This is a genomic window from Microcoleus sp. K5-D4 (assembly GCF_036704575.1).
In the GTDB taxonomy this organism is placed as follows: domain Bacteria; phylum Cyanobacteriota; class Cyanobacteriia; order Cyanobacteriales; family Microcoleaceae; genus Microcoleus.
The window spans coordinates 1-57671 of the sequence record NZ_JAUBSD010000016.1 but is presented as its reverse complement, the minus strand read 5'-3'; the positions used below and the strand labels follow the sequence as shown (position 1 = coordinate 57671).

Annotated in this window: 51 protein-coding genes and 1 pseudogene (1 of these 52 running past the window's edge); 23 read left to right on the top strand and 29 right to left on the bottom strand. The window is 46.0% G+C overall.

Annotated features, from left to right (window positions below; all coding sequences use genetic code 11):
- Positions 1–856: the start of a phosphoribosylformylglycinamidine synthase subunit PurL gene (gene purL / locus QUA77_RS07605; protein ID WP_333449741.1), read on the bottom strand. 1706 nt of this gene lie to the left of the window's left edge; only the first 856 of its 2562 coding nucleotides appear in the window; the start codon lies at positions 854–856; its stop codon lies beyond the left edge, outside the window.
- A gap of 142 nt (positions 857–998) precedes the next feature.
- Between purL and QUA77_RS07600 the strand changes: the two genes are divergently transcribed.
- A complete protein-coding gene (locus QUA77_RS07600) occupies positions 999–1604 on the top strand; it encodes a pentapeptide repeat-containing protein (RefSeq protein ID WP_333449740.1) in 606 nt (201 codons plus the stop codon).
- 9 nt (positions 1605–1613) lie between these two features.
- Here the strand turns inward: QUA77_RS07600 and QUA77_RS07595 are convergent, their stop codons facing one another.
- A complete protein-coding gene (locus QUA77_RS07595) occupies positions 1614–2240 on the bottom strand; it encodes a Uma2 family endonuclease (protein WP_333449739.1) in 627 nt (208 codons plus the stop codon).
- Positions 2241–2355: 115 nt separating this feature from the next.
- On the opposite strand from QUA77_RS07595, the gene QUA77_RS07590 reads away from it, so the two are divergent.
- Complete coding sequence (locus QUA77_RS07590; RefSeq protein ID WP_333449738.1) at positions 2356–4110, top strand: DUF3352 domain-containing protein; 1755 nt, start codon at positions 2356–2358, stop codon at positions 4108–4110.
- Positions 4111–4245: 135 nt separating this feature from the next.
- Here the strand turns inward: QUA77_RS07590 and mrdA are convergent, their stop codons facing one another.
- Positions 4246–6072: a penicillin-binding protein 2 gene (gene mrdA / locus QUA77_RS07585; protein ID WP_333449737.1), complete on the bottom strand. Its 1827-nt coding sequence runs from the start codon at positions 6070–6072 to the stop codon at positions 4246–4248.
- Between the two features lie 558 nt (positions 6073–6630).
- On the opposite strand from mrdA, the gene QUA77_RS07580 reads away from it, so the two are divergent.
- Together QUA77_RS07580 and cysE are read left to right on the top strand one after the other, a co-directional pair.
- Complete coding sequence (locus tag QUA77_RS07580; protein ID WP_333035992.1) at positions 6631–7113, top strand: hypothetical protein; 483 nt, start codon at positions 6631–6633, stop codon at positions 7111–7113.
- Positions 7114–7260: 147 nt separating this feature from the next.
- Positions 7261–8067, top strand: a complete 807-nt coding sequence (cysE, locus tag QUA77_RS07575; RefSeq protein WP_333035994.1) for a serine O-acetyltransferase — start codon at positions 7261–7263, stop codon at positions 8065–8067.
- A gap of 84 nt (positions 8068–8151) precedes the next feature.
- Here cysE and QUA77_RS07570 read toward each other — a convergent pair whose 3' ends face one another.
- Complete coding sequence (locus tag QUA77_RS07570) at positions 8152–8733, bottom strand: Npun_F5749 family FMN-dependent PPOX-type flavoprotein (RefSeq protein ID WP_333035995.1); 582 nt, start codon at positions 8731–8733, stop codon at positions 8152–8154.
- Positions 8734–8863: 130 nt separating this feature from the next.
- Between QUA77_RS07570 and QUA77_RS07565 the strand changes: the two genes are divergently transcribed.
- Together QUA77_RS07565 and QUA77_RS07560 are read left to right on the top strand one after the other, a co-directional pair.
- Positions 8864–9982: a tocopherol cyclase family protein gene (locus tag QUA77_RS07565; RefSeq protein ID WP_333035997.1), complete on the top strand. Its 1119-nt coding sequence runs from the start codon at positions 8864–8866 to the stop codon at positions 9980–9982.
- A gap of 47 nt (positions 9983–10029) precedes the next feature.
- Complete coding sequence (locus QUA77_RS07560) at positions 10030–10530, top strand: plastocyanin/azurin family copper-binding protein (protein ID WP_333035998.1); 501 nt, start codon at positions 10030–10032, stop codon at positions 10528–10530.
- A 7-nt stretch (positions 10531–10537) separates the two neighbouring features.
- Here QUA77_RS07560 and QUA77_RS07555 read toward each other — a convergent pair whose 3' ends face one another.
- From QUA77_RS07555 to pflB, 6 genes are all read right to left on the bottom strand, one after another.
- A complete protein-coding gene (locus tag QUA77_RS07555; protein ID WP_333449736.1) occupies positions 10538–11443 on the bottom strand; it encodes a hypothetical protein in 906 nt (301 codons plus the stop codon).
- Between the two features lie 213 nt (positions 11444–11656).
- Complete coding sequence (locus tag QUA77_RS07550) at positions 11657–11974, bottom strand: hypothetical protein (RefSeq protein ID WP_333036002.1); 318 nt, start codon at positions 11972–11974, stop codon at positions 11657–11659.
- 123 nt (positions 11975–12097) lie between these two features.
- Positions 12098–12391 (bottom strand): ATP-dependent Clp protease adapter ClpS, encoded by a 294-nt coding sequence (gene clpS, locus QUA77_RS07545; RefSeq protein ID WP_015178834.1) that lies wholly within the window; start codon positions 12389–12391, stop codon positions 12098–12100.
- 228 nt (positions 12392–12619) lie between these two features.
- The gene (gene adhE, locus QUA77_RS07540; RefSeq protein WP_333449735.1) at positions 12620–15250 is read right to left on the bottom strand and encodes a bifunctional acetaldehyde-CoA/alcohol dehydrogenase; all 2631 of its coding nucleotides are present in this window, start codon (positions 15248–15250) and stop codon (positions 12620–12622) included.
- A 124-nt stretch (positions 15251–15374) separates the two neighbouring features.
- On the bottom strand, positions 15375–16115 hold the full coding sequence (gene pflA / locus QUA77_RS07535) for a pyruvate formate-lyase-activating protein (protein WP_333036008.1): 741 nt from the start codon (positions 16113–16115) through the stop codon (positions 15375–15377).
- 180 nt (positions 16116–16295) lie between these two features.
- Positions 16296–18524 carry a formate C-acetyltransferase gene (pflB, locus tag QUA77_RS07530; protein ID WP_333449734.1) on the bottom strand — a complete coding sequence of 743 codons (2229 nt, stop codon included), beginning with the start codon at positions 18522–18524 and terminating at the stop codon, positions 16296–16298.
- 412 nt (positions 18525–18936) lie between these two features.
- Here pflB and QUA77_RS07525 point away from each other — a divergent pair, with 412 nt between their 5' ends.
- Positions 18937–21672 (top strand): bifunctional acetate--CoA ligase family protein/GNAT family N-acetyltransferase, encoded by a 2736-nt coding sequence (locus tag QUA77_RS07525; RefSeq protein WP_333449733.1) that lies wholly within the window; start codon positions 18937–18939, stop codon positions 21670–21672.
- Positions 21673–21766: 94 nt separating this feature from the next.
- On the opposite strand, the gene QUA77_RS07520 is transcribed toward QUA77_RS07525, so the two are convergent.
- Positions 21767–22369, bottom strand: a complete 603-nt coding sequence (locus QUA77_RS07520; RefSeq protein ID WP_333449732.1) for a superoxide dismutase — start codon at positions 22367–22369, stop codon at positions 21767–21769.
- Between the two features lie 381 nt (positions 22370–22750).
- On the opposite strand from QUA77_RS07520, the gene QUA77_RS07515 reads away from it, so the two are divergent.
- The gene (locus tag QUA77_RS07515; protein ID WP_333449731.1) at positions 22751–23242 is read left to right on the top strand and encodes a phosphate-starvation-inducible PsiE family protein; all 492 of its coding nucleotides are present in this window, start codon (positions 22751–22753) and stop codon (positions 23240–23242) included.
- A 221-nt stretch (positions 23243–23463) separates the two neighbouring features.
- On the opposite strand, the gene QUA77_RS07510 is transcribed toward QUA77_RS07515, so the two are convergent.
- A complete protein-coding gene (locus tag QUA77_RS07510) occupies positions 23464–24015 on the bottom strand; it encodes a peroxiredoxin (protein WP_333063620.1) in 552 nt (183 codons plus the stop codon).
- Between the two features lie 119 nt (positions 24016–24134).
- Between QUA77_RS07510 and QUA77_RS07505 the strand changes: the two genes are divergently transcribed.
- Entirely contained in the window at positions 24135–25475 is a 1341-nt protein-coding gene (locus QUA77_RS07505) for a peptidylprolyl isomerase (protein WP_333449730.1), read from the top strand.
- Between the two features lie 109 nt (positions 25476–25584).
- Here the strand turns inward: QUA77_RS07505 and QUA77_RS07500 are convergent, their stop codons facing one another.
- Complete coding sequence (locus QUA77_RS07500) at positions 25585–26295, bottom strand: tetratricopeptide repeat protein (RefSeq protein ID WP_333036021.1); 711 nt, start codon at positions 26293–26295, stop codon at positions 25585–25587.
- A gap of 605 nt (positions 26296–26900) precedes the next feature.
- Between QUA77_RS07500 and QUA77_RS07495 the strand changes: the two genes are divergently transcribed.
- The 3 genes from QUA77_RS07495 to QUA77_RS07485 all read left to right on the top strand — a co-directional run bounded on the left by QUA77_RS07495 (position 26901) and on the right by QUA77_RS07485 (position 30612).
- Positions 26901–27605 (top strand): pentapeptide repeat-containing protein, encoded by a 705-nt coding sequence (locus tag QUA77_RS07495; protein ID WP_333063618.1) that lies wholly within the window; start codon positions 26901–26903, stop codon positions 27603–27605.
- 559 nt (positions 27606–28164) lie between these two features.
- Positions 28165–28896 (top strand): cytochrome c biogenesis protein CcdA, encoded by a 732-nt coding sequence (locus QUA77_RS07490; RefSeq protein WP_333233091.1) that lies wholly within the window; start codon positions 28165–28167, stop codon positions 28894–28896.
- Between the two features lie 303 nt (positions 28897–29199).
- Positions 29200–30612: a cytochrome c biogenesis protein gene (locus tag QUA77_RS07485; protein ID WP_333449729.1), complete on the top strand. Its 1413-nt coding sequence runs from the start codon at positions 29200–29202 to the stop codon at positions 30610–30612.
- Positions 30613–30725: 113 nt separating this feature from the next.
- On the opposite strand, the gene QUA77_RS07480 is transcribed toward QUA77_RS07485, so the two are convergent.
- Both QUA77_RS07480 and queF read right to left on the bottom strand, forming a co-directional pair.
- Positions 30726–31964, bottom strand: coding sequence for a DUF4365 domain-containing protein (locus QUA77_RS07480; RefSeq protein WP_333449728.1), 1239 nt, complete (start codon positions 31962–31964; stop codon positions 30726–30728).
- A 189-nt stretch (positions 31965–32153) separates the two neighbouring features.
- Positions 32154–32573 (bottom strand): preQ(1) synthase, encoded by a 420-nt coding sequence (gene queF / locus QUA77_RS07475; RefSeq protein WP_333389911.1) that lies wholly within the window; start codon positions 32571–32573, stop codon positions 32154–32156.
- Positions 32574–32718: 145 nt separating this feature from the next.
- Between queF and QUA77_RS07470 the strand changes: the two genes are divergently transcribed.
- On the top strand, positions 32719–33315 hold the full coding sequence (locus QUA77_RS07470; RefSeq protein WP_333449727.1) for a hypothetical protein: 597 nt from the start codon (positions 32719–32721) through the stop codon (positions 33313–33315).
- An 84-nt stretch (positions 33316–33399) separates the two neighbouring features.
- On the opposite strand, the gene speD is transcribed toward QUA77_RS07470, so the two are convergent.
- Positions 33400–33822, bottom strand: a complete 423-nt coding sequence (speD, locus tag QUA77_RS07465) for an adenosylmethionine decarboxylase (protein ID WP_006633984.1) — start codon at positions 33820–33822, stop codon at positions 33400–33402.
- Between the two features lie 408 nt (positions 33823–34230).
- Between speD and QUA77_RS07460 the strand changes: the two genes are divergently transcribed.
- Positions 34231–34518, top strand: coding sequence for a hypothetical protein (locus QUA77_RS07460; RefSeq protein ID WP_333449726.1), 288 nt, complete (start codon positions 34231–34233; stop codon positions 34516–34518).
- A 173-nt stretch (positions 34519–34691) separates the two neighbouring features.
- On the opposite strand, the gene QUA77_RS07455 is transcribed toward QUA77_RS07460, so the two are convergent.
- From QUA77_RS07455 to QUA77_RS07440, 4 genes are all read right to left on the bottom strand, one after another.
- The gene (locus tag QUA77_RS07455; protein WP_333449725.1) at positions 34692–35753 is read right to left on the bottom strand and encodes a pentapeptide repeat-containing protein; all 1062 of its coding nucleotides are present in this window, start codon (positions 35751–35753) and stop codon (positions 34692–34694) included.
- A gap of 1489 nt (positions 35754–37242) precedes the next feature.
- A complete protein-coding gene (locus QUA77_RS07450) occupies positions 37243–38451 on the bottom strand; it encodes a histidine kinase (protein WP_333449724.1) in 1209 nt (402 codons plus the stop codon).
- Between the two features lie 402 nt (positions 38452–38853).
- Complete coding sequence (locus QUA77_RS07445; protein WP_333449723.1) at positions 38854–39336, bottom strand: BON domain-containing protein; 483 nt, start codon at positions 39334–39336, stop codon at positions 38854–38856.
- Positions 39337–39815: 479 nt separating this feature from the next.
- On the bottom strand, positions 39816–40370 hold the full coding sequence (locus QUA77_RS07440) for a hypothetical protein (RefSeq protein WP_333449722.1): 555 nt from the start codon (positions 40368–40370) through the stop codon (positions 39816–39818).
- A 69-nt stretch (positions 40371–40439) separates the two neighbouring features.
- Between QUA77_RS07440 and QUA77_RS07435 the strand changes: the two genes are divergently transcribed.
- Together QUA77_RS07435 and QUA77_RS07430 are read left to right on the top strand one after the other, a co-directional pair.
- Complete coding sequence (locus QUA77_RS07435; RefSeq protein ID WP_333449721.1) at positions 40440–41840, top strand: S-layer homology domain-containing protein; 1401 nt, start codon at positions 40440–40442, stop codon at positions 41838–41840.
- A 541-nt stretch (positions 41841–42381) separates the two neighbouring features.
- Positions 42382–43416: a histidine kinase gene (locus tag QUA77_RS07430; protein ID WP_333449720.1), complete on the top strand. Its 1035-nt coding sequence runs from the start codon at positions 42382–42384 to the stop codon at positions 43414–43416.
- Positions 43417–43967: 551 nt separating this feature from the next.
- Here the strand turns inward: QUA77_RS07430 and QUA77_RS07425 are convergent.
- Together QUA77_RS07425 and QUA77_RS07420 are read right to left on the bottom strand one after the other, a co-directional pair.
- Positions 43968–44747, bottom strand: a pseudogene (locus QUA77_RS07425) (class I SAM-dependent methyltransferase); the annotation flags it as partial.
- Positions 44748–44830: 83 nt separating this feature from the next.
- On the bottom strand, positions 44831–45319 hold the full coding sequence (locus tag QUA77_RS07420) for a GNAT family N-acetyltransferase (RefSeq protein WP_333449719.1): 489 nt from the start codon (positions 45317–45319) through the stop codon (positions 44831–44833).
- A gap of 111 nt (positions 45320–45430) precedes the next feature.
- Between QUA77_RS07420 and QUA77_RS07415 the strand changes: the two genes are divergently transcribed.
- The 3 genes from QUA77_RS07415 to QUA77_RS07405 all read left to right on the top strand — a co-directional run bounded on the left by QUA77_RS07415 (position 45431) and on the right by QUA77_RS07405 (position 47908).
- The gene (locus QUA77_RS07415; RefSeq protein ID WP_333036044.1) at positions 45431–46318 is read left to right on the top strand and encodes a LysR family transcriptional regulator; all 888 of its coding nucleotides are present in this window, start codon (positions 45431–45433) and stop codon (positions 46316–46318) included.
- 190 nt (positions 46319–46508) lie between these two features.
- The gene (gene crtE, locus QUA77_RS07410; protein ID WP_333036045.1) at positions 46509–47435 is read left to right on the top strand and encodes a geranylgeranyl diphosphate synthase CrtE; all 927 of its coding nucleotides are present in this window, start codon (positions 46509–46511) and stop codon (positions 47433–47435) included.
- Between the two features lie 14 nt (positions 47436–47449).
- The gene (locus QUA77_RS07405; protein ID WP_333449718.1) at positions 47450–47908 is read left to right on the top strand and encodes a divergent PAP2 family protein; all 459 of its coding nucleotides are present in this window, start codon (positions 47450–47452) and stop codon (positions 47906–47908) included.
- Between the two features lie 53 nt (positions 47909–47961).
- Here the strand turns inward: QUA77_RS07405 and QUA77_RS07400 are convergent, their stop codons facing one another.
- From QUA77_RS07400 to QUA77_RS07385, 4 genes are all read right to left on the bottom strand, one after another.
- Positions 47962–48465, bottom strand: coding sequence for a YbjN domain-containing protein (locus QUA77_RS07400; protein ID WP_333036050.1), 504 nt, complete (start codon positions 48463–48465; stop codon positions 47962–47964).
- A gap of 176 nt (positions 48466–48641) precedes the next feature.
- Positions 48642–49547 (bottom strand): ferritin-like domain-containing protein, encoded by a 906-nt coding sequence (locus tag QUA77_RS07395; protein WP_333036051.1) that lies wholly within the window; start codon positions 49545–49547, stop codon positions 48642–48644.
- A 303-nt stretch (positions 49548–49850) separates the two neighbouring features.
- The gene (locus QUA77_RS07390) at positions 49851–50084 is read right to left on the bottom strand and encodes a hypothetical protein (RefSeq protein ID WP_333036053.1); all 234 of its coding nucleotides are present in this window, start codon (positions 50082–50084) and stop codon (positions 49851–49853) included.
- Complete coding sequence (locus QUA77_RS07385; protein ID WP_333036055.1) at positions 50081–50362, bottom strand: hypothetical protein; 282 nt, start codon at positions 50360–50362, stop codon at positions 50081–50083. Before QUA77_RS07385 ends, QUA77_RS07390 begins: the two co-directional genes overlap by 4 nt.
- A gap of 106 nt (positions 50363–50468) precedes the next feature.
- Here QUA77_RS07385 and QUA77_RS07380 point away from each other — a divergent pair, with 106 nt between their 5' ends.
- Positions 50469–50924, top strand: a complete 456-nt coding sequence (locus QUA77_RS07380; RefSeq protein ID WP_333036057.1) for a hypothetical protein — start codon at positions 50469–50471, stop codon at positions 50922–50924.
- A gap of 109 nt (positions 50925–51033) precedes the next feature.
- On the opposite strand, the gene glnA is transcribed toward QUA77_RS07380, so the two are convergent.
- Positions 51034–52455 (bottom strand): type I glutamate--ammonia ligase, encoded by a 1422-nt coding sequence (gene glnA / locus QUA77_RS07375; protein WP_333036059.1) that lies wholly within the window; start codon positions 52453–52455, stop codon positions 51034–51036.
- A gap of 340 nt (positions 52456–52795) precedes the next feature.
- Between glnA and apcB the strand changes: the two genes are divergently transcribed.
- Entirely contained in the window at positions 52796–53305 is a 510-nt protein-coding gene (gene apcB / locus QUA77_RS07370) for an allophycocyanin subunit beta (RefSeq protein ID WP_333036060.1), read from the top strand.
- A gap of 374 nt (positions 53306–53679) precedes the next feature.
- On the opposite strand, the gene QUA77_RS07365 is transcribed toward apcB, so the two are convergent.
- Positions 53680–53919: a hypothetical protein gene (locus QUA77_RS07365; RefSeq protein WP_333119642.1), complete on the bottom strand. Its 240-nt coding sequence runs from the start codon at positions 53917–53919 to the stop codon at positions 53680–53682.
- Positions 53920–54140: 221 nt separating this feature from the next.
- Here QUA77_RS07365 and QUA77_RS07360 point away from each other — a divergent pair, with 221 nt between their 5' ends.
- Together QUA77_RS07360 and QUA77_RS07355 are read left to right on the top strand one after the other, a co-directional pair.
- On the top strand, positions 54141–54983 hold the full coding sequence (locus QUA77_RS07360) for a TlyA family RNA methyltransferase (RefSeq protein ID WP_333036063.1): 843 nt from the start codon (positions 54141–54143) through the stop codon (positions 54981–54983).
- 121 nt (positions 54984–55104) lie between these two features.
- Positions 55105–55794 carry a hypothetical protein gene (locus QUA77_RS07355; RefSeq protein ID WP_333036064.1) on the top strand — a complete coding sequence of 230 codons (690 nt, stop codon included), beginning with the start codon at positions 55105–55107 and terminating at the stop codon, positions 55792–55794.
- A 192-nt stretch (positions 55795–55986) separates the two neighbouring features.
- On the opposite strand, the gene QUA77_RS07350 is transcribed toward QUA77_RS07355, so the two are convergent.
- Positions 55987–57477: a DUF697 domain-containing protein gene (locus tag QUA77_RS07350; RefSeq protein WP_333036066.1), complete on the bottom strand. Its 1491-nt coding sequence runs from the start codon at positions 57475–57477 to the stop codon at positions 55987–55989.
- Positions 57478–57671 lie beyond the last annotated feature (194 nt).

Here is a 57671-nt window from a genome sequence, read left to right as displayed (position 1 = left end):
CTTTGGCTGCCATTTCTGATGTCGAACAGGTGATTCCTGCAGCACCCATATCTTGGGCGGCGACGACTGCACCGGTTTTGAATGCTTCTAAACAAGCTTCAATTAAGGATTTTTCTAAAAATGGATCTCCTACTTGGACTGCGGGGCGATCGTCCATTGATTTGTCTGTCAATTCGGCACTGGCAAAACTTGCTCCTCCCATGCCATCTCGCCCGGTAGTTGAACCGACGTAAAGCACTGGATTTCCGATACCGGATGCCCCGGATTTGACGATTTCTTGAGTTTCCATTAAACCCAAGGCCATGACGTTAACTAATGGGTTGCCGGAATAAGCAGGATCGAAGTAAACTTCGCCGCCAACTGTGGGTACTCCGATACAATTTCCATAATGAGAAATTCCCGATACTACGCCTTTGAACAATCTCTGAGTTTTAGCATCGTCTAAGTTGCCGAAACGCAGGGAATTCAAAAGTGCGATCGGACGAGCTCCCATTGTGAAGATATCGCGGAGAATCCCCCCGACACCGGTTGCTGCACCTTGGAAAGGTTCGACTGCTGACGGGTGGTTGTGGGATTCAATTTTGAAGGCGAGTTGCAAGCCGTATCCCAAGTCTACGACGCCGGCATTTTCTCCAGGCCCGACGAGAATTCGATCGCCCTCTGTGGGAAACTGTTTTAATAGCGGCCGCGAATTTTTGTAACAGCAGTGTTCGCTCCACATAACGCCGAACATTCCCAATTCAGCTTTATTAGGATGGCGACCTAGACGCTGAACGATTTCTTCATATTCTTCAGGTGTGAGTCTTTCACCGGCAATTTGTTCGGGGGAAAATGGGGATTCGGAGATGGGAGACATGGAAACTCGTTATAAACCACAGGCTTTATTCTAAATGCCCTGTGCTTGGTTAATCTAAAATCTATAATCTAAAATCTATAATCCTAGGTCTTTGGGTTGCTAACCTAAAATCTAAAATCTAAAATCTAAAATCTAAAATCGAATGACTCAACCTCGAAATCTCAATTTTGCCAACCAAAACTTGCGGAACCGTTCTTTTAAAGGGCTTGACTTGTCAGGGGCGAATTTCAGCGGTTGCGACATTCGAGGCTGCAATTTCACCGGGGCGATTTTGAGGGGGGCAAATTTTCAGGGTGTCAGAACCGGACAAAGCCGCAGGCGGGTGAGAAATTTGATTGCTAGGGCTGGGGTGACAGCGGTGACAGTGACGGCGGCTGGGGCTTTGACTGGACTGATAGCCGGGGCGGATGCGGGGGCTGTGGCGGTGGCCGGAACGGCTGCTACGGCGATTGCTGCGACTCGGGGCGAGGCGGGAATTGTGGCGGGGGCTGTGGCTGGGGCTGCTGCTGCGATCGGGGCTAGCGGTATTGTGACATTTTTGGGCGGAGATACCATCAGGGGAATTGTCTTATTTTTGGTTTCTGGGGTAATTCTTGGGTTAACTGCGATCGGATTTTTTATCGCTGTTGAACAAATAGAAAAATTGTCGATAACGTCGTTTAGAAAAGCTGATTTAACTGATGCTGTATTCGATCCGGGGGCGGTTCTAGATGCCGATTTTTCCGATGCGCGAGGAGTGCCGTGGTAGACTGCACAATTACTGATTTTTTACCCATTCCCGGAATTCTCGCACGGCTGCGGTTGCGCCTGTAGTTTGAGTGCGATCGATAAATTCGTCAACTTTTGCAGTCGGTAGCATTGGGAAAGCCCGGGAAAAAATGCACTCGGCATATTCGCCATTTTGCAATTGATAAAACTTGATACTTCGTCCGTCGTACCGCCAAATTTCTGGTACGCCTAAATCTGCATATAAATCGAATTGATTTAAGGAACTGCTGGTAATATCAATTTCCAGTGCTAAATCTGGCGGCGGATCTTGAGCAAAGTCTAATTCGGTTTTCCCTCTGACCAGTGCTTCATTTTGGATATAATAGCAGGAATCTGGTTCTTTTCCGGCTGCTTTTTTGCGTTTCTTAATAGTCATCGATCCAAAGGGGTTGTACTCCAGATTGAGTTCTTCTATGAGAGTTACAATTAATCGATCGATCAGCCTGTTGCGATTTTCATGTTCCGGTAGCGGCACCATAATTTCTAATTGACCTTGATGATAAGCAATTCTGGTGGAACGTTTGTTGCCCAGTTCCGCTAGCAGGCTTTCATATAAATGCCAACTGATATTTGGCAGTAAAACTCGCTGTTCGGCGGACGTTGATATTGTTAGCATTTTACTTGGATTTTATAGTTTGAGAATATTTTAGTTTATCCTTTTTTTTTGCGAACACCACAAAAAGTATCTGCCGACAGCTACGGTCATGCGCTACTCTAGTTAATAATAGACTGTGGTCATTAGTCCTTGTTGTATGAAGCTGCGATCGTTCTTTTCTTTCCTCATTGCTGGCGTCTTGGCACTCTTAGGCTTGAGTGCCGGTGGTTTTTACTGGCTGACAACTCAAACTCCCCTGAATTTGCTCGCTGGCGGGCCGACAACTACTCCGGCTGCGGCTGTGTTTGTCTCGAAACAAGCACCTTTGTTAGCATCAATGCTGGTAAATCCCGATCGCCTCGAAGCATTGCGACAAGTTTTTGCCACTCCCGAAGAAAGAAGTCGATCGCACGCAGAATTTGAGCAAATCAAAAATAGTTTCCTCGCCAATACGGGCCTGGATTACAGTCGAGATATCCAACCTTGGATAGGTGACGAAATTACCCTCGCCCTCACAAAGCCAGATTTCGATGGCGACAGCAGCAACGGCCAACAAGCCGGGTTTTTGCTGGCCGTTTCCTCCCAAAATGTCGATCGCAGCCAACAATTTCTCGACTCCTACTGGCGCCAACAATCTCGTGGCGATAAAACAGTGCAGTCGGAAATATATAAAGGCGTGAGAATTAATTATAAACAAGCAGCAAGAGCCCAGAAAAAATCTGCTTCACTTTCGCCTTTTAACCCGTTTTCTCTGCCGACTTCAAAGTTGCCATCCAGCTTCGCAACAGCAGCCATCGTCGGTAATTTAAATTCTGGGAATAACCAAAGTTTTGTTTTATTTTCCAATACCCCGATTGTGATTCGAGATGCAATTAATAACGTTGAATCAGCAAACCTAAATCTCAACACTACCCCGGAATATCAAAAAGCTTTGCAGCAGCTAACTCAAGGCAGAATCGCTTTAGCATTTGTCAATCTCCCGCAATCAGCAACCGAGCAAAATCCCCAAGTTTCTCTTAATTCCCTCGCAGTTGCTGTCGGAGTCAACCGACGGGGATTGCTGGCTCAAACTGCTTTAGTGACATCGCGAGAAAACACAGCTTCTCCAACACTCTCCGAACCTGTGCAAGCCTTGCAATACATTCCCTCAGCCAGTCCTTTCGCGGTCGCCAGCACCGATTTAAGGAATTTTTGGGCTGATTTGTCATCTGCGGTTTCCACTAATGCAGAAGTCTCAAATTTAGTCGATCGCACTCTCGCAGATATTCAGCAAGTTTGGGGCGTCAACCTGCCCCAGGATATATTTGACTGGGTACAAGGAGAATACGCTTTAGCAGTGCTTCCGAATTCGTCAAATAGTGCCGATTGGATTTTTGCCGCCGAAACATCTCCCGATTCCAAAAAGGCGATCGACAAACTCGATGAAATTGCCCGCAGCAAAGAATACAGCATCGGCAGCTTCACTCTCAGAAACCAGAAAATTACCGCTTGGACGCAGTTGACAACGAACCCAAATTATGGAATAGAAAATAAGAGAAAAAGTGCGATCGAAACTGAGGCAAAAGGAGTCCGAGCCACCGTCGGCAAATACGAAATTTTCACCACCTCAGTAGAAGCAATGGACGCAGCACTAGAGGCAGCAGAAACAGGCTCTTTAGTTGCCAATCAAGATTTTCAAACCAGCATTGAACCGCTACCGCCATCTAACGACGGCTATTTTTATTTAGACTGGCCCTCCAGCAGGGCAATTTGGGAAAAACAAATCCCGCTGTTGAGGTTAATTGAACTTTCGGCAAGACCATTGTTCGATCACTTGCGATCGCTCACTGTCACCAGTACGGGAGAAATAACAGGAATTCGCAAAGCTACTATATTTATGCGGCTGAATTAGTCAGAAGGAAGTTCGGCAACGAGCAATGTACGGGATGTAACGGATGTAAAGGATAGAAGGAAGAAGGAAGAAGGAAGAAGGAAGAAACTATCCCCAATTCCCCATTCCTCATGCCCAATGCCCAATGCCCAATAACTAAGGACTAATAACTACTGGCTCATTCACCTTTTTCGGTTTCCCAAAATAAGCTTGAAACACCTCTTTGGCGATCGGGGCTGCGGCAACAGAACCATAACCGCCATTTTCCACAACCACGGCGATCGCAATTTCCGGCTTGGAGGCAGGCCCGAACGCCACATACAAAGAGTGATCGTTCTGTCCGATGACCTCGGAAGTCCCTGTTTTGCCCGCCGTCAGCGGAATCGTACCGTCATTCATCCCCTGTCCCGTACCCTCGGCAACCACCGCGATCAGTCCTTCCTTAACCACCTGAATTGTTGAAGGTTTCATTCCCGTATGTACCCGTTGAGTCTCCGGCGTGCCGGTCATAGAAGTCAAAAGATGAGGCTTCACCCGATAGCCGCCGTTAGCGATCGAACTCACCATCACCGCCGCCTCCAAAGGAGTCACCAACACCAACCCCTGACCGATCGACATCGTTACCGTATCACCCGCATACCAAGGTTCTTTATAAAGTTTCTCCTTCTCCTCCGGCGTCGGGATTTGACCGTGATCGCCGCCGCCTAGCCCCAAAAGATTCAAATCCGTATCCTTGCCAATTCCCAAGCGGTGTCCCCACTTAGAAATTTGCTCCGGCCCGGTACTAATCCCCACTTGATAAAAAAATGTATTGCTGCTGAAAGCCAAAGCATCCCGAAAGCCGATGTCGCCGTAACCGCCACTGTGTTCGTTAAAATCAATTCCCCCCACAGTAATGTAAGACGAAGTACCGAGAATTGAGTCCGGCGAAAATTTGCCCGACTCCAGGCCCGCGACGGAAGTCACAATTTTAAAGGTGCTGCCGGGGGGATAGCCTTGCATGGCCCGATTCAAAAATGGATTTTCCGGATCTTGAAGAGTTTCCCACTCATCTTTAGTGATTTTTCGCGTAAACAGATTGGGATCAAAAGTCGGGTGGCTGGCCATAACTAATACCGCCCCGGTTTTGACATCCATCGCCACTACTGCTCCCCGGCGGTGCCCCAAGGCTTTTTCGGCTGCTTTTTGCATTTCCAAGTCTATGGTTAGCTGCACCGCCTCACCGGGTTTGGGCGGTGTCTCTCCCATCAGCCGCAATTCTTGATTTTGGGCATTTACCTCGATCAGCCGATCGCCCCAAACTCCGGCAATCTTCTTGTTAGAACTCGCTTCTATGCCCATCTGACCGACAATCATCCCCATCGGGTATTCCGGATGAGCTTCCAAGTCTGCTGCGGTAGCCTCGCCAATATATCCGATCACGTGAGCCGCCAAACTGCCTTCGGGATAGTAGCGGTTCGCTTCTGGCCGCACTTCCACTCCCCGCATTTGTCCCACCTGTTCTGCTAGCGGCACAAACACCTCTGGCGGCATTGCTTGCTTGAGCCGCACCGGTCTGTAGGATAGAGGATCGACCTCTTTTAATTTTTTTAAAATTTCTGGTGCTGGGATTTTAACCAGCGGACTCAACTTTTCTGCAGTCGCTTTCCACTCTTCCGGCGTTTGTTCTTTCGGCCACAAATATACCGATCGAGCTAAATTGTTTGCCGCTAGCAACTTGCCTTTGCGATCGATAATATGTCCGCGATTCGCCGGCATTGGCACTAGACGAACGCGATTGTTTTCGGCTCGTTCCCGGTGTTGCTTCCCTTGTATCAGTTGCAATTCCACCAGCCGACTAGCGTGCAGGCCCAGCAAACCTGTTGCCACCAGCATTAACACGATCGCCCGGTGTATCGGACGCTCCTGTTTCTTAGGAGTTTCCGCCAGGGTTTTGTCAGAAGAGTGAAATGCTGAGATCGAATAAACTTGTCGTTGCATCATTCTATAGGTAGATGTCAAATCCTAGATTTTAGATTCCTGATTGTCAATTGTGAAGTATACATCATCAAACCGGGGCCGATCGGGCCTTGACCATTGGGGGAAGCGGGATGATTGAGAATTAACTTTTGACTAATAACTAATAACTCCTCACTCATGACTGCTGACTGTTGACTAATCCCCCAAGCACCAAGAAATAGCCAGAAAAATCAAGGCCAGGCTCACCCAATTAGGGATGTGGAACCAGCCAGATAGACCTATAGGTAACAATACCAAGGCCTGTGTCAATAGGGAACCGATCGCCAACAGCAAGGCTAGGAGTATCAAATTTATCATCTTGACACCGTACCATTTCGGATATGAGTCGAGCGCCTGTGGCAGAAATCCGAGTGGCACAAGCGAGCGCGATCGTACAGGGATTGTCCTGATAGACATAAGGAAGAGAAGCCAGGAGGTTTTGAACTAATTTAAAAATTATTCTTCCTCCAGAGTTTGTATTCGAGGGACTGCGATGGGTAAATTCTGAGTTGTGATTTTAAGTTGTGACCGAGGAGTATTGCCATGTTGTTTAATCAGCGAGCCAATTTCAAAAACGGTGCGCTCTTGGCGGCGATCGCCGCGATCGCCGCCCTACCAGTTTTAGCAGAAACAGCCAATTTCGGCACTTTAACTTTATCGCGAGGTTTTGCAGCCCCAACAGCAGTTTTGAGAGGTTCCACAGGCGGATCGTACTCTCTATCTGTCATAGCCAACGCCGATCGCCACAAAAACAAATGTTTGGGTTTTGCCACCCCAACTCCAGACCACATCATAGTCTTGCAACAAAAATTTTCAAAACTCACACTCCAAGTCAACAGCGGAGGCAAGGACACAACCTTACTCGTACAAGGCCCCGGTAATGCGGTGCGCTGCGGAGACGATATAGGTCAGAATAAAGATGCTGGCATACTTGATTCTGACTGGCAAGCAGGCTCTTACAGGATTTGGGTAGGTACTGTCGAACCCGGAGTCAAGTCTAACTATACAATCTCAGTACAGGAATAGAACGCAGCGACGCGGTGGACTAACCACAATAAAATGTCGTCAAATTCTACCCCACTCTCCCCCCTCCCGATCGACCGCTCACTTCCCCCATCCAGTAAAATGTAAAATCGAAAGTGGCGTGTTTAACCAAAATAGGTAACTCCGAAAGTGCTAAAGACTCTTAGAGCTGACTTCAGTATAATTTTCGATCGCGACCCTGCCGCTCGCAACTGGCTGGAAGTTTTGTTTTGCTACCCCGGTCTTCAGGCCCTGGTGCTGCACCGCCTCGCACACTGGCTTTATGTACTGGGACTTCCCTTCATCCCCCGCTTGATTTCCCACATTGCTCGCTTTTTGACCGGAATTGAAATCCACCCAGGGGCAACCATAGGCAAAAGCGTATTCATCGACCACGGTATGGGGGTTGTGATCGGCGAAACAGCTATTATCGGCGATTTTGCCCTAATTTACCAAGGTGTCACCCTTGGCGGTACTGGCAAACAAAGCGGTAAGCGTCACCCTACCGTCGGCGAAAACGTAGTTGTAGGTGCCGGCGCCAAGGTACTCGGCAATCTGCAAATTGGCAATAACGTCCGCATCGGCGCGGGTTCCGTCGTGCTCCGCGACGTACCATCTGACTGTACAGTGGTAGGGATTCCCGGCCGCATCGTCTATAGATCGGGAGTGCGCGTCAATCCCCTAGAACACGGCAGTTTGCCGGATTCGGAAGCTGCGGTAATTCGCTCTTTGCTCGATCGTATCGAATCCCTCGAACAGCAAGTAAAAAGTTTGCTTCCTCAAGCATCTGTCTCCTTAACTTCTGTTCCCAATTCCCACAATTTCCAGTCAGTATCAGAAGCTTTAAACCAAGCCAGCAATGTAGCCTTAGCGGAAAAAACCCAACTAGCTGCAACCCCTAGCTGCAAGTTAAAAGATAAAGCCATTCAAGAATTTTTCGACGGCAGCGGCATCTAAAAATAGTTTTGAGTGTTGAGTTTTTCATGGGGAATTTTTCAACTTAAAACTTTCCTACTGACAACAGTCAACAGTCAACTGACTTCAAGGATTAACCGATCGCACAGACCAATTTCCCTCCCCGTCGCGCCGATAAAGCGACCGATTTTGGGGTTCCCCCCGCAACTCCAAAAAATCCACCGTTTCCGGTTCCAACAACAGCAAGCAAAAATTAGGCAGCGGGTCGATCGCATTTGGGGAAGCAGAATCAAAAGCACTAGCCTCGGCTTTGTCATCCCCCGGATGCGGCCAAGCAAACTGTGCTCTAGCCGCCTCAGAAAGCTCCTGCCAAGTTGTGCGCCGGGATAAACAAAACTCTGCCTCTGGATAATCTGCCCCTACCAAAACTAGCTTTCCAGCAATCCGAAATTGTTCGCGAGTTTTCGGGAAATACCAGCAAATTTCCCCCCAAGGATAGAGGTTAATCTCCTCTGCCTTTTGACTGCGAATATCTGTAATAAACTTTAACTGATTAGTATCTGCTAAAAAGCCTCGAAACACCACAGTGCGGTTGGCAGGACGCCCGGTAGCCCGAACAGTCGCTAGTTGCAAGTAGCGAGCAAAAGCAAGACTGCGGTTGCGGTGGAGCGCGCGAGCTAAGGGCGATCGCCAAAGTGCTAAAGACATAATTAATAACCTATCATATTGGTAATGGGTAATTGGTAATGGGTAATTAGTGCATTTTCCCTTCTGCCTCCTGCTTCTATCCCCTAAACTCACAATTTACAAGTTTTAAAATCTGGCTATTGGTAATTTTATGTCAAATTCACTCTCAAAACTCAAAATTATTGAAACTCCCCACAGTGGCTACCACTGGGACGGCAGTTCCCGCCGCTTTTTTGAAGGCTGGTACTACCGAATAACATTACCGATTCACGGACAATCCTTTGCATTCATGTATTCAATAGAAGACCCCAGAGGCGGTCAACCTTACAGTGGCGGTGCAGCTCAAATTCTCGGTCCGAAAGATAGCTATTTGTGTCGCACCTTTCCCGATGTAAATAAGTTTTGGGCACACCGAGAAAGCTTAGGTTTCGGACATTGGGGCAAAACAGATTTACAAATTAAACCCGGATATTTAGAACCGCAAGTATTCGACAGCAGCGTCGAAGAAGGCTATCAAGCTACTGCTACTTTGAATCAAGGTTATCTGCACGAGCCGGGAAGCGGCAGTCACTGTTTTTGGCAGTACGAAATTCAACCTATTTATGGCTGGGGAAACTCAGAGGAAATCCAGAGATCTACAGCCGGAATGCTATCTTTTCTGCCTGTATTTGAGCCTGGATGGCAAATTTTAATGGCTCACGGTTTAGCCACGGGCTGGATCGATTGGAATGACCAACGCTACGAATTTAAAGATGCTCCCGCTTACAGCGAAAAAAACTGGGGCGGTGCTTTTCCCCAAAAGTGGTTTTGGATTAATTGCAATTGTTTTCAAGGGGAAAAGGATTTAGCTTTAACTGCTGGCGGCGGGAAGCGGGGCGTGCTGTGGTGGATGGAATCGGTAGCAATGATTTGTCTGCATTACCGAGGAAAATTTTACGAATTTGTGCCTTGGAATTCGCAAGTTAGTTGGACTATTGAGCCTTGGGGAAGCTGGAAAATGCAGGCTAGAAACAGTCAGTTTGAAATAGAGTTAATTGGCACTACAAACAGTTCTGGTACTTATCTGCGAGCTCCTACAGAAAAAGGCATGGCTTTTTGCTGCCGGGATACCACGCACGGCGAATTGCGCTTGCAACTGCGAGAGTTGTTGGGGGGGAATGTCGAAAAAAATGGCAAGCAGCGTTCTAGAATTATCTTAGAGGCTCAAAGTTCTTTATCGGGTTTGGAAGTTGGGGGCGGCCCTTGGGATGAAGTTTGGCGATCGAATTAAACCATTAGTCATTAGTGATTAGTCAGTTAATAGTAGTGAGAACAGCCATGATCCATTTACTCGGTTGGCAATTAGCCAAATTCTACCCCAGCCAGCGGTTAGAAAAAACTTTCAAGGTGATTTTGGGAGTAATTTTATGTTTGAGCACAATCTTGATGCCCGCGGCAATTGCTAGTGCTGCCGGTGATTTGTCTCGGCAACCTGTCACCGAAATTACTGTTAGTTTGGGTAACGAAGCTGGCGAACTCAAATTTTTCCCCAATCTGCTAGAATTTGAATCGGGCAAGCGCTATAAATTACTGCTAAAAAATCCCAGTTCGCAGAAACATTATTTTACTGCTAAAAACTTTGCTGATGCGAGTTGGACTCAAAAAGTTGAAGCTGGGAAAGTGGAAATTAAAGGAGCGATTCACGAATTGGAACTTAAACCGGGCGCTATGGCAGAATGGGTGTTTGTGCCGATGAAATCGGGAACGTATAACCTGCGATGTACGGTAGCCGGACATACGGAAGCGGGGATGATTGGCAAAATTACGATCGCCTCTTAAGTCCGAGTTAATACATTAACAGATTGACTAATTTTTGTGTAATCGGAAAACCAGTCTGACGCTCAAAATGTCTGAACATCGGACTAGGATTAGCCTCTAAAAATACATACTCACCGGTTGGCTTAAGACGCCAATCAATAGCAGTCCAATCGAGCATAAATGCCTTTAATATTGCTAAACATTGTTTGTGAACTGATTCGGGCAAATCTACCGGAATTAACTCGGACTCTAAATCTTCCCGAAAGTCCAAAGCTTGACTGCGAATTTCCGCAGAATAAACTGATTCACCAATCACATAACTGCGAATATTTGTCCCAGGAATATACTCTTGTATTGTGATTGGAGAAATACTCAAAGCCAAGTCCAGCCGATTAGGTTCTAAATGTGCCTCTGTCACCAACTTGGTATGAGCGCCACCATAAACGGGCTTAAAAATTACTTTTTTCTGAGATTGGAAAAATTCCCTAACTTGCTCTGGATTGTTACTGATTAAAGTTGCAGGAATTGTCACTCCTATTTGCTTTGCCCGACTTAGTTGTAGGGGTTTTTCTTTATGAAATTGGTATGCCTGCCAGGAATTAATCCAGCGAGCCGGACAAGCTTGCATTAGTGATCGCACTGTACTCATGGAATCGTTCAATGCAACTTGCTGTTGATTGGCATCTTTTAAATGTGCAACGCCAACACCGGAAAAATTGCGCCAAAATACACTGTGAATATCTTGAAAATTCAACTGGCGACCTCCGGGTAGCGTCAAGCACCCTACCAGGGTATCAGGTTGCCAAGACAGACGTAACTGTCTTGGAAACAGATAGGTATCTAAATAATCTACTTCTGCACCGGCTTGGGTGAGATCATCTTTTATATGAGTAGCATGAGCATCTGAATCGTTACCCAGAATTAAAATGTTCATGGGAAATTTGAAAATTAAAAATGTGCTAAAATCAAGTACAAATATGAAAAGTCGCATCACTTGTTTTGAGAGTGTTGCAACTTTTTATATATTGAAAAAAACTTTGAAAAAAAACACTCGAATGAGGCTGAATCTTTGAAAGTCTTATTACAGAAATAAGTGGAAGATTTCAGGAATTAGGCAGAATCTCTACCATTGTCGCCAGGAATGAGATTACCAATAAATAGGGCCTCCACCGCCTTCAAACCAAGCTTTTGTGTAAGGTCCTCCACCCTCTTCACCTATAGCCAGAGTGGTCATCGGAGGGTCAATGGGAATAGGCTTGGGAGGAAATCCTCCTCCTCCTTCACTTCCCGGACAGGGAGCTGAGATACACTGTATCGGACCACCCCCACCTTCTTCACCTAGAGCCAGAGTCGTGAAACGAATTCCACCTCCGATGTGGGCGGCCTGTTCATCAGTTAACGTCTCTTCAAAATCCAAATCAATTGCTTCGAGATCAGCAATATCTAGATCAAAAGGATGATTCATAAAATTCTCCTACTTGAGTAAAAGATTAGGTGTATTGACACATAATCTAAATCAAGAGGATGAAGTGATGTTGCCATTTTGGCAAATTTGAAAGTAAGTATTGTAACTGTTAATTAAAAAATGTTAAGCTGACTCTAGCGGAGCCATTGTCAGTCCGGCACGGCTCAATTGCATATGATAAAGTTCTGCTTGCTCTTGCGGGCCAACCCAGACTGTGGCCTGGCCTTCGTGGTGGATTTGGTTGGCGAGTTTCCAAGCTCGATCGCTCGTCATCCCCGGAATGTATTTCGTCAAACATTCCACAACGTGCTGGAATGTGTTGAAATCGTCGTTAAGAACTATTACCCGATAGTTGGGATAAGGTTTGCGGGTAACTTGACTCGATCGAACGGGTGCTATGGTTGGTGAAGAGGTCATCGCGCGAACAGCCACTAAAACTACAAAATTCGTAAAATAGTTACCTCTAAAATTATAACACAATTTCAAAATATTTCAACCCCTACTTGGTATTTTGATCCGCTTCGGGGTTTATTTTCACAGCCAGGCCCTGGGTTAGATTTCTCCAGAAACTGTGGGGATTAGGGGTTAGGCATCCTGCCCCCCCATTGACAGGCTTTTCTGGAGAAATCTATTGCACCGCGCCGATTAAACTAAAGTTAACTGTCGATTGAGTTCAGAAGTGTCGCCGCCAGAATACGCTTGCAGCAGAAGTTGCTTTAAATCTTCAATCAGCGGATAGCGGGGGTTCGCTCCGGTACACTGATCGTCAAAAGCGCGATCGGCCATTTCCTCAACGCGAGCAAAAAAGAAATCATCACTCATTCCCTGACTGGCAAGAGCCTCCTGAATCGTGCTAGGAAGATCTACCTCACGCTTGAGAGCTTCCACCGCTGCGATCAACTTCTCAACTTTTTCATCTTCTGTATCGCCGCCCAAATTCAGATAGTCCGCAATTCGAGCATAACGCCACTTGCTGTTAGGATACTTGTTTTGAGAAAAAATCGCTTGTTTGAACGGAACATCCGTGGCATTGTAGCGAATTACGTGGGAAATCATCAGCGCATTCGCTAAACCGTGAGGGACATGGCAAGTTGCACCTAATTGGTGAGCCATTGAGTGACAAACCCCCAGAAAAGAGTTAGCAAATGCCATCCCGGCGATCGTAGCAGCATAATGTACTTTCTCCCGCGCTTTCGGATCGTTAGCACCATTTTTGTAAGCGCTGGGCAGGTATTTAAACAGCAAACGAATCGCTTCTAAAGCCAAACCATTTGTATACTCAGAAGCCAACACAGAAACATAAGCTTCTAAAGCGTGGGTTAGCGCATCAATGCCGCCGTAAGCAGTCAGTTTCCGGGGCATATTCAGCGTAAGTTCTGGATCGACGATCGCCATACTCGGAGTCAAAGCATAATCGGCAAGCGGATACTTAATCCCCGATCGTTCATCCGTAACAACCGCAAAAGGCGTGACTTCCGAACCCGTTCCCGAAGTAGTTGGAATTGCCACCATAATTGCCTTTGAACCCAAAGGTGGCAGTTCGTATACCCGCTTGCGAATATCCATAAACCGCATCGCCAATCCTTCAAACTCAATTTCTGGATGCTCGTACATCAGCCACATTACTTTAGCAGCATCCATCGGCGAGCCACCACCAAAGGCAATAATCACATCTGGATGGAAACTATTGCAGATTTCTAAACCTTTGCGAACAGTAGCCAGCGAAGGATCGGGTTCCACATCGTAAAATGTGTAGTGATCGATGCCGATTTCTTCCAAACTATCTGTGACTTCCTTAGTCAATCCCAATTCAAACAAAGGTTTATCCGTCACGATCAAAGCACGTTTCTTACCTGCAAGATCCCTCAAAGCTACAGGAAGACAACCCGACTTAAAATAAATCTTGGGAGGAATGCGGAACCATAGCATATTCTCGCGCCGTTCTGCTACGGTTTTGATATTCAGCAGGTGATGGGGTGTCACGTTGACAGAAATGGAATTATCGCCCCAGCTACCGCAACCGAGGGTAAGGGAGGGATCGAGGCGGAAATTGTATAAATCGCCGATCGCACCTTGAGAAGAAGGCGTATTAATCAGCACCCGCGAAGTCTCTAGTTTGCTTTCAAAATAACGAATGTGGTTCTGATTGTGGGGGGCGGTGTAGAGTACAGAAGTATGTCCGTGTCCGCCAAAAATTATCAGCGCTTCAGCTTTGTCTACTGCTTCAGTAAAGTCCTTGGCGCGGTACATTGCGAGAATCGGCGAAAGTTTTTCACAAGCAAAGGGTTCTTCTTTACCAACCGCCTCCACTTCTCCAATCAAAACCCTGATGTTTGACGGCACTACAAAACCCGCAATCTGCGCCACCTTTTGCACCGATTGTCCGACAATTTCGGCATTCAATCGACCATCAATTAAGATTACCTGCCGCACTTTTTCCCGTTCTTCAGCATTGAGGAAATAAGCACCGCGCTTGATAAATTCCAGTTGCACTGCATCGTACACCTCATCCACAACAACCACAGATTGTTCCGAAGCACAAATCGTGCCGTTGTCGAAAGTTTTGCTGAGCAAAATTGAGCTGACAGCCATTTGGATGTGGGCGGTTTCATCGATGATGGCGGGAGTATTTCCTGCGCCGACACCGAGGGATGGGTGCCCTGAAGAGTAGGCAGCTTTGACCATTCCCGGCCCGCCAGTTGCCAAAATTAGTTTGATATCGGGGTGCTGCATCAAAGCTTGGGAAAGTGGCACAGTTGGCTCATCAATCCACCCAATAATATCCGGTGGTGCTCCGGCCGCTACAGCAGCATCGAGGATGATTTTTGCAGCCGCAGCCGTGCAGGATTTGGCGCGGGGATGGGGCGAAAATATAATGCCATTTCTCGTCTTGAGCACGATTAAAGACTTAAAGATGGTGGTGGAAGTCGGGTTAGTTACAGGAACGATTCCCGCCAGCACTCCCACGGGTTCGGCAATGCGTTCGTAGCCAAAATGCCGATCGGACTCGATGATACCGCAAGTCTTGTCGTTTTTATATTTGTTGTAAATCATTTCCGAGGCAAAATGATTTTTGATTGCCTTATCTTCGATGACTCCCATTCCCGATTCTTTGACTGCTGCCTTGGCTAAGGGAATGCGGGCGGCATTAGCGGCTAAAGCTGCTTGCTTGAATATGCGATCGACTTGTTCTTGAGTGTAGGTGGCAAATTCAGCTTGGGCTGCTTTTACTTTTTGAATTAAGACTTCTAATTCTTCTAAATTGGTAACTTTCATGTTGTTGTTCCTAATGTTTATTTCGGTAAAATTATTGCCTCAATCTTTGATTGGTAGGGAACCTGCTGATCGACGCAGATAATTTCAAGATTGTTGGTGAGTTGTGAACGCGGTCTTTTAATTATTATATACCGCTAGCTCCGATCGCATTGACGCCGCGACTGCGAAAAATATCAACTGTTTGTTGCACGAGTTCCGGTGAAGCTGGAGGTGTATCCTTGAGTTCGTAATCCAGTTTTAATTGTTCCCATTTGTATTCTCCCATTTTATGAAATGGTAATACTTCGACTTTTTCCACATTGTTCAGATTGGCAATAAAATTCGCTAGTTTTTCTACGTTTTCGATGGCATCTGTGAGGTGAGGAACTAGAACGAACCGAATCCACGTCGGTTTGCCAATTTCGCTGAGATATTTAGCCATTGCTAAAGTTGGTTCGATGGAAACGTTGGTGACTTTGTAATACAGTTCTGGAATGTAGGATTTGATGTCCAATAAAACCAGATCGGTCATTTCCAGAACCGGTTTAGCCACTTCTAAAAGACAGAATCCTGATGTGTCTAGGGCTGTATGCAATCCCATTTGATGACAGCGACTAAAGATTTCTCTGACAAAATCCGGCTGCATCAACGGTTCGCCGCCGCTGACTGTAACGCCTCCTTTCCGCAGGTAGGATTTACATTTTGTAATTTGATCGATTAAATAATCAACGGTTACTTCTTTACCATCGTGGGAATTGTGGCAGTCGGGATTGTGACAGTAAAGACAGCGTAAAGGACAGCCTTGGGTGAAGACGATAAACCGGATTCCGGGGCCGTCTACGGTACCAAATGTTTCGATTGAATGAATGCGACCAATTCCAGACATTGATTTGGTTTTGAATTTTGCTTGGCTTCAACTCCGCTTAGTCAGCCGTCAAGTTAAAGTTTTAGTTTGGCCTTCGATTCCGCTCAGCCAGCGGTTAAATCGTTAACGGAGCGAAGTCGAAGTTTGAGTTTGGGCTTTGCTCAGACAGCGTTTAGGTTGGTAGCTGAGCGAAGTCAGAAGCTATACCCGTTCGTGGAACGTGCGTTTAATCACATCTAATTGCTGTTCGCGGGTAAGTTTGATGAAATTAACCGCATAACCGGAGACGCGAATTGTTAGCTGGGGATAGTTTTCTGGATGTTCCATCGCATCTAGTAATGTTTGCCGATCGAGCGCGTTAACATTAATGTGATGGCCGCCATCGTGGAAGTAACCGTCTATAAGACTAACTAGGTTATTAGTCCGATCGTCCTCCATTCTGCCCAAGGCCTGCGGTAGAATCGAAAAAGTATTCGATATGCCATCTTGACAATCACTGTAAGGCAGTTTTGCTACAGAAGATAAGGATGCGATCGCCCCACAGGAATCTCGGCCGTGCATCGGGTTAGCACCGGGAGCAAAGGGTTCGCCTGCTTTACGTCCGTCGGGAGTGCTACCAGTTTTTTTGCCGTACACTACGTTAGAAGTAATCGTGAGTACCGATTGAGTCGCTACAGCGCCGCGGTAGGTTTTGTGCTGGCGAATTTCGTTCATGAAGCTTTGCACGAGTTCGATGGCTAGACTGTCTACGCGATCGTCATTATTGCCGTATTGTGGATATTCTCCTTCGATCGAGTAATCTACGGCTAAACCTTGCTCGTTGCGAAGCACTTTAACTTTAGCGTGTTTAATCGCCGAGAGCGAGTCCGCCACCACGGACAATCCGGCAATTCCGCAGGCCATTGTCCGGTAAACATCGCGATCGTGCAATGCCATTTCCAGCCGTTCGTAGCAGTATTTGTCGTGCATATAGTGAATGACATTCAACGTATTGATATACGTTTTTGCCAACCACGCCATCATGTCATGGAACCGCGCTCTTACCTCGTCATAATCGAGATATTCGGTAGTAATCGCTGGGAACTGCGGCGCGATTTGGTCGCCGGACTTCTCATCTTTACCGCCGTTAATCGCATAGAGCAAAGTCTTGGCCAAGTTAACTCGCGCGCCGAAAAACTGCATTTGCTTGCCAATTCGCATCGCGGAGACACAACAGGCGATCGCGTAATCATCGCCGTATTGAGGGCGCATCAAATCGTCGTTTTCGTACTGAATCGAACTCGTCTCGCTGGATACCTTCGCACAGAATTGTTTGAAGTTTTCCGGCAAGTTTTCCGACCACAAAACGGTGAGATTTGGTTCTGGTGCAGTACCGAGGTTTGAGAGGGTGTGCAAGAATCGGAAACTGTTGCGAGTTACCAATGTTCTACCGTCATCGCTGATACCGCCGATCGCCTCTGTTACCCAAGTTGGATCGCCAGAAAACAGCTCGTTATAGTCGGGAGTTCGCAAAAACCGCACCATGCGGAGTTTCATTACAAAATGGTCGATCAGTTCTTGCAATTCTTGTTCTGAACTCGCGCCGCTTTGCAAATCGCGCCCGAAATAAATGTCTAAAAACGTCGATACGCGGCCGAGAGACATCGCTGCCCCGTTTTGTTCTTTCACTGCTCCCAAGTAGCCAAAATACACCCACTGGACAGCTTCTCGTGCATTTGCCGCCGGACTGCCAATATCAAAGCCGTAGCTAGCAGCCATTTCTTTTAACTCAAACAATGCCCGAAGTTGCTCGGATAACTCTTCGCGCAAGCGAATTGTTGCCTCGTCCATCGCGTCTAGTTCGAGCGATTCTTGCTGTGTTTTTTTATCATCAATTAGGCGATCGACACCGTACAAAGCAACGCGCCGATAGTCACCGATGATGCGCCCGCGTCCGTAGGCATCTGGCAAACCTGTGATGATACCAGAACGTCTCGCCAGACGCATCGAGCGCGTGTAAGCATCGAATACACCATCGTTATGAGTTTTGCGATATTTCGTAAATATTTCTTCAGTTTGCCGATCGAGCTGATAGCCGTAAGCTTCTAAACCTGCCTTGACAACGCGAATTCCGCCAAAGGGCATAATCGCGCGTTTCAAAGGTCGATCTGTTTGCAAACCTACTATTTGTTCTAAGTCGCGATCGATGTATCCTGCTGCATGAGCCGTGATAGATGTGGGAACTTTTGTATCAACATCCAATACACCTTTTTCGCGCTCTTGCTTCATTAATTCCAGAACTTTTTGCCAAAGCTGCTGGGTTTTTTCTGTTGGTGCTGTGAGAAATTCTGCATTCCCTTCGTAGGGGGTGTAATTCTTTTGGATGAAGTCTCTGACGTTAACTTCCTTTGTCCAGTTGCCTTCAGTAAAGCCGTGCCATTGTACTAACATAGCTTCCTTTCACCTCAATCTTTTGTTAGCGATAGACTTTTTATTTTTCTACCCCTATATCTACTATATATTTAATCTCAATATTTTAAATAGCCTGTTCGCTCTTTGTTACAAAACTTGACTTCCTAATTCTGTGGGAAGAATTAAGATAGATAGTATGCAGAACATCCTCTGGGATGTTTGAGGAAGCTCTGACAAAATGGGATTCCGAACTAACACTTTGACAACGGAAATGTTGTTTAAGGGCGGGTCGGTCGGAAACCCGCAATGAGATTTTTGGTCGCGAACCGCGAAGACCAGAAGAAGAGGAATAAAAAGCAGAAGAATAGCAGAAAAATAGTTCTGATTTGATGCCAAAAGTTTTATCGAAAGCAGAGCAATATTAATTGCTGATTAATTGAAGTAGGGTATTATGCAGATAAATTCAAGAAATCAAAGCACTGCGAGCGATCCGGCTCACGATATTTGGAAAGAACAGCGTCATCCGCTCGATCGGATTTTTAGGCCTCAGTCCGTGGCTGTAATCGGCGCAACAGAGAGAGAAGGAAGCGTCGGACGAACTCTCCTGTGGAACTTGATTCGGAATCCGTTTGGCGGAACAGTTTTTCCGGTGAATCCGCAGCGCCGCAGCGTCTTGGGACTCAAGTCTTATCCTGACATTGCTAGCGTCCCGGAAAGAGTGGATCTGGCGGTGATTGCTACGCCTGCTGCTGGGGTGCCGCAAGTGATCCGCGAATGTATCGCTGCTGGGGTGAAGGGAGCAATTATTGTTTCTGCTGGCTTTAAAGAGATTGGTGCGGCTGGGGAGGCTTTAGAACAGCAAGTGATGGCCCAAGCGCGTCAGGGCGGAATGCGGATTATCGGCCCAAATTGCCTCGGCGTGATGAATCCCGTGCTTGGGCTCAATGCTACTTTTGCAGGTACGATCGCCCGTCCGGGTAATGTCGCCTTCATCAGTCAAAGCGGCGCCCTCTGTACTTCGATTCTTGACTGGAGTTTGGGGGAAAATGTCGGTTTTAGCGCTTTTGTGTCGATCGGCTCTATGCTCGATGTCGGTTGGGGCGATCTGATCGAGTATTTCGGGGACGATCCCCATACTCACAGTATCGTTTTGTACATGGAATCTATGGGTGATGCTCGTTCGTTCCTGTCCGCCGCCCGCCCAGTGGCGATCGACAAACCGATCATCATTCTCAAGGTAGGACGTACCGCCGCCGCCGCCCAAGCCGCCGCTTCCCATACGGGAGCTTTGACCGGCAGCGATGACGTGCTTAACGCTGCTTTCCGCCGCTGTGGCGCGTTGCGCGTACATACGATTTCCGATTTGTTCGACATGGCAGAAATTCTGGCAAAGCAACCGCGACCGCAAGGCAACCGCCTGTCGATCGTCACCAATGCCGGAGGCCCAGGGGCGATCGCCACTGATGCCTTAATTAGCGACGGCGGTGCGCTGGCAAATCTGGCACCGGAGACTGTGCAGCAGCTTGATGAGTTTTTGCCGCCTCAGTGGAGTCATCACAACCCGATCGATATTTTGGGCGATGCTAGTAGCGATCGTTACGCCAAAACTCTAGAAGTGGTCGCTCCCGATCCCAATAGTGACGGATTGCTGGTCATCCTGACGCCACAAGCGATGACAAATCCCACCCAAACCGCAGAAAAACTCAAGTCTTACAGCAAACTCGGAAAGCCCTTATTAGCAAGCTGGATGGGCGGTGTGGAAGTGTCAGCGGGAACGCAAATTCTCAATCAGGCAAATATTCCGACTTTCCCCTATCCCGATACCGCCGTCAGGTTATTCAACTATATGTGGCGGTACACGTACAACCTGCGCGCTATCTACGAAACGCCCTCTCTCCCCGCTGATTGCGAAATCGAGACTTCCGGGTGTGCGACTGCTGCGAAAATTTTGACTGCCGCCCGCCAAAACAATCGCACTCTATTAACCGAGTACGAATCAAAACAGTTGCTGGCAGCTTACGGCATTCCCACCGTAGCGACAGAAATTGCAGCGAGTGTGGCCGAAGCTGTGGAAATTGCCGATCGCCTCGGTTATCCTGTGGTGCTAAAACTCCATTCTGAGACGATTACTCACAAAACCGATGTGGGGGGTGTCCAACTAAATTTAGGCGATGCTAAGGCTGTAATTAGTGCCTTTGAGGCGATCGCCCAGCGGGTAAGGGCGATCGATCCGGCAGCGTTTCTCGGCGTAACCGTGCAGCCGATGGTGCATTTGGAAGGCTATGAACTAATTTTGGGTAGCAGTATTGACCCACAATTTGGGCCGGTGATGCTGTTTGGTTCCGGCGGACAATTAGTGGAAGTATTTCAAGATCGATCGCTGGCACTTCCGCCTTTAAATACCACCCTAGCGCGGCGTATGATGGAGCAAACGCGCATCTATAAAGCTTTGCAAGGAGTGCGCGGTCGATCGGCAATTGACTTGGTACAACTCGAACAGTTATTAGTTCGTTTCAGTCAACTGATTGTAGAGCAACCTCAAATTGCCGAGATTGATATTAATCCGCTGTTGGTTTCTCCTGAAGGTGCGATCGCTCTTGATGCCCGCGTTGTTCTCCAAACAACAGAAAACCCCATTTCACCCGCGATTCGCCCCTATCCTACGCAATACGTTCAACAATGGTCAACAAACGGCGATCGTCCCATCACCATCCGTCCGATTCGCCCAGAAGATGAGCCGCTGATGGTGCTGTTCCACCAAGAACTTTCCGAAGAGAGCGTATATTTGCGCTACGCTCACATGGTAAAGTTAAAGCACCGCATTGCTCACGAACGTTTGACCCGGATTTGTTTTATTGACTACGATCGCGAAATGCTGTTAGTAGCCGATCGTCAAGACCCGGAAACCTCAGAACACCGGATTTTGGCAGTAGCGCGTCTGAGCAAACTCCACGGCAAAAACGAAGCCGAATTTGCCCTGATCGTTAGCGATAGCTATCAGCAGCGCGGTTTGGGAACAGAATTATTGAGGAGGCTGCTGCAAATTGGTCAGGAAGAGAAATTAGAGGCGATCGTCGGCTACATTCTCAATAGCAACTACAAGATGCAGAGTCTCTGTAAAAAACTAGGATTTGAACTGCAACCAGACCGAAGCGAAGGAATGTTGAAAGCTGTTTTTGTCTGCTAATAGCAAGGTGAGTTAAATAATTCTCATTTAAAATTCCTCACTACAAACTTTATAGGTTTGTAGTGAGGACTTTAATCCTGAAACTCAGATGCTACTACGCCGCAGCCAAATTTGCTGCTGCGAAATCCCAGTTAGCCAAATTATCCAAGAAATTAGTAATGTAGTCGGGACGGCGGTTTTGGAAATCCAAATAATAAGCGTGTTCCCACACATCCAAAGTCAGCAAAGGAGTTTGGCCGTGTGCTAGCGGGGTGTCAGCGTTAGCAGTTTTGGTAACTTTCAAAGTGCCATTGTCTACAACCAGCCAAGCCCAGCCGCTACCGAACTGAGTTGTCGCAGCAGTCTTGAATTCTTCTTTGAATTTGTCGAAGCTGCCGAAGTCAGCGTTGATTTTCTCAGCTAAAGCTCCTGTCGGAGTGCCGCCGCCGCCCGGTTTAAGGGAATTCCAGAAAAAATTGTGGTTCCAAACTTGACCTGCATTGTTGAAAATGCCTGCTTTCGATGGGTCTTTAGCAGATTCCTTGACAATTTCTTCAAGGGATTTGCTCGCCATTTCCGTTCCTTCAATCAGTTTATTCAGATTGGTCACGTAAGCAGCGTGGTGCTTGTCGTGGTGGAACGAAAACGTCTCAGCCGACATATGAGCTGGTTCTAGGGCGTCAGCGGCGAAGGGTAATGGTGCGAGTTCAAATGCCATGGTGTTCAATCCTCTCTGGATTACTTTGGGTTTTTCGGTTGACTTGGTGGCTTTTGTATGATTAAAGCCGAGAGTCACTAGCTTGAGTTTATCAAGCTGTGGTAAATAATTCTTTACAATTTTCCTATTTTATAGCAGTTGCAGCATTTTAGGATTCAGACTTCTATTTTTTAGATATCAAAGCTACTTATTGCAGGCATCATCTAGCATAAACTATCACTAAATGTCAAGCCACCCTGGAGGCAAATAAAACTGTGTGTGAAATTGTCAACCCATCGAAATTTTATGAGACTGATAAATAGATTAAACCTGTAAATTGTCAAAGATTAACCTAAGTTCAATTAAGCTGTAAGAAAGTCAAACAAGTTGCAGGATATGTCAATGGAAAAGCGTTTAAACAACTCGTCTAGTCACCCCCCTCAATGGTTGAATCTGCAATTAATCGTCACCGCTCTGGAAACAGTCCAAGACTTAATTGTCATTTCCCTATGTATCGGTTTGTTTTGTTTCATGGTGCTAGAACTGCGAGAAATGTTTTTCTCGCTGCTGCCTCCTTTGAATTTCCAGCAAGTGACGGCAGACATTCTATTTTTATTAGTTTTAGTGGAATTATTTCGGCTGCTAATTATTTACTTGCAAGAGCAACGGGTTTCGATAGGTGTGGCTGTGGAAGTCTGTATAGTATCTGTTTTGCGAGAAGTTATCGTGCGGGGAGTGCTGGAAACTCCCTGGGTTCAAATATTATCAACAGGCGCTTTTTTGCTGGTTTTGGGAGTGTTGTTGGTAGTCCGAGTTTGGTTGCCGCCAACCTTCGAGGGAATTGACCCGGAACGCCGCCTTGCTAGCAGAAATAGAAAATTTTCCGCTCAGTAATTTTCTTCCGATTCTGTTGCAATCAAGAACCAGTTTAATTCTCACTGAGTATGGTGGCACAGCCGATTTTAGATTTTAGATTTACAACGTTTGTAGTGAGGACTAAAATCCTCTGAAAATACAGAGGACTTTAGTCCTCACTACAAATACAAGCTTCATCAGCCATGCCCAATTATTAAAATCTAAAATCTAAAATCTAAAATCTAAAATTTAAAATGGTATTACCCGTTAGCCTGCAATTCCCCCAAACGAGCCAACACTTCTTTCGAGTGAATCGCCGGATTAATCTTCACAAAAGTTTCCCGTAAAACGCCTTCAGGGTCAATAATAAAACTGTGGCGCGCCGAGATAAAACTCATCCAAGAACCGTAAGCTTTGCTCACTTTACCATCCGTATCAGCTAACAGCGGAAACTTCAAACCTTCGGAATCGCAAAATTCCGCATGGGAATCGACATCATCAGCGCTAATACCGATAATTTGAGTATTCTTTGCCAAGTATTTGGGCAAGTCTTCCTGAAATCTCCGCGCTTCGATCGTACATCCCGATGTAAAGTCTTTCGGATAAAAATAGACTACCAGCCACTTACCGCGATAATCCGACAGGGACACTTGTCCGTCGCCGCTGTTTGTCGGCAAACTAAAATCTGGCGCTGGTTGATTTACCGTCGGAAGCTTGCCACCGAGGGCCAATGCAGGTGCGGCAAAATTGAAACTTAGAACAACTAGACAAATGGCCAATAAAGTGCTAAAAAATTTGCGACGGGACATCATAAATTTAGAAGTAGAACTGTACTTAAGACAAGTTTACAGTTTTCTGATTAAATGGGTAGGGGCAATTCGCGGATTGCTTCTAAAACCCAAAGATCACTCACTCAAATAGCAATTTACCCATGAGCGCTGCACTCCCGTTAACAGGCAAAGCTATAGTAGTCCAGGTAATTAACGGTCAACCCATTACGATCGAAGTAGACGGCACTAATGCCCCGATTACTGGGGGAAATTTTGTTGACTTAGTTGAACGAGGCATTTACGACGGGGTGATGTTTCACCGAGTTGTGCGCCAGCCAGATCCTTTTGTGGTGCAAGGAGGCGATCCGCGCAGCAGAGATACGACAATTCCAGCAAGTCAATTGGGAACGGGTAGTTTTATTGACCCGGATACCAATCAGGCGCGTTTTATTCCTTTGGAAATCAAGCCGCAAGGGGCCGCGCAACCTGTTTACAACCAAGTTGTAACCCAGACGCCGCAGTTGCGGCATAATCGAGGGGCTGTGGCCATGGCTCGTTCTAATGCTTTGGATTCGGCTTCTTCGCAGTTTTATTTTGCTTTGGATGAGTTGCCATTTTTGGACGGTAATTATGCTGTTTTTGGCAACGTTATTCAAGGTTTTGAAACGGTGAATGCGGTGCAGCAGGGCGATCGCATTTCGACTGCAAAAGTCGTTGACGGCATAGTCCCCAGTCGGGTTTCTAGCATCATTACCGATGTTGATTTCCTTAACGATTCCATTAACATTAGCAATTTGGCAAATCTGCCTTTGCGACCCCTCAGATTGGCCAACACCCCGAACAACTATCAAGTCACTCCCCAAGACTATGAGCAAAATCTCGGCGGTGTAGTGGGAGGTAGCGCAAACGATCGCATCCTCGGTGAAGCCACGTATGGTGATGGAATTAACGGCAGCCAAGGCAACGATACCCTCACGGGCGAAGAAGGCGACGACTTTCTCAGAGGCGGCAAAGGTAACGACTCCATTAGCGGCGGTGTTGACGACGATATTATCAACGGAAATCTCGGCGACGATAATCTCAATGGCGATGCTGATAACGACGTTTTGCGAGGTGGCAGAGGAAACGATGTTTTAATCGGCGGCGATGGTAACGATGTTTTAATCGGCGATAGTGACAGCGATACTCTCACCGGCGGTGGCGGTAGTGATACGTTTGTTCGGGTTACGGGTGAAATTCTGGAGTTGGATGGGACGAGCGATATAATTCTTGATTTTAGGCCGGGAGATGGCGATCGTATTGGCTTGACCAGCCCTTTATCCAACACCTCATTCACCCAATCAGGCAGCAACACACTCATTCAATTTGGAGGAGCTACTTTGGCTGTGGTTCAAAATGCCACTCCTGCAGCAGTTCAAAATGCTGCTTTTGAAATTAACTTTTCTTCTGCTTACCTTGCCGATAACTTGCCCCCCGGAGACGCGGCCTTGAGAATTGGCTAACTTTAACAAGACTCACGCAATAAATATAAGGGTAGGGTGCTCTTCGGTGCACCCTACCTGATTATCAATAGCCAATTCCCTATTCCCTATTCCCAATTGCCAAATTCAACTAACACCATAGCTTTGTAATTTGAGAAACTGCATCTTGATAAGAATCCATTCTCCCCTGCAGCTTAAAAAGCTCGGCAGCTTTCTGAAAATCCTCAAATGCTCCCTGAACCTCTCTCAATTTGTATCTAGTTACTCCTCGGTTAAAATAAGCTTTAGCAAAATCGCGATCGAGGCGAATTGCGGACTCAAAATCAGCTAGTGCTGCCAGGGAATTTTCCATTTGCAGGTGGATAGCACCTCGGTTAAAGTAAGCTTGGGTTAAATTGGGGTTGAGCAGGAGTGCCGAGTTGTAATCGGCGATCGCCGCAGTATAATCTTTTAGACCAGTCAGCATAAACCCCCGATTGCTGTAATACTTGGCTCGGTAAGGATTGAGTTCGATGGCTGTAGTTAAATCTTCGATCGCCGATTGCTTGTAGCCTAATTTGTAGCGGGCCACACCGCGATCGTTGTAAGCTGACGCGAATTGCGGATTAATGTTAATTGTGGCAGTAAAATTTTTAATAGCGCCGTGCAAGTCTTGTTGTTCGAGATTTTTTAAACCCTGAGTGTAAAACTTTTTTGTACTAACTTTTAAATTTGCCTCTTGTCGGGATTCAGCTTGCTCCCCCGAAAATACGCCTGCAATATTAGTGAATCCCAAAGATTCGATCGAATTGAAAATAGTTGTGACAACTAATTGGGTTGGGAAAAGGGGGATAGTAGGCATGGGAGAAGTGCTGTTGAACTGTAAGCTCTTATTTTCCTCCATAGCTGAGCTATTGACAGTGATATCCGCAGTCTCAGGAACGTGATAAGTTTGATGAGATTGGGTGATGCTGGGGCTTGAGTTGTGTGAGGAGGGTTAGCCTTAGTTAGTGATGCCGATCGCAATTAACAACAATTGCGTCTATAACCCTTTAAATATAAGGCTTCTAGGCTATAGGAGCGGTTTCTTGATTCCCATATTGAGCAGTTTATACCAGGATGGTTTGCAGGTATGCCCCTGGGAAAGCGATCGCAACTGCCTGCAGCAAGTATTACTTTGTAGCGATATTGCACTGGCAAACCTCGATCGAACTTGCGGTTATCTTATACCAGGTTTTTAGGAAAAATATTAGTTTGGCAGCGAGGCATTTGTGAAGCAACCGGGTTTCTACCTCAAAGCGCGTCTAAGACTGACTAAGTTGAGTTTGTACCTGCGTCAGCCCTGATTAACCTTTCACTACACTAATATTTTTGAGTAATCTTGCTGAGGAAAGTTGCAGATTATTTGCTATGCTTGGATTAAACATCAATAATTTATGGCGCAAATTAGTGTCAATGAAAAGAGTTATGAGGTTGAAAACTTTCTTCGCTGCCGTGTTGGCGATCGTCTTGTTCACTCTCTACTTAACTCCTCCTGTGATGGCGGCGAATGGGGATGATGTGAGTCACCTATTAAAGGATAATTGGTGCGTCAGTTTTTTGTGGAAACAGTGCGATTTGAGCGCCGTCGATTTGCGGGGAGCCAATCTCCAAGAAGCCAATTTGAGCGGCGCTAATTTGTCCGGCGCTAATTTGTCCGGTGCTAACTTAAAAAATGCTGATCTTTCGGACGCAGACCTCACCGGCGCTAATTTAGCAAATGCTGATATTTTAGGCACGGATCTCAGTCGAGCCAATTTGACCGAAGCTAATTTCAACTGCACGAAGTTGTGGGATGCGAATCTGACTTTGGCAAATCTGAGCCGCGCCAATTTAGAAGATGCTAATGTCTTAGATTCTCGACTTTGGGGAAGCAATCTTACCGAAGCTAATTTAACGGATGCGACGCTGCACGGTGCTGACTTGCAATATGCTAATTTGGCCGACACTAATTTAACAGGTGCTGACTTGCACAGCTTCTTTTTCCGAGGTTCCAAACAAGTCACAAATTTGAGCAATGCTAATTTAGAAGGCGCTATTTTAACGGGAGCAAATCTCAGAGGTGCGGTGCTGGCAGGGGCAATAATGCCGGACGGGTCTATTAATGAAGAAAGTGGCTTTAATTTAAAGTAGAGTAAAATTAAGGTCTGCTTGAATAATTTCCACAACAGGCTTTAGGGCCGATTTCGCAGTCAATGAATTATCTGGGGTAGCGGCACCCGTTGCCAACAGCTTGTTGAGGATGCTGTGAAGATATCAATTTAAACCAGGGTGCGATCGACCTTTTAACTCCCAAGCTGCGCCCGTTGCCAACAGCTTGTTGAGGATGCTGTCAAGATATTAATTTAAACCAGGGTGCGATCGACCTTTTAACTCCGAACCAGTAAATCTCGCTGAAATCTTAAATCTCAAACCGAACCTGCGCGCATCTGTTACAATTTTCAACAAAGCCAGAACAGCCCCGAACCTGAAGTCACCTGCCTAGGGATACCAGCCCCCGACAGGAGTCGTGAAGAGCAAAAATATTAGATATTTAGTTTAAACTCCCAGATTCATCTGTAGAGTAAATCTAAAATCTAAAATCGATCGGCTGTGGAGTCAATCTAAAATCTAAAATCTAAAATTTAAAATCTAAAATCGATCGGCTGTGGAGTCAATCTAAAATCTAGAATCTAAAATCTAAAATCGACTGATGGAAACCCTGCAAACTCAACTTTACGAACTCGCACAATTTGCTAATAATTTAGTAAATACTCAACTGACAAACCTCAGTCTAGTCAGCGTCGGAGTCATCTTTCTGGCAGGGTTGCTAACGAGCTTAACGCCCTGTATGCTTTCAATGTTGCCGATCACGATCGGCTACATCGGCGGATACGAAGCAAAAAGCCGCCTGCAAGCCGCCGCCCAGTCTGCGTGGTTTTCCCTGGGATTAGCCACCACCCTGGCGGGTTTGGGTATTGTAGCATCATTTGCCGGACAAGTCTATGGGAAAATTGGCCTGGGTTTACCGATTCTTGTCAGCATTATTGCTATTCTAATGGGGCTGAATTTACTCGAAGCTTTACCCTTACAAATGCCGTCTTTCGACGCTGTGGGGTGGGTGCCGAAAGATTTACCGGCGGGCGTGCGATCGTACTTATTGGGCTTAACTTTTGGTTTAGTAGCGTCTCCCTGCAGCACGCCGGTTTTAGCTACACTCTTAGCTTGGGTTTCCAAAACGGGAGATACAGTTTTAGGTGGTGTGTTGCTGCTGTTTTATGCTGCTGGCTACGTCGCTCCGCTGATTATAGCAGGTACTTTTACTGCCAGCATTAAAAAGTTGTTAGAATTACGTCGGTGGTCGAGTTGGATTACGCCTGTTAGCGGCGTTTTGCTAGTAGGATTTGGCGTTTTCTCTCTGCTTTCCCGAATCCTTCCCGCGTAATGCTTGTAGTAAGGACTTCAGTCCTTATTTAGAGATATAGCAATCACTACGGAATGCGTGAATTAAGTTTTTATTTAACGAACCGCGCAGACGGGAAGAACACGAAGGAAGAAAGAAAAGAGAAAGACTTCAAAATTGATTGAGACTTTCTCAATAAAAATAATAATATTTTTTATCTGTTGTTTTTCCCTCCTTTTTCTTCCTTCTCCCTTCTTCCATCCGTTACATTCGTTACACAATCCGTTGCCGAACTTCCTTCCATCCGTTACAAAATCCGTTGCCGAACTTCCTTCATAATTACCAATGACATCAAAAGAAGTATTTCTATCTAAACTATCAAACTGGGCGACTGCCCCTCAAAGGTTTTTCAAGCGAGAAATCTTGCCGGTGCTAGCAGATTTGCGGCTAGCAATTATCTTGCTGCTGACGATCGCATTTTTCAGCATTTCTGGAACCGTCATCGAACAAGGTCAATCAGTACCCTTTTACCAATCTAACTATCCAGAACACCCCGCTTTGTTCGGCTTCCTAACTTGGAAAGTTGTGCTAATTGCAGGACTTGACCACGTATACCGCACTTGGTGGTTTTTGTCAATCTTAATTTTGTTCGGCAGCAGCTTAACAGCTTGTACATTTACCCGACAATTTCCCGCATTAAAAGCCGCCCGCCGCTGGAAATTTTATGAAGAACCAAAGCAGTTTGAAAAATTAGCTCTGAGTGCGGAATTAGAAACAGTTGCTTTAACTTCATTAGAACCACTTTTGCAGCAAAAAAACTACCGCATATTTCGAGAAGGTGAAAAAGTTTATGCTCGCAAGGGAATAATTGGCAAAGTCGGCCCGATTATTGTTCACGCCAGTATGCTAATTATTTTAGCTGGGTCGATATGGGGCGCAATGACGGGATTTCTCGGTCAAGAAATTGTTCCCAGCGGCGAAACATTTCAGGTGCAGAATATCTTGGATGCGGGGCCTTGGGCCGGGCCGCAAATACCGAAGGATTGGTCGATGCGAGTTAATCGGTTCTGGATTGATTATACTCCCGAGGGCGGAATCGACCAATTTTACTCTGACCTGTCAGTTTTGGACAAAACAGGCCAAGAGGTCGATCGCAAAACCATTCACGTTAACGAGCCCCTCAGATACCGGGGAGTCACATTTTATCAAGCAGATTGGGCAATAGCGGCGGTGCGAGTTCGCCTCAACAAAAGCCCGGTTTTACAATTGCCAATGGCTCAGCTAGATACTCAAGGTAAAGGCCGAATTTGGGGTGCTTGGATTCCCACAAAACCCGATTTGAGTGCGGGAGTTTCTCTGCTAGCAAAAGACTTGCAAGGAACGATGTTAGTGTACGGTACGGATGGCAAATTGTTAACTACAGTTCGCGCAGGGACGGCGGTAGAAGTTAACGGAGTAATGCTGACAATTGACGAAGTTGTAGGCAGTACGGGATTGCAAATTAAAGCCGATCCAGGAATTCCAATAGTTTATACTGGCTTCGGGTTGTTAATGCTCAGCGTGCTGATGAGCTATCTGTCTCACTCGCAGATTTGGGCTTTGGAAAAAAACGGCAAACTATACATCGGCGGGCGCACGAATCGTGCCCAGGTAAGTTTTGAAAGAGAAGTTGTGGAGATTTTGGACAAGTTGGCAGAATCGAAAACAGCAGAGGCAAAAAGTGCGATTAGTGAGACTTCTCTAGCTAATCAAAACTAATGATAGGGTGGGCATTGCCCACCTTACAAATTATGCTACTGAGAAAGGCTATATAGTGAAATTATGACACACCGATCGCCGATGCGTAGCTTTGTGTTATGCATCCTACAAGGCTAATTTATTTTTTCTAACTCGAAATCGAATTTCTGTAACTCTTTATGATAATCCGTCAAATACATCTGCACTAAGTTTTTTCTCGCTGCTTTGTCCCAAGTTTTTAAGCCACGATCGGAAAATGGTAAAACAAGGTTATGGGTAATTGCTGCCAAGTTTTGAAATTGCTGACTCAGATCTCTACATTCTATAGGTGCTGAACCTATATCAGTTGCCTCAAAATAAATTTTTGTGACTTTTGAATCAAAATTTGACATCAAACTCATGTATCTTGCCTCATCTATTTCTCCTGAGTTATATTGATTGATTACATTTTCGATCTGAGTGACAATCTCCATAATTGGATCTGCAAGTTTCATCATTAAATCTAAGAATTTTTCCTTCGGTAACTCATACAATCTGCTTATCCTAGATCTTTCTTGACAGTTTTCATTCCATTTTACAACTATATCTCCATCAATTGTTTCTCCATCTAGCTGTAGGGGGACAAATTCAGGAGATAATTTTTTACTAATCCATTGAGTCATGCAAATCCAATTTGCTCTGTTGTGGTAATCTTCGGGCGACAAATACAAATAAATCCAGATTACATGAGCTTCTGTGTTGCGCCATCTTTCTTCAAGTTGTTTGTTTCTATAATATTCTCTGTTTTGTAATTTATTAGTAACATCTTTGATAACTTGAATAATATCATCCTTCGTAAATTCTCGGTTCAAAAGTATCTTTGCAGAATATCTTTTTGCCTGGGAATGACTCACATCTTGTAAAGATATTTCCGTATATTCACGGGCAGAAATTATTTTTTGGCTCAACTTTTTGAGTTGTTCGAGAGCCTGAGGGTTGACTTGTCGATCCAGCGGCATTAATAATTTCCACCCTTTTTGGGTTCTTTGAATAGTATTATTGTTGACTGCCTGCCAATAGGCAGTATTCTCGCTGTCTTTATACAAAACAACAATGACAGGTAGGGAGTGATTTTGCCAATATTTTAAATGCTCGTTATTGCCGCGAAAAATGATATTATTCCCATTTTTTTCTTTAAACCAGCTATCTCCTGATTTGATTTGCAAGGCAATTAACTTTCCAGTTGCCTGACCATTTTCAATAAATTCAACATGGGCATCGATCCCATAATCTTCTATCGGTTGTTCGCGAAAAATACAGCCTAATTTTTCAAAAATTAGTTGTGTGCCAGCTATACCAATTCTTCCAGTTCTAGAGCTTGGATGAGATTGCATTGTTCTAACTTTAAATCGCTTCTAGAAGACTTATTTTAGCCCGTTCGGATGATAGGGTGGGCAAGTGACACGCTCTAGCTCAACTTAATCCTCTCAAAGCTAACGCTGCCCACCCTACGATAATGAACAAAAAACCCGGTTTCTGTGAGTGAGGTTATTAAAAATTCTAATTTGATTGGGCTATACCTGCTACTTCTCGTGCCGCACCTCAATCACAGTGTGCACGTTCCCCCGTGGCGAAAAATCGCCCTTAATCGTCGCTTCCAGCGGCGCGCAAGCCGCCACAAAATCGTCTAAAATTTGATTGATCGATTCTTCGTGAGAAATGTAGCGATCGCGATAACTGTTAACGTACAGTTTCAGCGCCTTTAACTCTACCACCCGCTCGTCGGGCACATAAGTAACGTGAATTGTCGCAAAATCGGGATAGCCAGAAAATGGGCACTTGCAAGTAAACTCCGGCAAAGTAATGTTAATCGAGTAGCGCCGCCCGACTCGCGGATTCGGGAAAGTAATTAACTCCCCTTCCAAAATCTGGCGTTCGCCGTATTTCATTTCCTCGGTGCTTGACTTTTGCGACATAGTTTGTTCCGGTGCGTAGTTGTTCATAGCGATTAACTAAAAGTTTGTAACATTAAATTAAATTTACGTTCAATATTTGTAACAAATATCTTGACGAATTGTGTTGTGATCGATCTAATTGCAAATACTCTCAGGCTAAACTAAAACAAGTTCACCCTCGCCATCTACAATTATGCAAAATACTACCTTATCTGACAATACTTCCCCTGAAAACTCAAATAGTTACTCTCCATCAGTACCAATTTCCCTCTATCGAGAAGTCACGGCAGAGCTGCAAGCAGCCCAAGCGATGGTGGACTCCCTCAAAACCCACAATCAGCAATTAGTCCAACAAAATCAACAACTGCGGCGAGAAGTAGAAACAGTAGTTCAAGTATCCCAACAGTTACAGCAAGTAGTCAACTCCGCTCAGAGCGTCACCCAGACAGGGATGCCTCAAATGCCGTCAGTCAAATTCAATTTCAGCGTTCAACCTCCGCCCCCACCACCTGCAACCTCGCAGACTAACTCTGCCATACCTCAACCACCTCAGACAGTGGCTTTCCCCTTCCCACTACCGGACCCGGAGCCCACACCCGCCTCGATGCCACAGCCACTTCCCGAAAAATTATTTACAGAGGTGCCGGAAACTCCTTACCGTGTCCGATCTCAACTCAAAAAAACCTCAGACTTAAGTGGATTGTGGTTGGCGATCGCGATTTTTCTGATTGTGATTGCAGCTTTCGGTGCAGGTTATTTAGTTGTCCGCCCTTTATTAATGAAAAAGTAAATTCCAACAAGAATCCCACGGTTCGATCCGTGGGATTTCAAACAAAACCTAGCATAAATTGTTCAAAGTTACGCTAATTGGCCATCATCCTCTGGCGGCACTCGTTTCTACTGAACGAGGGGCATACTGCTCTTCACAAGCAGAACCTACAATGCCCACCCCTGGCTCGAAACCGCGCGTGAACTCAGTGAGTTTTACCTGTTTAGCTTCCAAAGCTGTCTGTAGCACCTTCATGGCTCGGTGAGGGTCGCCGGCTCCGCAGAAAAATAAGTCCGCAGCAAAATAACCGTGTTCAGGCCAAGTATGGATTGCTATATGAGACTCTGCCAAAGTAGCAGTAGCTGTCACTCCGTGAGGACTAAACTGGTGTACGCACAAATCGATGAGAGTAGCTCCTCCGGCTTCGATCGCATCGAGAATAGCGCGGCGGATACGTTCAGGATCGTTGAGCAGGTCTCCAGGAGACTGCCAAGCATCAGCGACCAGATGGGTTCCCAATTGTTTCATTCTGCGGGGTTTTACCTCTATTGATGTTAAGTCTCAAACCTTTTAACCTTATCACGATGTCAAAAATTTTGCAAGTATCTTTCACAAAGAAAGATGAATATTAGGAGAAGTACGCATCACCAACCGCTGACGGTATGCTGGGGCAAAACTGGGGAGGATCTCAACTTTTGCAGCCAAGCTATAAATTGAAGTTGGGAGTCAGGAGCCAGGAGCCAGGAGGAAAGAGTCAGAAAGAAGGAGCGAGGAGGAAGAACGAAGGAGCCAGAAGAAGTGTTTTTACAAATATTGAGATGCTCCCTCAAACTGTCTCACAGGCACAGGCTACTAATCGAATTCTGGTTATTTCAGCGCTGCCTTGTTCTGAATCAAACAACCTTCTTTGATTAAAGCGATCTCTTGTTTTCCTTGGTGGCTAAAAAACCCAAGCTCGATCGTTCTGGCCGCGGCGGAATTGATATGATATCGAAATGCCACAGATGGACGGCTATGCTCGTAAATTTAGGGGTTTGGGATTGGGGCTGGCGATCGCGCGTCAAATTGTGGAACTGCACGGCTATCGCCCTGACTGCTTATGCTGGAGACTTTAATCAGAAGCAAGCTCTTGCTGCTGGATTTCAACATCTTGTTGCAAAACGTGTCGAAGCGAATGAGTTAGTCAAAGCAATGCTGAAATTACCTCTGAGACTGCATCGCTGAGTCCGAATTTTAATAGATTGTCGATCGCAGACAATCTATATAAACCCGCCCCCCACAACTTATAACTGAATTCTGACTCCTGACTCCTGAATTCTTTATTGTCAAAAGTTTTGAGTTTTAAATTAAAGACTATTTAACTTAAAACTCAAAACTATTTTCCCTTAATCAACTTCTCAATCTCGGCTGTGAGTAGCTCCATTCGGCAAAATAGCCCCGCCCAAAGCTGCTTCATTCAAATTATCAACATTCAAGCTCGCCCCAATCAAATTAGCCTCCGACAAATTAGTTCCTGTCAAATTCGCCCCTGTCAGAGAACTTAGCAGCAAACCCGCTCCCGACAAATTGGCGTGACTCAAATTCGCCCCCCGCAAATCCGCTTCCAGCAAGCTAGCACCTGCCAAATTTGCACCGCTCAAGTTAGCTCCCCGCAAAGAAGCTTTGTTCAAATTCGCAGCCCTCAAATCAGCATTGTGCAGAATCAAACCATTTAAATTAGCCTTACTCAAATTGGCTCCCTGCAAGTCAGCACCGCTCAAATTAGAGCCATTTAGATTGGCGGATTGCAAGTCAGCACCGCTCAAATCAGCACCGCTCAAATTAGCAGCGCAAATAGAAGCCTCCCGCAGACTTGCTTCGCTCAAAGAAGCCCCAACCAAATTGACGCCACTGAGATTTCCGCGATTGAGATGAGCCCGAGTTAAAGTTGCTCCGCTCAGGTTTGCCCCGTTCAAATCTACCTCGCTGAGAATCGCCCTAGTCAGATTTGCTCTGCTTAAATCAACCCCGCTCATAATTGCTCGGCTCAGCGTCGCCCCGCTCAAATTAGCCTCAGTTAGTTTTGAGCCGCTTAGCAAACAAGCTCCTACTAAGCTCGCTCCCGTCATCACAGCTTTGCTCAAGTCAGCCTGAGACAATATTGCTCCGCTGAGATTTGCCCCGCTAAAATCTGCGGCGATCGCCACAGTTCCAGTTAAACTAGAACTCCCGAGGTTAGCTTCAATTAATTTCGCCTTAGACAAATTAGCCCCGCTCAAGTCGGCGGCGTTTAAATTAGATCCAATCAGTTTGCTTCTAATTAAGTTAGCACCTTTCAAATTAGCGCTGCTCAAATTTGTTCGACTGAGATTAGCTTCACTCAAATGAGCTGCAATGAGGTTGGCACCTCGAAAATCTCGTTCCCCGTTTCTATGTCTAATTAAAAGTTCATCGGCACTTAAAATTTCAGTGAAATTCATAAAAAAATTGAGTGAGTTTCCTTAATTTCTCGATGTTCTATGTTGTGTGAAAGTTTGTACTATCGTGTTTGCCAGTCAGTTTTTTAAACTAATACTGCCACATTAACAATTGTCAAAACTGCTTGATTCCTACCATCACCCTGCTCACCTAGTTATAAATTACGAAAATAAACCTGGTTCTGGTATAATCTGAGTTTGGCTAGCGCGGAAGTTATGAAAAAATCGCGTTTCTCGCTGCCTGTAAGTCCTGTAAGTATTATTTTGCTAGTAATTAGTTGGCGGTTGATGTTAGTTGTTAATGGTTAGTTGTATTTATACTAACTGCTAACCACTAAATATTACCTGCTAACTCTTTACCAAAATACCGAGAAGTTATCGATCAATCTTGTCAAGGTTGATCGAATATTTGGGGTATTGCTGGCGGCATCCGCGCCGCCGTCTCACCCGAAAATTTGCCAGTACAGGCGATCGAATTTATGAGTGCAATTAAGAAAGAAGATATCCGAGCTTCAACGCCTAATGCCTTCTAGATAAGTGCTTTCTACCTTCGAGTAACCCGGACGGCAGCACCAGGCCAGCTCAGCTAGTGTCACCTCCCCCCACTGTGCTCCGTGCCAGTGAAAACCAACAGGAAGGCTGTTTCCCTCGGAGTGCTGAGCGAATCGCTGGCGAAGCAAGCAATACGCTGTGCTGAGCCTGAGATTGCGCGAAAAAATGGATCGCGAGTCGTTCCCGTATTCCCGCGCTGCTGTGCTTGCTGTTAATGTTTTCTCGATCCATGAGCGCTTGCGGTTCTAATTTACAGAACACTCGACACCAGACGCGCTCCCGGACATAAAAGCTGTTCCTGGGCTTCTCAAATGCTTTCCTGAGGCATTCCCAGAAAAACTGTATTCATGCCGCAGGTCTTGCCAACAGCAATTGGGCTGCTACAGCCAAGCAATGACCAGCCTAAGTCTTGCGGGAAGGCGACGACAATATTATTCTAATAGTTGCCGACCACTGCATGCCGTACTCGGCGCGCGGGAATGGCTACTTCACCTGTATAAGTTGCTGAAATTAGCTACCCATAATTAAAGATAGTCGCTCTTTGACTAACTGGGCAATATCTGTGGTAATTTAGGTCATTTAATTTGATAATACTGCGGGGTTGAAAATCGCGCCGTAGTGAGTGTTACAGACTAAAAAACCGCTGGGGATTTCTGCTGTAAAAATTCAGGGAGCCGATCGATCCTCCGGCGTAAAGCCGAGCTCACGAACTGGGCCCCTAATCAAAATTAAACTTTTGACAGGTGGTTTTTTTAAGTTCCCAGAACAAAACAAAAGCCGGCTTTCAGATAAAAAGCCGACTTTTGAGATAATTTTACCGACCAAGCGTCAAACCGCTAGCTAGCCGATGTTGGTTGGATCACTTTCCACAATCCGAGTTTGCGAGTGCGACTACCCTGCAGAAAGTAGAAACAATACCCAAACAAAGTCTGAATTATTATTAAACCCGACGGTGGCCGGTGACGCCCTGATTGGGATCGTAAATATCAGCCGTAGTATCAACGCCGGGAGTGCCAGGAGCGCCGTAATCAGCCCGAGCACTATCTACGCTGGGATAGTCGTAGGTGTTCCAATGTTGAATACCTCCGCGACTCAGAATGCTTTCGGCTTGAGCGACTTCTGTTTCGCTGCCGTCAACCAGTACCAAGTAATCTCCTCTCGCCACGCGATCGTTGTATACTTTAGCTTCCTCTTCGGGAATTCCCATACCGACTAAAGCTCCGATCAAGCCGCCTGCTGCCGCACCCAAAGCCGTACCGGCTAGTGTAGTGGCGATCGCCGTAGCTGAGGCTCCTGCTAGCATAATCGGCCCGATGCCCGGAATTGCCACTAAGCCCAGACCTACCAACAAGCCTGTCAAACCGCCCAAAGTGCCACCTGTAAGTGCCCCCTTTGTGGCCCCTTCATCGGATTTGTTGTCCGCGCTGTCGTGCACGTCAATGCCTGCGATGTCCCCTTTCGAGTCAGCATCCTTAGCGATGACCGAAACCCGATTCATGTCGAAACCGGCATTTCTCAGTTCTCCCAGTGCGTGTTCCGTCTCGCGGCGGGTTGAAAATACTCCCACGGCGCGCTTCTGGCGACCCGAAGCTCTGCGGCCGGTGTCTGCTGGCACATCGTAAATGCCCCAATCCTGAATGCCCCGCACGCTCATAATTCCTTCGGCTGTGGCAAGTTCGGCATCTGTTCCTTCTACGAATACCAAATATTCTCCGCGTGAGACGCGATCGTTATAAACTTTAGCTTTTGCTTCGGGAACTCCCAAGCCGACCAAACCGCCGACCAAACCGCCTGCTGCTGCCCCAATCGCGCCTCCGACCACAGTATCTGCCAGCAGAGTTGCGATCGCACCCCCTGCCATCACCGGGCCCACTCCCGGGATCGCTAGCGCTCCAATGCTTCCGAGTAACCCAATCAAACCGCCCGTCACTGCTCCCGCTGTCGCGCCTGCTTTGGCACCACCGCCCACTTTCTCGTCGGTACCCTTACCAGCGGTAGCGCCCGCAATTTCGTTGCGATCGAGATTTTCCCCAACAACCGAAACTTTATTCATCGGAAACCCGGTACTTTGCAGCTCCATCAGGGCTAGTTCCGTATCTCGGTAATTAGAAAATGCTCCTACAGCTCGCTTGTGTTGACCTAAAGCCATTTTTTTTCTCCTGAAAAATTATACTACTTTTACACAACCACAGAATTTATGCTCTGCCATCAATCACATTTAGTCATTTTTTCCAACAATTTTCATCGGTCGCTAGGAATAACTTCCCGCTCTATCTTCAGGTTGGTTTCCAACTAATTCTCCGGGATGGGAAATCGGAAATTGGGAAGGGGAAGTTGCAGGTATTGCGGGAGTTTTGAGTTCGTAAATTTTAAATTAGATTTAAACTCTTTAACTTAAAACCCCGCTCTCCCTGGAGAGTCACCTACCTAAGCGTTACGATCCGCTCCGCCAGCAATCTTACAATGCCAAACTTTACCCTCTTCCCTGAGACTTCTCTCCTAGATAACTACATCCTTCTTCCTTCTTTCCCTCGGACTTCTTCCTTCTAATTTATTGATTGCTGCTAGGCGATGCGGGTGCAGCGGGGGCGACAACAGCAGTAACATTCACCTGTTTGACACCTTTAATCTCTTTAGCTAGTGGCTCAATTTTAGCTAAATCAGTTTGATTGGGAACTGTGCCACCTACGGTGACAAGCCCATCTTTTGCGTCAACAGTTAGCTGACCTTTAGTGATGTTTACTTCTAACTTGGAGCGGACTTCACTTTGGAGGTCGCCATCGGCTCTTATTGCATCACCGCCCGTCACATTGTTGCGCTGTTCTCTGGCCCTGATATCAGAATTTGCTTGGTTTTTGCGAATATCGCTCGTTGCGTCACCCTGAGTTTTTTGAACTGTCTCGGCTGGGGGGGGGCTAGTGGTATTTTCTGTGGCAGAATTAGGAGAATCAGCGCTAGTTTTAGCCCCGTCGCTGCAAGCAGCACCTCCAAATAATAGGATGCCGCTGAGGAGAATTGGTGTTAGTTTGTTCATAATAGGTTAATACCCTCCGGGTAAGCTTTCAATGAGGCTGACTTGGTTGAGCCAGATGGGAGCCAGATGAAGCAAGACAGCATCTTTGTTTGTGCTTTCTGGTTTGTGCTTTCTGCGATTTAAAAATCCTTATATCAAATATATAAACTTGAGCAAGTATCTACATCGCTCCACGGGTGTAAAATTTATCTATGTCGTTAGATAGAGTACAAAAAAGAAAAAAAGGTCTTAAGTCAAATTTAGCGTAATTTAGTTCTGACCACATTATTACTCAGAAACAGGTTTGAACCCGCCTTTTTTGTGGCCCAGGTCAATATTTACCTAAACACAAAGTTGAAAAGCGTAAGTTTTATTAATAAATTCGATCGCCAATCCCAACTAATTTTTCTCTCTTCCCTGGAACCTGTGACTTATTCCCTCAACCTCTCTCCGTTAAATCTGTTAAATCTCCTACACTACTCATTGCCAAACTTCCTGCTTCAAAACAAACGAAAAGAGTCTAGAAATTTTTGAGCATTTTCTGGTTCTGGGGTAGTGGCAACCAAGCCGTAAACGCGCGTTTCCACCAAAAAAACTTGACCTACACCTACAGGTTCACTGGGGGAAAGCGGCTGAAACTCAAATTCTTTTCCGGGATAGCCTCCGAGGGAAATATCCCGCACCTGCAAAACTTTAGCATTCGCTGCCACGACGAAAAAATCAACGGCATTATTTAAAGTAATTCTGGTATTATTGATATTATTGTTCCTCAGCCGAAAATCAAGGTCAAAGTATTGAAGCAAATAAGTTTCTTTGTTTTTTAAGTTCGATCGGTATGTATGAGCAATAATTTGATTTGAAAAAGTTTCAGAATTAATTTTGGGATTTGCGGGCATATCGATCGCAAACTGACCCATCGCCGAGCAAAATGGCTGCCAATCTGGCGTCTGAATGGCTGTCCGCAGTGGGGCTGGTTGAGAAGCAGCGGGACGGGCAAACTTGACAGGGTATGAAAGTAATGTAGCAGTAACTAGAAGTATATACAGAAATTTCATTTGGGTAAAAATTATATATGCCTGATCGATCTGCGCTAGCCTAGAAATATATCTGCAAAGGGGCGATTTATGCTGAATATTATATTTACTCAACGGCGAGGCAACTCTCCAGGACGATCTAAAATCACTAAAACCAATAAAACCAATATACTCGCTGCTGTAAATACTTGGCTGGCTGTGTGTCTGCTGGCTGCTGTCACAGCTTGTGCAAACAGCCCCAACAGCAAGGCCCTCGAAGAATCTTTAGCCGCCGATCCCAAATTAAAACAAAACCCAGTAGTTTTCTCTTCCCCGCCACCAGCGACAGCAATTGAGACAAACTCTACCGCCAAACTTCCTCCCGATTTCCCGACAGAGATTCCACTCTATCCTAATGCTGAGTTAATCGAAGTTAGTGGGCAAACCGATCCGTCGCCAAAAAATGTGCGGCTGCGCTGGGAAAGCACTGATCCTGTTAATTCGGTTCAGAACTTTTACTCTACAGAGTTTGGGCGTCGCAACTGGGAAATAGTCAGCCGCCCCACCGCCGAGGGACAAGGTTCTTTGGTAGCAACGCGAGATAATTTACGGGTAACAGTGTCGCTTTCTCCTACTCAGAAAGTAGGGGGTTCTACAGAATTTGCGATCGACTACAGCAAAGAAAGCCCCGAAATTGCCACCAGTCCCCAACCTAATAATTCCGAGTCTAGCGCATCTCCAACACCAACACCTTCTCGATCTAATTCAGAGGGAACTACTCCAGGGTCATCCGCTTCGTCAAAATCAGCAAAAGTTAGCGAACAAGAAAGCCAAATTCCTCAACAGTTGCGGCAGTATGTGGCTGATTTAAGTCAGTTGGAAGTGCTGAAAGTGCGATCGACAGAAGGTGCTAATTTAGAAACAGCCAGCACTTTGCCCAAACCCAACAAAATTATCACTCGCCGCGAATACGCGCGCTGGTTAGTAGCAGCTAACAATCAGATTTATGCTAGCCGTCAAGCCAAACAAATTAGATTAGCTGTAGACTCTAGCGAACCAGCCTTTTCTGACGTACCCAAAACAGACCCGGATTTTTCAGCAATTCAAGGTTTAGCAGAAGCCGGTGTAATTCCGAGTTCGCTTTCGGGTGAAAGTAAAGATGTGAAATTTCGCCCGGATGCACCTTTAACTCGCGAAACAATGATTCTCTGGAAAGTACCTTTAGATAGTCGTCAAGTTTTACCGACAGCTAACATTGACGGAGTGAAAGAAAAGTGGGGTTTTCAAGATGCTTCTAAGATTGATTCCCAGGCGTCGCGGGCAGTTTTAGCTGATTTTAACAATGGAGACTTGGCGAATATTCGCCGCGTTTTTGGTTTTACTACTCTGTTTCAGCCGAAGAAATCGGTGACTCGCGCCGAAGCTGCTGCTAGTTTGTGGTATTTTGGCGTTCAAGATCAGGGATTGTCTGCTAAAGATGCCCTGGAAGCAAAGTCTCAACCTGCTGAGTAGAGTTTTTTTGGGGTGGTTAAAAGTTTTGAACACACCATCTACTTACCAATACCCAGGAAACCGGGTTTTTTCTCTGTAAGCAAACCCGGTTTCTGCGTCCAAGACTGCCGAAATTTTACCAATTTTTGATTAATCGGCGTGCGATCGCCCGCCACAAAAATTGCAGCTTAAGTTTCTAGGAGTTCGGTGAATATGGCTTACCCAGAAACCGACTTTTATCTACGAAAATGCCCTGTAAAACGCGAGGCATATCCGGTGAAAAACTCCGTTTCTTTAATTTCTTTGGGAGAGTGGTCATTAAAAATCTTTTTAAGAATCCTACATCGGCTTTTCTGTCCTTGTCGCCTACCCTAGGAAATAGATTTTTTTTGCTTTAATCTTAATTTCTGTATCCTGCCCTACAAGCGCTGCATTTGGCGGGCTAATTTTCTACATATTTTCACTAACACTTTGTTCAAAACTCTCAGTAGGATTCCGGATGCCGTAGCGGCCTTAACGATAAATGAACAAGAGTGTTTGAGCTCTTGGAGAGCATTTTTTAATGTACGATATTACCTTATTTACCCCGCAAGATATGGCTAAATGCAGCTTAGTCCTGCGCCACTTAGGTAGAAATACTGCTAGTATGGAAGCCACCAGCCAGAAGATTGTTAACTATATTTACCAACATTTTTGCGATTCGCAAACAGGAGAAAATACCTGTGCCTTAGTGCGTTTGTTCAAAACTCATCCCTACGGGGAATTAGAAGACTCATTGCAACAATCCGCCCGCCGCTTGATGAAGGGCAATTCCCCAGCCGCCGACATGAAATGTTGGACTCTGCTAGCAGCCGCAGGCACAGAACCGCAGTGGAATTCTCGGCACACAGCAGCAGAAAATACAGCTATTCCATTAGTTAGCACAAAATTAGTGGCTCAAATGCCGGCGATTTCGGAAATAATCCGGCAGTTTGGTTTAGACATTCCTACATTCCTCGGAAGTGAGCCAGAAAGGTTCCTGCAATTAGAGCCCGCAGTATTAAATATTTTTTATGTATCAGAGGCAAAAGGTAGCCCCTTTATTCCTGAGCAAAATTCTTTAATTATTCCCTACAATGTCAAGTCTGTCTTGGGATTTGGGGGACTTCTGCCGTCAGGAAGTTTGTTTGCGGTAATGATGTTCCTGAAAGTTAAAATTCCCCAAAGCAGGGCTGAAATGTTTAAAAATTTGGCACTTAGTGTCAAAACAGCATTGTCCCTCCCCGACGAAAAGAGTGTTTTTGAATATTCAGAAAAACCTACAATTTTTGTTACAAATAACAATAATTACGAAACCCAATTACTTGAAGATCAAGTGGCTAATTTGATGCAATTGCTGGACTTTTCCGAACAAGAAATGCTGAGACAATCTGCCCGGTTTCAACAGATTATTGACAATTTACAGCGCGAACTTGCCGAGCACAAAAATAAGGAACAAGCTTTGAAAGTAAGCCAAAATTCATTTACAGGCATCCTCAATATTCCCAATGATGCTATTTTGCAAGTCGAGGAAAATCACGGAATTCAGCGTTTTAATCAAGGGGAAGAACAGATTTAAACTAAGGTCTGTGTTTAGCAACCCGGTTTATCCACGAAACCGAGTTGTTGCGGTGTTTGCGGATACGAATTTACGATCGCACATTTTCCCGATCGAGTTTTTCGCTATCAGCAAATTTACAAATGGCTAGCGGGGCAGTTTGCTGCGGGAAATTGGTCGCACTGGCGAGAAGGGCTAAACGCTTTGAGCGTAACTTTTGTAGTATTTGTTATGTATGTTTTTAAGTGTTAGTTAGTTTTTGCTTCCTGCTCCCTATGGAAGCGCCAGATTAGATTCTTATTTATTAAGAAAAAGTCTATTTTGGTTGAGGCTAAGTATCATGGCAACAATATTTTTTATTGGATAGGCTTACCCGTACAAATATGGCTGTAAAATTCAACATCCAAAAAGCCTGATTAGTAAGTTTTTGGCAGGGGAGAATTGATGGGGATCTACACAAAAGCGCAGTTACAATAGGAAAAGAAAATAACTGCTGGGACTAGCGTGCGGCGCGATGGGCATACTGAGTGGACGAAGGCTACAAATCGGGGAGATTTGTAGCCTTATATTTGTCAATAGGAATTTTTGACAGCAACAACGCGAATTCGGCGATAATCTGCAATCCAATTACCATCGCGGTACAGCGTCGGCCGCAAACGCTCTGCAACTTGGTTAATTACGTGCGATCGCACATCATCAGACAACCCCGACAAAAACTCGCCAGCAAACATTTCAATCCAATTTACCATACCCGCGCTGCCGTCTTCTAGGGAAGTCGGGCGATCGAACAAAACGGCATAACTAACCTCAAATCCCTGCTTTTCCAAAAGCCCAGCATACTCGCCAATACTCGGAAAATACCAAGGATTAAGCGCTTCAGGCTCCTGGCAGCCAATTTCTGACAAAACACTCAAAAGTGCGCGGACGATCGCCCCCACGTTCCCCTTACCGCCAAACTCAGCAACAAAACGCCCTCCCGGCTTCAGCGCTTTTTCCACACAATTAATCCCAGCATCCGGCTGTTTAATCCAATGCAAAACCGCATTAGAAAACACAGCATCTAACGGCTCTTCTACTTTAAAATTCCTCGCATCCGCTGTATCGAACTTGATGTGAGGATAGTTAACTTTTGCCGTGGAAATCATCGACAAAGATGAATCAATACCTTGCACCAAAGCACCACTTTGAGCAATCTTTTCAGTTAACTGTCCCGTACCGCAGCCCAAATCTAGAATACGTTCTCCAGATTGAGGAACGAGTAACTCCAAAAGCGATTCGCCGTACTGCCACACAAAAGCGTGCTGTTGTTCGTAAAGACTTGTATTCCAAGAATCTTGTGCCATGATAACTACCCTGAACCTTTCTTCTCTTTCTCTGTGTTCTCTGCGTCTCTGCGGTTAATTAAAAAAAATCCTTCTTCACAAAACCAACCAACTTATTTCTTGGCTAGTTGGGCTATCGCACTTCCCTCGATTCGGCAAACCATAATATTTTCCAAAATGCGCGCTCCCTGCTTTTCATAAAAAGCAATTCCCGGCGCATTGCCAGTATTAACAGTCCATTCCATACGCCCGCAATTTGTAGACTCAGCAATTTGTGCCAAATATTTTAACAGCGCTGTACCGATTCCCATACCGCGCATAGGAGCTTGCACAAATAAATCATCAAGCCAAAGGCACGGCTGCGTCAATAAACTTGAATAAGAAGCATAAAACATAGCAAACCCTACCGCTTCTCCCGCAACTTCCGCCAACAAAACCCGCACTAGCGGAGGCTGGCAAAACAACGTTTGCTGCAATTTATCGGCTGTTGCTGTCAACAGGTTTTTAGAGCCATCGAAGTCGCTTTTTTGGGAAATAAAATCCACGATTAATTCCAAATCTGCCAGCTCTGCTTCTCTAATTCTGATATTCAAATTAGCCATTGTTTAATTCTCAATTTCGCCTATTAATCACTGTATTAAATGCCATCATAAATGTCCAATATATGTTTAACTAACCACTTATACTTTTAAAATATCAATGATTGGGGAGCTATGGAACTTCGGCATTTGCGTTATTTCATTGCAGTTGCAGAGGAACTGAATTTCACTCGTGCAGCCGAAAAACTGCATATTGCCCAACCACCGCTGAGCCAACAAATCCAGCATTTAGAGGCAGAGTTGGGGTTTCAACTGTTTCAGCGCACCAAGCGGACGGTGCATTTAACGGCAGCGGGACAGGTGTTTTTCGAGGAGGCTGGGAAAATTCTGCAGCAAGTCGATCGAGCAATTCAACTCGGCCGACAAACCAGTCGGGGCGAACTCGGCCAACTGACGATCGGCTTTGTGAGTTCTGCAGCACACAACGTGGTTCCAGCGATTTTGCAGGCGTTTCGCACTCGGTGTCCCGCCGTTAAGCTGGAACTGCACGAACTGACGACAAACGAACAGTTGCAGCGGCTGCGGTTCGGGCAAATTGATATCGGCTTCGTGCGCCCTCCGGTTGAGGAAGATGGGATAAATTCTGAAATCGTTTTTCGAGAACCCCTGATCGTGGCACTTCCAAAAACGCATCCGGCCGCCGATCGCACGCATCTTGAATTACGGGAACTTTCCACGGAACCGTTCATTTTATTTCCGCGTTCCCAGGCTCCGGGATTGTACGATGCGATCGTCAGTCTTTGTCAGCAAGCAGGTTTTAGCCCGATCGCAGCTCAAGAAGCAATTCAAATGCAAACCATTGTGAGTCTGGTAGCCGCCGAGATGGGAGTGGCGATAGTCCCGGCGTCGATGCAAAATTTCCAGCGCAGCGGGGTTGTTTACAAAGCGTTACCAGAATCAACCTCCATTGTGGCGATCGCTCTGATTTGGCGCAGCGAGCCAACGGCGGCGGTGCAGCAGTTTTTGGAAATTGCCAGACACATTAGCGGATTTGAGATTTGAGATTGTAAATTTTAGATTGACTGGTAATTTGACAAAGTTATCAAAACTCAAAGATTTTCTGTGCAACAACACCCGTAGAATGATTAATTGATGCTCGGAGTCCGAGCAACTACCGCCGTAAAAGTCGGCACGATCCGACCAGAACGGCTTAGAATATCCCACCTAACTATTCAGTACAAGAGAGCAAGGGATGGTATTGGCAACAGAAATGGGTTCGTCCCAACCGGAATCCTCTTTCGATTTATCTACTTATCTAGTCAAGCGAAAAGAGGCGATCGAGGTAGCTCTCGACAGTGCACTCCCGGTCATCTACCCAGAGAAAATTTACGAAGCAATGCGCTACTCGCTGCTAGCGGGGGGCAAGCGCCTGCGTCCGATCCTGTGTCTGGCTAGCTGCGAACTGGCCGGTGGCACTACATCTATGGCAATTCCCACAGCTTGCGCTTTGGAAATGATCCACACGATGTCGCTGATTCACGACGATTTGCCGGCAATGGACAATGACGACTACCGACGCGGCAAACTGACGAACCACAAAGTCTACGGCGAAGATATCGCCATTTTGGCTGGCGATGGTTTGTTGACCTATGCTTTTGAATTTATCGCCACTAAAACTCAGAACGTACCCCCCCAGCAGGTGTTGCAGACGATCGCCCATTTAGCGCGGGCATCGGGTGCTGCTGGACTCGTAGGCGGTCAGGTGGTTGATTTGGAATCGGAAGGAAAGACAGATGTTTCTCTGGAAACTTTGAATTACATTCACGCTCACAAAACAGGGGCGCTGTTAGAGGCCTGCGTAGTTTGTGGGGCAATTCTGGCTGGGGCGTCTGCTGCGGATTTGCAGCGGCTGTCTCGTTTCGCTCAAAATATTGGGCTGGCTTTCCAGATCATTGACGACATTCTGGATATTACTGCTACCCAAGAAGAACTGGGCAAAACTGCTGGCAAAGATGTTCAAGCAGGAAAAGTCACTTATCCGAGTTTGTGGGGAATTGAGGAGTCTCGGCGCCAAGCTTCGCAGCTTGTTGCTGATGCTAAGGCTCAATTGGCAGTGTTTGGGAGCAAAGCTCTACCGCTGCTGGCGATCGCCGATTTTATTACCAGCCGCAGTAACTAGAAATACCAAATACTATGCAGGAAATTTGCAGCGGCATCTTAAACAATCATATACTCGTGGTTGCTTTGCTTGCTTGTCTGGCGGCTCAGATCATGAAGCTGCCGATCGAGTTGGTCAAAAATCGCAAGTTTAATCTTCGCTATTTGGTAACAACGGGGGGAATGCCCAGCGCTCACTCGTCTTTTGTGGGCGCTTTGGCTGCTGGAGTGGGACAAACGATGGGATGGGAAAGTCCGGAGTTTGCGATCGCTGCGATCTTTGCAATTATTGTGATGTATGACGCAGCAGGCGTCCGCCAAGCCGCAGGCAAGCAAGCTCGCATCCTCAACCAAATTATTGACGAGTTTTTTGAGGAAGATCACAACCTTAATGAGGCTCGCCTGAAAGAGTTGTTGGGACACACTCCTTTTCAAGTGCTTGTCGGTTTGGGGCTGGGAATCACTATTGCTTGGATCGCAGGGCCTGCATATTAGTTAACTGTTAACTGTTAACTGTTAGTTGTTGACTGTTAACTGTTAACTAATGACTACTGACCGAATTCTGCTTGCAGCAGGTCGTCGTTGTCATCGGCGATCGTGGCGACAATAGTAATAACCCGAGAAATTTCCCCGGTCGAGATTTCCGCCATCGTCCGAGTCGATACTACGGCAACTTGATTGTCAACAATGGCAAAATGAGATTCTAAAGTAGACAGCCAATTCATTTCTAGAATTTTCCGCATTAATTGAGCTTCATTCTTCGCTGGCAACTGCAGTACAAAAGCCCAAACAGTCAAAGTATCATCTTCGGTTTCGCCGGTGAGTTGCACGAACACTTCAACACTGCCGTACTTAAACTTCCAAAGATGTCCGCCAGCTTCACTTTGACCGACCATCACTTTTTGGTCTACAGCCATGCTGGCGATGACAGTTTCAATTTCTTCTGCATAGGTGACGGCTGTGGCTTTTTCGACCTGCTCGGAGGCGATCGCACTTTCACTTGAGAGGCTTTCTGCGGAAGCTGTTTGTATGTTCGGCTCGCTGGTAGTCATAATTATATTTAGATGGAAAACTATTCCAATAATCAGTTTACTTGCTAAAGCTTAAAATTATGATTTTAAATAACTGGTTCCGAGGCTATGCCAAGGAACCAGTATATCTCGCTTGTTTGCGGAGGCAGACGCAAGTTTGACTTGCAAAGCGGTTTCAACCAGGTTCGCGATCGTTTTTAAGCCTTGGGCTTAGCCGTCGCCGGCTTCTTCTCAATGGTATTCAAGCCGTTGAGGAACATGGGAACCAATTTCTCCACAAATGCCTGCGGGTCGCGGTTCCAGGCCCGCTGAGCTACATCGACTCTAGTCATTTGCAGATCCGGGGCCAGCAGGGTTCTGGGTAAGCGTTCCATCAGGTATTGCGGGCGTTCCCACATCGGCATGGTGTTGGCAATATCCACGAGGCGGGTGACGCGGCGGAGTTCTGCCCCCAGCATGATATCCATTCCTGATTCAAAAGCTGCTTGTTCGATCGCCATATACTTGCGCTTTGCCTGTTCCACCTTTTGGCGGTGTTCCGGGCTTTTGTCGGCGATTTGGGCCAGCCAGCGATTGCCCCAGCGGACGTGACCAGCTTCTTCTGGAAAAATCTTTTCGATTGTTTCGCGGATTTTGATGTTTTCTGCGGTTTGGGGAGCCTGTTTGAGGGCGTGGATGTGCGCGCCGAAATACTCGCATCCTCGCTTCTCGGTGACGTTAATCGCGGCGAGGGAAGAAATTACAAAGTCTTCGCGGTTTTTGGTAGGGTCTTGTTGTTCGCTGTCATACAACCTTTCAAATTCGTCAATGTAGGAGACTCCTGGCGGCGTTCCCACATTTTGGCCGAGGTCTACCAGCAAGTCGGTGAGCCACATGGCGTGCCGCGCTTCGTCGGAAATGTGCCGAGAAAGGTCGCGCACGAGTTCGGCTGGTTCCCCGTTTAGCTGTTCGATCACGTCGGTGAGGTCTTTGCAACTGCGCTGTTCGCTAAATCGGTAGCGGTTGAGGGTGATCAGGTGAATTTCGCGATCGCGCACTACATTAGCTAAAATTTCGCGCGCTCCCATTGCGTTGCGAAGCTTGCGGGGATAGGCAACAGTCATGCTTTTGTGTTGTTTTGTAAAGATACTTATATAAGTGTAACGCACTTTTTTCGACAACCAATTACCTCGCAAGGCAGAAAGTTATTGTTTAGCACGGAGATTCAATTTTATACAGATAATTTTTTTACTAGCTCAACAAATGACAATAGTTTTGAGTTGCGAGCCATACCATTTTAGATTTTAGATTTTAGATTAAAAATGACTGATGACTATCAGGGTTTGGAGCTTTTCTACAGTTACGTTATTTTTTTAAACTGCTATAACGCAAGGCTTGCGGGGCTCACAGACAGCAACCTCATACACTCAAAACTTTTCAGTTTCCGTCGAGTCTGAAGCCTCAACACTAGCAGACTCTTGTTGATATTTTCGCGCCTCTTCTACTTCTAACCTAGCCAGAGTTGTCGCCACATCGGCTAACTGTAAAGCCAGATTCATCCGACAAACCGGGTTTTTTTCCCTCCAGAGGTCTTTTGCCAAGAAATGTACTCGATAGCGAAACATTTTAATTGAATTTGGCGGAGTAACTTTCACAGTCATAGTCTTTCTTCGGTTGAAGTTTGAATGCGGAGCAGCACCCGTTCTAGCTCCAAGTAAACAAATGTCAGCATAATTACTTTATCTTCATGGGTGATTGTAACACTACAGGTTGCCGATCGAGGTTCAACGCCTTCGTGCCTGACAACTACAGTATATTTTCCCTGCTTCAGGTTATCAAAATTCACATCTGCCTCAAACAGGTCAACTGTCTCCTCAGCCAGCAGTCGTCCTTCTTGAGTCAGTAATGTGACAAAGGCAATGCCGTTAACTGAAGTCATAGCATTATTACTCTGATTGCGGATCATCACAAAAATATCGGACATCGTTTAGTCATTGTTAATTGCTAATTGCTAATTTAGAATGAGTGCAGCACCTCACAAAAAAATGAGCATAAATACAGTGAATCATTTCAAGCTTTTGCTAATTTTGACGGCTTTTGCAGCGGTTCTCGGTTTGGAAAGAAGTGGGGCGCTAGCTGCTGTCTCAAATATCTCTGAGACTGACCCTGGTTTGCAGCTTCACGGCGTGCGGGTTGCTCAAAGGGACGATCGCAATTTAAGCAACTCAAAAGGTACATTAAAAGAAGGCAGTGCCATCTCTATCGATCCTGATGAAGTTACGGGCATACCAAAAGCTGAGGCGCGACAGCGTTTCATTTTGAATAAGATATATCGGGTTCAGGAAGGCACTACCTCTGACGATTTGTTTATTGTTGATGAGAAAGCAACTAAATGGGCTGTAGAGGATGTCTCTGAGGCTACAATGGGTGCTACTACTAACAGCGTTGCCCAGATAGTGTCGGGTAACGGGAGAGTGTGGGCGTTGATCCAGAAGTTCTAAACTCGAAAAAAACGCCGCTTTTAAGGGCGGCGTTCTTATTAATTAAAAATCACAGGTTAAAAATGGTATAATTACCAGTTTTAACTTTTAATTTTTAATTATTAATTTTCTAACAGTCGTAGTAGAGAGCAAACTCGTAGGGGTGAGGACGCAACCGCATCGGGTTGACTTCATTGTCGAGTTTGTAGGAAATCCAGGTTTGGATGAAGTCTTCGGTAAATACGCCGGTTTCAGTTAAGAAACTGTGGTCTTTTTCTAAAGCTTCTAAAGCGCCTTCCAAGGAACCGGGAGTCGAAGGAATCTTGCTCAATTCTTCAGGGGAAAGGTCGTAGATATCTACGTCCAAAGGTTCGCCCGGATCGATTTGATTCTTGATGCCGTCAATGCCGGCGCACAGCATGGCTGCAAATGCTAAATAGGGGTTGGATGTGGCATCGGGACAGCGGAATTCTAACCGCTTAGCTTTGGGGTTGGTTCCGGACAACGGAATCCGCACTGATGCCGATCGATTCCCTTGAGAGTAAGCTAAGTTTACAGGCGCTTCAAAGCCCGGAACTAAACGCTTGTAGGAATTGGTCGTGGGGTTGGTGATTGCCAAAAGTGCCGGTGCGTGCTTGAGAATGCCGCCGATGTAATGCAGTCCCATTTGACTGAAACCAGCATATTGATCGCCTGCAAATAGAGGTTGGCCGTCTTTCCAAATCGACTGGTGAACGTGCATCCCGGAACCGTTGTCGTTAAACAGCGGTTTGGGCATGAAGGTGATCGTTTTGCCGTATTTTTTGCCGACGTTTTTGATGACGTATTTGTAAGTCAGCAAGTAGTCGGCGGCTTGTACTAAAGTGGCAAAGCGGAAACCGAGTTCGCATTGACCGCCGGTGGCGACTTCGTGGTGGTGTTTTTCGATGGGTACGCCGCATTTTGCCATTGTCAGCAGCATTTCCGTTCTCATGTCTTGAGAGGTATCGGTTGGTGCTACTGGGAAATAACCTTCTTTGTAACGCGGTTTGTAACCGAGGTTGCCGCCTGCTTCTTCTTTGCCGGAATTCCAGCGACCTTCGATCGAATCTACGTAATAGTAGCCGGAATTTTGGGTTTGGTCGAAGCGAACGTCATCAAAAATAAAGAATTCTGCTTCCGGGCCAAAGAATGCTGTATCGCCGAGACCGGTCGAAAGCAAGTAGTCTATGGCTTTTTGGGCAATGGTGCGCGGACAGCGACTGTACGGTTCGCCGGTTCGAGGTTCTTTGATGCTGCAAATGAAGCTGATGGTCGGTTCTGCCATGAACGGGTCCATCCAAGCGGTGGTCGGATCGATGACCATCGTCATGTCTGATTCGTTGATGGCTTTCCAGCCCCGAATGCTGGAACCGTCGAAGGGTACGCCGTCTGTGAATGCGGTTTCGTCGATTTGGTCGTGGTACAGGGAAAGGTGTTGCCAGATCCCCGGCATATCGATGAACTTTAGGTCAACGATCTGGATTTGATTTTCTTTTATGTAGTTTAAGGCTTCTTGGGGTGTCTGGAACATGACTTACTCCTGATATTGGTTGTGTCTTGGCGATCGGCCGATTTCAGACTGTTTGGGCGATCGTAGGCCTTCAGTATCCACTATTTTGTATCTATGGCTACAAAATTTTGAAATAGCGGCCCACTGCGGTCGGGCAGTTTGAGATTCTTGCCCTGTGGATTATTTTTCGGCTGAAGATACCAGGCAAACGGCTAAATTTTACGACAGTTTGCCACGGATAGACTACCCTTCGTGAAAATCCTATCTCAAATCTTAATCAAACGCCGATTTGTAGTAGTCTACAATAGGCGGTCTGTCTCAGATAGCAAAGTATTGATAAAGATTTTTGGGAGAGAAACTTATGCGCGATGCAGTGACTAGCCTGATTGAAAACTATGATGTTGCTGGTAGGTATTTAGACCGAGATGGTATCGATCGGTTGAAATCTTATTTTGCAACCGGCACGGCACGGGTACAGGCGGCGGCTGCGATTAACAGCAATGCTGCGGCAATTGTCAAGCAAGCTGGTATCCAGCTATTTGCTGAACAGCCGGAACTGATCCGTCCGGGCGGAAATGCCTACACGACTCGCCGTTACGCGGCTTGTCTGCGGGATATGGACTACTACTTGCGCTATGCTACTTACGCCCTGGTGGCGGGAAGTACCGACGTGCTCGATGAGCGCGTGCTGCAAGGTTTGCGAGAAACTTACAATTCTCTAAGCGTTCCCATTGGCCCGACGGTGATGGGGATTAGCATTATGAAGGAGATGGTTAAGGCTCAGGTGCAAGCTGCTGGCTTGTCTGTGGGGCCTTTTTTGGATCAGCCTTTTGATTACATGATTCGCGAATTGAGCGAACAAGATATTTAAGTCAATTTGCTAGTTCTTTTAGCAGCAAATTGCATTTGTGGCTGGCACTTAGCAGCAGTTAGATCGATCGCTTTTTTTGGCATCACAGCCTCCAAGCGATCTTTTTTTATGGGTTATATAGCAGTTGACAGTTGACAGTTGACAGTTGACAGTTGACAGTTACATACTACGAGCATCAAACCGTTTATGCTAAAGGGTCATAGGATCTATTCATGACATTATTTATGTCCTAACCTGTGTGGCGGTTGCTATACAATTTTAGATTAAAGATTTCAGATTAAAAATAAGAGATTAAAAATTTGAATAATTGGGAATGACTTATGAATTAAGGGTTTGGAGCTTCCCTATAATTGCATTCTTGTTTGAAACTGGTACTAAAAATCGTCAACCCATCCCCAGACGAGGCATTTGTTCAGGGGATTTTTGGTTTGGCGCAGAGCGATTTGTGCGACGGTTGTTGCTTCTACTTCGCCATTGGGGTAAAGAATGTGGATGATATCACCGCTGACGAAGGCGAGGGGATTTTCTTGACAATTGCCAGGATTTCTGATAGGAAAGTTAATTGTTTTCATAGTCGATCGCCCTGATGGTATTTGTAGCGCTTTTAGCTGCATATAAATCATCCGCTAGTCACAAAAATTATTGTGTGATTCTATGAATGTTTATCTGTGATAAAACTACACACTCACAGCGATCTCAGTCACATCATGTGAGCTGGGGCGATCGCCCCGTGATGATCTCAAAACCAAAATAATCGGCAAAAATTAGCAGTGGGGCTTGTGCGTAAGTGCTAATCTGGTACTGTTCTTAACCCTATCCGTACAGATTAAAAACCTTGGCTAAACAGCGACTAGACACATTATTGGTCAGCCTAGATTTGTGCAGTTCCAGACAGCAAGCTCAGGCCTTGATTCGCACTGGGAAAGTCTCCATCAACCAACAGGTAGTTGACAAACCGGGCACTGAGGTCGATATTGCAGCAAAAATTCAGATTAAAGAGCGATCGCGCTATGTTTCCAGAGGCGGCGACAAATTAGCCAAAGCTTTAGAAGTTTTTGCGATTCCCGTTGCAGGCAGAATTTGTCTCGACGGCGGCATCTCCACAGGCGGTTTTACCGACTGTCTGCTGCAAGCCGGCGCCGCCCTAGTGTATGGCGTAGACGTTGGCTACGGTCAAGCAGATTGGGGCTTGCGTAACGATCCGAGAGTAATTTTGAAAGAACGCACCAATTTGCGGTACATGACTGCTGCTGAGCTTTACGGCGACTCTGAGCGAGCAGATTTGGCGGTAGTAGATGTGTCGTTTATTTCCCTGGATAAGATTTTACCGGCGCTGTGGGAATTGTTGGTACCACCGCGAGAAGCGGTGTTGCTGGTAAAGCCGCAGTTTGAGGTAGGGCGCGAGAGAGTCGGGAAAAAAGGCGTAGTGCGAGACTCAGCAACTCAAGCTGATGCGATTTTTCAAGTGTGGAAGGCAGCCACAGCTTTAGGATGGCAGGAACGTGGCTTAACGTGGTCGCCTTTACTTGGCCCGGCAGGTAATATCGAGTATCTTTTATGGTTGGGGATCGATCACGAACAAGAAACCGACCAGAGGGCGATCGAAGAGGATGTTGTGAAGGAACGAATTGCACAAGTCACCAAAGCGGCGGCGCGGGAACTTGTCGATCGATTGTAGATTGATTTCAAGATGTCAAGCTAATCTATTTTAAAAATCAAATTTGGAACTCCAGATTGCTCTAAATTTTAAAAAATTTTGTCAATCAGACTCCTAAACTTTCACAAGAGTGAATAATTCCATGCAATCATTCAAACAAGCCGGTTCGATTTTCCTGTACGTTCTAGGTGCCATCGGGTATGTGGCGATTGTAGCTACTATTGTAGGCGTTTCTATTCTCATCAAGTGGGCCGCTCTGCTACTAGCCGACAAATTATTATATACCATCCTGATTATCGGCGATTTGTTGAGGGGTATCGAAATTATTGAACTGTTAAATATATTGATATTTGCATTTATCGGTATGGGAGTGGGTGTGGCGACAAGACTTCTACACCCTCAATACGGTCGCAAAATTAGTGCGGCTTTGTTGATAGTTATAGTGCCCTTAGTTTTCATGATTACGCCAGCCATTCGATATAATGCTTGGCTGGAAAAAGTGGAAGAATCGGATAAATTATCGCCTTCGCAAACTGCAACCTTAACTAACTCATTTTTGAATAGAAAAGTTGGATTACCAGGTTTTATCGGTTATTACGTATATACTGGTCAGTTTCCGGTTATTCCGACGAAACAATCGGAGATGAAAGACCTTGACAGTTTTGAAAAAAGAGTTAATTCCAGATTTGTACAGTTCACAGGTATTGCTCCGACTATTGTTTCTTGGTCAATGCGGGTTTGTTTTTGGTTGATTAGAATATTTTACTTTTCTATAGCGGTAATTGCGACAATCGCCCACTTTAGGGAAGGTGTTAGAATTGCCAGACGGTAATACGATTTTCGATTTTCGATTAAAGAATTGGAAATTACTTATGAAGATGGTGGTGTGGAGCTTAGCTACAGTTGCATTCTTTTTTGACAATTGTATAAGAATAAAAGCAGTAGGGTGCGTCAGATCCTAGCTCTTCGATTATTCGCAAATAACCATCTGCTGACGTACCTTACTCAACTACTAGGGCAATTTTTAATTGCCAATTTTAAACTCTTGCTGCAAGCGATCGATAATTGTATTACGCTCGATGGTGGCGAGAATGTCTTGAATTACCGTATCTTGCCCCAGGGGGCCCCAGGTGCAGCCTTTTTCTAAATAAACTTGGGCGGCGCGACCGACAGCGTAGGTTCCATAAGCTGCTAAACTAGCTTGAGTGACAGCAACTCCGGCAAAAGTAGAAAAGCCGATGTGCGGGGCCGCAGCCGCCGCACTTTTGCCAAATCCCAACAGAAAACTGCTACCCAATTCTCCCAAAAGTACGCCGCCAGCACTGGAGAAAATCGTCTGCCAAAGTTTCCCGGCCTCGTAACCAGTCATAGGTAAGCCGTAAAGTCTGGATAAAGAGCGAATTAAGGCTAAATCTGCGACACTTGCTCCCATTACATCCAAGAATGCCACTGGATTTAAACCGACAGCCAAAGCTTTATATTTTGCAAATTGCCAGATTAAATCTTCGGCTTCTGTTTGTCGCAATTTGAGAACGTGACGGGCAATGTGTGCTTCGGCATCTCTAGCTTCAACTAAAGCATTTAGAGCCAGGAGCGATCGACCTTCTCTGTTAAGAATGGTGAGAATTTTATTTTTTAGTTCGTCTATCTGCGCGGGCGGCGACTCCCATTCGTAAGTGACTCTTCCGTCGGACCATTCCACCCGCACTTGCACCGGCGCTGGTTCCGCAGCTACCATAACTATTTCTAAAGATTTGGAAGTTTTAGCGGGTGATTTTGCAGTAGATTTATCTGAGGAGTTGTTTGGGGGTTCGGACAAATTTTCGCTATCTGTTTCCTCTGTTACCGCAGCGGCTGCTAACTGTTCAGAATTTCCCAGCGCTTGCAAACTTTGGTAAATAGCTTTTCTGTCTAATTCTGGATAAAGGTCAATTTTATTAAAAACTAAAATTACCGGTTTTTGAGCTGTTTGCAATTCGCACAGTGCTTGATATTCAGTTCGGGTGATATCGCCTGCAACGACAAACAGAATTAAGTCAGCTTGGCGAGTTACTTGTTTCGCCATTTCGCCGCGCACTTCGCCGCCAACTTCATCAAGTCCGGGAGTATCAATTAATTCAACTTGCACCCCTCCTTTCCCCCCCTTGCCAAGGGGGGGTTGGGGGGATTCGTCGTTGTCAAGGAAGGATAGAGGCACACTCCAGCGCACGGAACGCGGCCACTGAGTCACGCCGTTGAGAGGGCCTGTTTGCAGAATTTTGTGACCTAAAAGCGCGTTTAATACGGCTGACTTGCCGCGGCTGACTAGGCCGAAAGTAGCAATGCGGATTATGTTGTGGTCTAGTTTTTCTGAGGTGGAAGTTAAGATATCTAACTGATATTGCAGCGCCGCTTCTAATTCTGTATTATTCGAGTTTTTTTTCCCTTGGCGCAGGTGGGAATAGCGCGCCAGGGCTTCGCGCAAACTAGCACGGGCAAGAGATAAGCGATTTTCTTGAAGGGAATTGTCAGCCATTGGCGATCGGCTTTTTTAAGCAGGTATAATTGATCGTCGAATTATAAATCCTATTTCTTATTTTAATACACTTTTTCATAAATTTATAATTTTTCAGTTGTGAGTTTTCCAAAAAATAGACCTCTTGCGAAAGTGCGAGCGCTCTAGTAAAATAAAAGAAAAAATTAGCTGAATAATATGAATTACGAACAATT

Excerpts from the sequence above, each read along its gene's own strand:
- apcB (WP_333036060.1), top strand. The coding sequence starts at position 52,796 with ATGCGCGATGCAGTGACTAGCCTGATTGAAAACTATGATGTTGCTGGT.
- speD (WP_006633984.1), bottom strand. The coding sequence starts at position 33,822 with ATGAAACAATTGGGAACCCATCTGGTCGCTGATGCTTGGCAGTCTCCT.
- QUA77_RS07415 (WP_333036044.1), top strand. The coding sequence starts at position 45,431 with ATGGAACTTCGGCATTTGCGTTATTTCATTGCAGTTGCAGAGGAACTG.
- QUA77_RS07515 (WP_333449731.1), top strand. The coding sequence starts at position 22,751 with ATGGAAAAGCGTTTAAACAACTCGTCTAGTCACCCCCCTCAATGGTTG.
- glnA (WP_333036059.1), bottom strand. The coding sequence starts at position 52,455 with ATGTTCCAGACACCCCAAGAAGCCTTAAACTACATAAAAGAAAATCAA.
- QUA77_RS07355 (WP_333036064.1), top strand. The coding sequence starts at position 55,105 with ATGCAATCATTCAAACAAGCCGGTTCGATTTTCCTGTACGTTCTAGGT.
- pflB (WP_333449734.1), bottom strand. The coding sequence starts at position 18,524 with ATGTTAGTACAATGGCACGGCTTTACTGAAGGCAACTGGACAAAGGAA.
- QUA77_RS07455 (WP_333449725.1), bottom strand. The coding sequence starts at position 35,753 with ATGAATTTCACTGAAATTTTAAGTGCCGATGAACTTTTAATTAGACAT.
- QUA77_RS07390 (WP_333036053.1), bottom strand. The coding sequence starts at position 50,084 with ATGACTGTGAAAGTTACTCCGCCAAATTCAATTAAAATGTTTCGCTAT.
- QUA77_RS07555 (WP_333449736.1), bottom strand. The coding sequence starts at position 11,443 with ATGAACATTTTAATTCTGGGTAACGATTCAGATGCTCATGCTACTCAT.
- crtE (WP_333036045.1), top strand. The coding sequence starts at position 46,509 with ATGGTATTGGCAACAGAAATGGGTTCGTCCCAACCGGAATCCTCTTTC.
- mrdA (WP_333449737.1), bottom strand. The coding sequence starts at position 6,072 with ATGATGCAACGACAAGTTTATTCGATCTCAGCATTTCACTCTTCTGAC.
- QUA77_RS07385 (WP_333036055.1), bottom strand. The coding sequence starts at position 50,362 with ATGACTTCAGTTAACGGCATTGCCTTTGTCACATTACTGACTCAAGAA.
- QUA77_RS07565 (WP_333035997.1), top strand. The coding sequence starts at position 8,864 with ATGTCAAATTCACTCTCAAAACTCAAAATTATTGAAACTCCCCACAGT.
- QUA77_RS07600 (WP_333449740.1), top strand. The coding sequence starts at position 999 with ATGACTCAACCTCGAAATCTCAATTTTGCCAACCAAAACTTGCGGAAC.
- QUA77_RS07445 (WP_333449723.1), bottom strand. The coding sequence starts at position 39,336 with ATGAACAAACTAACACCAATTCTCCTCAGCGGCATCCTATTATTTGGA.
- QUA77_RS07520 (WP_333449732.1), bottom strand. The coding sequence starts at position 22,369 with ATGGCATTTGAACTCGCACCATTACCCTTCGCCGCTGACGCCCTAGAA.
- adhE (WP_333449735.1), bottom strand. The coding sequence starts at position 15,250 with ATGAAAGTTACCAATTTAGAAGAATTAGAAGTCTTAATTCAAAAAGTA.
- QUA77_RS07505 (WP_333449730.1), top strand. The coding sequence starts at position 24,135 with ATGAGCGCTGCACTCCCGTTAACAGGCAAAGCTATAGTAGTCCAGGTA.
- QUA77_RS07470 (WP_333449727.1), top strand. The coding sequence starts at position 32,719 with ATGCAAAATACTACCTTATCTGACAATACTTCCCCTGAAAACTCAAAT.
- QUA77_RS07440 (WP_333449722.1), bottom strand. The coding sequence starts at position 40,370 with ATGAAATTTCTGTATATACTTCTAGTTACTGCTACATTACTTTCATAC.
- QUA77_RS07405 (WP_333449718.1), top strand. The coding sequence starts at position 47,450 with ATGCAGGAAATTTGCAGCGGCATCTTAAACAATCATATACTCGTGGTT.
- clpS (WP_015178834.1), bottom strand. The coding sequence starts at position 12,391 with ATGACCTCTTCACCAACCATAGCACCCGTTCGATCGAGTCAAGTTACC.
- QUA77_RS07510 (WP_333063620.1), bottom strand. The coding sequence starts at position 24,015 with ATGATGTCCCGTCGCAAATTTTTTAGCACTTTATTGGCCATTTGTCTA.
- QUA77_RS07400 (WP_333036050.1), bottom strand. The coding sequence starts at position 48,465 with ATGACTACCAGCGAGCCGAACATACAAACAGCTTCCGCAGAAAGCCTC.
- queF (WP_333389911.1), bottom strand. The coding sequence starts at position 32,573 with ATGAACAACTACGCACCGGAACAAACTATGTCGCAAAAGTCAAGCACC.
- QUA77_RS07525 (WP_333449733.1), top strand. The coding sequence starts at position 18,937 with ATGCAGATAAATTCAAGAAATCAAAGCACTGCGAGCGATCCGGCTCAC.
- QUA77_RS07560 (WP_333035998.1), top strand. The coding sequence starts at position 10,030 with ATGATCCATTTACTCGGTTGGCAATTAGCCAAATTCTACCCCAGCCAG.
- QUA77_RS07365 (WP_333119642.1), bottom strand. The coding sequence starts at position 53,919 with ATGCAGCTAAAAGCGCTACAAATACCATCAGGGCGATCGACTATGAAA.
- QUA77_RS07350 (WP_333036066.1), bottom strand. The coding sequence starts at position 57,477 with ATGGCTGACAATTCCCTTCAAGAAAATCGCTTATCTCTTGCCCGTGCT.
- QUA77_RS07480 (WP_333449728.1), bottom strand. The coding sequence starts at position 31,964 with ATGCAATCTCATCCAAGCTCTAGAACTGGAAGAATTGGTATAGCTGGC.
- pflA (WP_333036008.1), bottom strand. The coding sequence starts at position 16,115 with ATGTCTGGAATTGGTCGCATTCATTCAATCGAAACATTTGGTACCGTA.
- QUA77_RS07490 (WP_333233091.1), top strand. The coding sequence starts at position 28,165 with ATGGAAACCCTGCAAACTCAACTTTACGAACTCGCACAATTTGCTAAT.
- QUA77_RS07420 (WP_333449719.1), bottom strand. The coding sequence starts at position 45,319 with ATGGCTAATTTGAATATCAGAATTAGAGAAGCAGAGCTGGCAGATTTG.
- QUA77_RS07435 (WP_333449721.1), top strand. The coding sequence starts at position 40,440 with ATGCTGAATATTATATTTACTCAACGGCGAGGCAACTCTCCAGGACGA.
- QUA77_RS07485 (WP_333449729.1), top strand. The coding sequence starts at position 29,200 with ATGACATCAAAAGAAGTATTTCTATCTAAACTATCAAACTGGGCGACT.
- QUA77_RS07395 (WP_333036051.1), bottom strand. The coding sequence starts at position 49,547 with ATGACTGTTGCCTATCCCCGCAAGCTTCGCAACGCAATGGGAGCGCGC.
- QUA77_RS07595 (WP_333449739.1), bottom strand. The coding sequence starts at position 2,240 with ATGCTAACAATATCAACGTCCGCCGAACAGCGAGTTTTACTGCCAAAT.
- QUA77_RS07380 (WP_333036057.1), top strand. The coding sequence starts at position 50,469 with ATGAGCATAAATACAGTGAATCATTTCAAGCTTTTGCTAATTTTGACG.
- QUA77_RS07500 (WP_333036021.1), bottom strand. The coding sequence starts at position 26,295 with ATGCCTACTATCCCCCTTTTCCCAACCCAATTAGTTGTCACAACTATT.
- QUA77_RS07495 (WP_333063618.1), top strand. The coding sequence starts at position 26,901 with ATGAGGTTGAAAACTTTCTTCGCTGCCGTGTTGGCGATCGTCTTGTTC.
- QUA77_RS07550 (WP_333036002.1), bottom strand. The coding sequence starts at position 11,974 with ATGAATCATCCTTTTGATCTAGATATTGCTGATCTCGAAGCAATTGAT.
- QUA77_RS07570 (WP_333035995.1), bottom strand. The coding sequence starts at position 8,733 with ATGTCTTTAGCACTTTGGCGATCGCCCTTAGCTCGCGCGCTCCACCGC.
- QUA77_RS07430 (WP_333449720.1), top strand. The coding sequence starts at position 42,382 with ATGTACGATATTACCTTATTTACCCCGCAAGATATGGCTAAATGCAGC.
- QUA77_RS07450 (WP_333449724.1), bottom strand. The coding sequence starts at position 38,451 with ATGGCTTTAGGTCAACACAAGCGAGCTGTAGGAGCATTTTCTAATTAC.
- QUA77_RS07580 (WP_333035992.1), top strand. The coding sequence starts at position 6,631 with ATGTTGTTTAATCAGCGAGCCAATTTCAAAAACGGTGCGCTCTTGGCG.